The 57,671-nt window shown below is 72.9% G+C and carries 50 protein-coding genes; 23 read left to right on the top strand and 27 right to left on the bottom strand.

What is annotated here, in order from left to right:
• Positions 1–31: 31 nt before the first annotated feature.
• Both secG and KZQ38_RS27495 read left to right on the top strand, forming a co-directional pair.
• Positions 32–265, top strand: coding sequence for a preprotein translocase subunit SecG (gene secG, locus KZQ38_RS27500; RefSeq protein ID WP_219445882.1), 234 nt, complete (start codon positions 32–34; stop codon positions 263–265).
• A 37-nt stretch (positions 266–302) separates the two neighbouring features.
• Positions 303–647: an RNA polymerase-binding protein RbpA gene (locus KZQ38_RS27495; RefSeq protein WP_219445881.1), complete on the top strand. Its 345-nt coding sequence runs from the start codon at positions 303–305 to the stop codon at positions 645–647.
• 103 nt (positions 648–750) lie between these two features.
• On the opposite strand, the gene KZQ38_RS36525 is transcribed toward KZQ38_RS27495, so the two are convergent.
• Positions 751–1,662 (bottom strand): hypothetical protein, encoded by a 912-nt coding sequence (locus KZQ38_RS36525; RefSeq protein WP_257902385.1) that lies wholly within the window; start codon positions 1,660–1,662, stop codon positions 751–753.
• 45 nt (positions 1,663–1,707) lie between these two features.
• Here KZQ38_RS36525 and KZQ38_RS27485 point away from each other — a divergent pair, with 45 nt between their 5' ends.
• The gene (locus KZQ38_RS27485; protein WP_219445879.1) at positions 1,708–2,511 is read left to right on the top strand and encodes a hypothetical protein; all 804 of its coding nucleotides are present in this window, start codon (positions 1,708–1,710) and stop codon (positions 2,509–2,511) included.
• 1 nt (position 2,512) lies between these two features.
• Here the strand turns inward: KZQ38_RS27485 and KZQ38_RS27480 are convergent, their stop codons facing one another.
• The 7 genes from KZQ38_RS27480 to tkt all read right to left on the bottom strand — a co-directional run bounded on the left by KZQ38_RS27480 (position 2,513) and on the right by tkt (position 12,256).
• A complete protein-coding gene (locus KZQ38_RS27480) occupies positions 2,513–3,790 on the bottom strand; it encodes a sensor histidine kinase (protein WP_219445877.1) in 1,278 nt (425 codons plus the stop codon).
• Positions 3,791–4,004: 214 nt separating this feature from the next.
• Positions 4,005–4,754, bottom strand: coding sequence for a 6-phosphogluconolactonase (gene pgl, locus KZQ38_RS27475; protein WP_219445875.1), 750 nt, complete (start codon positions 4,752–4,754; stop codon positions 4,005–4,007).
• A complete protein-coding gene (gene opcA, locus KZQ38_RS27470; RefSeq protein ID WP_219445873.1) occupies positions 4,751–5,872 on the bottom strand; it encodes a glucose-6-phosphate dehydrogenase assembly protein OpcA in 1,122 nt (373 codons plus the stop codon). The genes pgl and opcA overlap by 4 nt, the downstream gene beginning before the upstream one ends.
• Entirely contained in the window at positions 5,869–7,410 is a 1,542-nt protein-coding gene (gene zwf, locus KZQ38_RS27465; protein WP_219445872.1) for a glucose-6-phosphate dehydrogenase, read from the bottom strand. The genes opcA and zwf overlap by 4 nt, the downstream gene beginning before the upstream one ends.
• Entirely contained in the window at positions 7,407–9,023 is a 1,617-nt protein-coding gene (locus KZQ38_RS27460; protein ID WP_219445871.1) for a phosphoglucose isomerase-related protein, read from the bottom strand. Before KZQ38_RS27460 ends, zwf begins: the two co-directional genes overlap by 4 nt.
• 4 nt (positions 9,024–9,027) lie before the next feature.
• On the bottom strand, positions 9,028–10,140 hold the full coding sequence (gene tal, locus KZQ38_RS27455) for a transaldolase (protein WP_219445870.1): 1,113 nt from the start codon (positions 10,138–10,140) through the stop codon (positions 9,028–9,030).
• A 22-nt stretch (positions 10,141–10,162) separates the two neighbouring features.
• Positions 10,163–12,256, bottom strand: a complete 2,094-nt coding sequence (tkt, locus tag KZQ38_RS27450; protein ID WP_219445869.1) for a transketolase — start codon at positions 12,254–12,256, stop codon at positions 10,163–10,165.
• 283 nt (positions 12,257–12,539) lie between these two features.
• Between tkt and KZQ38_RS27445 the strand changes: the two genes are divergently transcribed.
• Complete coding sequence (locus tag KZQ38_RS27445; protein ID WP_219445868.1) at positions 12,540–13,463, top strand: heme o synthase; 924 nt, start codon at positions 12,540–12,542, stop codon at positions 13,461–13,463.
• 25 nt (positions 13,464–13,488) lie between these two features.
• On the opposite strand, the gene KZQ38_RS27440 is transcribed toward KZQ38_RS27445, so the two are convergent.
• From KZQ38_RS27440 to KZQ38_RS27425, 4 genes are all read right to left on the bottom strand, one after another.
• Complete coding sequence (locus tag KZQ38_RS27440) at positions 13,489–14,076, bottom strand: sigma-70 family RNA polymerase sigma factor (RefSeq protein ID WP_372452291.1); 588 nt, start codon at positions 14,074–14,076, stop codon at positions 13,489–13,491.
• 141 nt (positions 14,077–14,217) lie between these two features.
• A complete protein-coding gene (locus KZQ38_RS27435; protein WP_219445864.1) occupies positions 14,218–14,871 on the bottom strand; it encodes an HD family phosphohydrolase in 654 nt (217 codons plus the stop codon).
• Positions 14,872–14,920: 49 nt separating this feature from the next.
• On the bottom strand, positions 14,921–15,568 hold the full coding sequence (locus KZQ38_RS27430; protein ID WP_219445863.1) for a hypothetical protein: 648 nt from the start codon (positions 15,566–15,568) through the stop codon (positions 14,921–14,923).
• Between the two features lie 6 nt (positions 15,569–15,574).
• On the bottom strand, positions 15,575–16,582 hold the full coding sequence (locus tag KZQ38_RS27425) for a hypothetical protein (RefSeq protein WP_219445862.1): 1,008 nt from the start codon (positions 16,580–16,582) through the stop codon (positions 15,575–15,577).
• A gap of 223 nt (positions 16,583–16,805) precedes the next feature.
• Here KZQ38_RS27425 and KZQ38_RS27420 point away from each other — a divergent pair, with 223 nt between their 5' ends.
• On the top strand, positions 16,806–17,381 hold the full coding sequence (locus KZQ38_RS27420; RefSeq protein WP_219445861.1) for an FKBP-type peptidyl-prolyl cis-trans isomerase: 576 nt from the start codon (positions 16,806–16,808) through the stop codon (positions 17,379–17,381).
• A gap of 39 nt (positions 17,382–17,420) precedes the next feature.
• Here the strand turns inward: KZQ38_RS27420 and KZQ38_RS27415 are convergent, their stop codons facing one another.
• Both KZQ38_RS27415 and KZQ38_RS27410 read right to left on the bottom strand, forming a co-directional pair.
• Positions 17,421–18,392: a quinone oxidoreductase family protein gene (locus KZQ38_RS27415; protein ID WP_219445859.1), complete on the bottom strand. Its 972-nt coding sequence runs from the start codon at positions 18,390–18,392 to the stop codon at positions 17,421–17,423.
• Between the two features lie 64 nt (positions 18,393–18,456).
• A complete protein-coding gene (locus KZQ38_RS27410) occupies positions 18,457–20,079 on the bottom strand; it encodes a DUF885 domain-containing protein (RefSeq protein WP_219445857.1) in 1,623 nt (540 codons plus the stop codon).
• 36 nt (positions 20,080–20,115) lie between these two features.
• Here KZQ38_RS27410 and KZQ38_RS27405 point away from each other — a divergent pair, with 36 nt between their 5' ends.
• Together KZQ38_RS27405 and KZQ38_RS27400 are read left to right on the top strand one after the other, a co-directional pair.
• Entirely contained in the window at positions 20,116–20,403 is a 288-nt protein-coding gene (locus tag KZQ38_RS27405; RefSeq protein ID WP_219445855.1) for a hypothetical protein, read from the top strand.
• Between the two features lie 1,008 nt (positions 20,404–21,411).
• Complete coding sequence (locus KZQ38_RS27400; protein ID WP_219445853.1) at positions 21,412–22,266, top strand: ATP-grasp domain-containing protein; 855 nt, start codon at positions 21,412–21,414, stop codon at positions 22,264–22,266.
• Positions 22,267–22,276: 10 nt separating this feature from the next.
• Here KZQ38_RS27400 and KZQ38_RS27395 read toward each other — a convergent pair whose 3' ends face one another.
• Positions 22,277–23,854: a monocarboxylic acid transporter gene (locus tag KZQ38_RS27395; RefSeq protein WP_219445851.1), complete on the bottom strand. Its 1,578-nt coding sequence runs from the start codon at positions 23,852–23,854 to the stop codon at positions 22,277–22,279.
• A complete protein-coding gene (locus KZQ38_RS27390) occupies positions 23,851–24,249 on the bottom strand; it encodes a DUF485 domain-containing protein (protein ID WP_219445850.1) in 399 nt (132 codons plus the stop codon). Before KZQ38_RS27390 ends, KZQ38_RS27395 begins: the two co-directional genes overlap by 4 nt.
• 334 nt (positions 24,250–24,583) lie before the next feature.
• Between KZQ38_RS27390 and KZQ38_RS27385 the strand changes: the two genes are divergently transcribed.
• From KZQ38_RS27385 to KZQ38_RS27370, 4 genes are read left to right on the top strand one after another with little or no spacing between them, the layout of a single operon-like run.
• Positions 24,584–27,166, top strand: coding sequence for a sensor histidine kinase (locus KZQ38_RS27385; RefSeq protein WP_219445849.1), 2,583 nt, complete (start codon positions 24,584–24,586; stop codon positions 27,164–27,166).
• Entirely contained in the window at positions 27,163–27,606 is a 444-nt protein-coding gene (locus KZQ38_RS27380) for a roadblock/LC7 domain-containing protein (protein WP_219445848.1), read from the top strand. Before KZQ38_RS27385 ends, KZQ38_RS27380 begins: the two co-directional genes overlap by 4 nt.
• Positions 27,607–27,613: 7 nt before the next feature.
• Positions 27,614–28,114, top strand: coding sequence for a DUF742 domain-containing protein (locus KZQ38_RS27375; RefSeq protein WP_257902383.1), 501 nt, complete (start codon positions 27,614–27,616; stop codon positions 28,112–28,114).
• A 47-nt stretch (positions 28,115–28,161) separates the two neighbouring features.
• Positions 28,162–28,626 (top strand): GbsR/MarR family transcriptional regulator, encoded by a 465-nt coding sequence (locus KZQ38_RS27370; RefSeq protein ID WP_219445847.1) that lies wholly within the window; start codon positions 28,162–28,164, stop codon positions 28,624–28,626.
• Here the strand turns inward: KZQ38_RS27370 and KZQ38_RS27365 are convergent.
• The 3 genes from KZQ38_RS27365 to KZQ38_RS27355 all read right to left on the bottom strand — a co-directional run bounded on the left by KZQ38_RS27365 (position 28,563) and on the right by KZQ38_RS27355 (position 31,274).
• A complete protein-coding gene (locus tag KZQ38_RS27365; RefSeq protein ID WP_219445846.1) occupies positions 28,563–29,504 on the bottom strand; it encodes a COX15/CtaA family protein in 942 nt (313 codons plus the stop codon). The two genes, KZQ38_RS27370 and KZQ38_RS27365, sit on opposite strands and share 64 nt — an antisense overlap.
• Before the next feature lie 64 nt (positions 29,505–29,568).
• Positions 29,569–30,288 (bottom strand): ABC transporter permease, encoded by a 720-nt coding sequence (locus KZQ38_RS27360; protein ID WP_219446227.1) that lies wholly within the window; start codon positions 30,286–30,288, stop codon positions 29,569–29,571.
• Between the two features lie 53 nt (positions 30,289–30,341).
• On the bottom strand, positions 30,342–31,274 hold the full coding sequence (locus tag KZQ38_RS27355; protein WP_308258620.1) for an ABC transporter ATP-binding protein: 933 nt from the start codon (positions 31,272–31,274) through the stop codon (positions 30,342–30,344).
• A gap of 135 nt (positions 31,275–31,409) precedes the next feature.
• On the opposite strand from KZQ38_RS27355, the gene KZQ38_RS27350 reads away from it, so the two are divergent.
• Together KZQ38_RS27350 and KZQ38_RS27345 are read left to right on the top strand one after the other, a co-directional pair.
• A complete protein-coding gene (locus KZQ38_RS27350) occupies positions 31,410–32,030 on the top strand; it encodes a DUF998 domain-containing protein (RefSeq protein WP_219445845.1) in 621 nt (206 codons plus the stop codon).
• Complete coding sequence (locus KZQ38_RS27345; RefSeq protein WP_219445844.1) at positions 32,027–34,060, top strand: glycosyltransferase; 2,034 nt, start codon at positions 32,027–32,029, stop codon at positions 34,058–34,060. The genes KZQ38_RS27350 and KZQ38_RS27345 overlap by 4 nt, the downstream gene beginning before the upstream one ends.
• A 493-nt stretch (positions 34,061–34,553) precedes the next feature.
• Here KZQ38_RS27345 and KZQ38_RS27340 read toward each other — a convergent pair whose 3' ends face one another.
• From KZQ38_RS27340 to mptB, 4 genes are all read right to left on the bottom strand, one after another.
• A complete protein-coding gene (locus KZQ38_RS27340) occupies positions 34,554–38,204 on the bottom strand; it encodes a patatin-like protein (protein WP_219445843.1) in 3,651 nt (1,216 codons plus the stop codon).
• An 87-nt stretch (positions 38,205–38,291) separates the two neighbouring features.
• A complete protein-coding gene (locus tag KZQ38_RS27335) occupies positions 38,292–39,080 on the bottom strand; it encodes a serine peptidase (protein WP_219445841.1) in 789 nt (262 codons plus the stop codon).
• Entirely contained in the window at positions 39,080–42,874 is a 3,795-nt protein-coding gene (locus KZQ38_RS37270; protein ID WP_219445839.1) for an NACHT and WD repeat domain-containing protein, read from the bottom strand. The genes KZQ38_RS27335 and KZQ38_RS37270 overlap by 1 nt, the downstream gene beginning before the upstream one ends.
• Positions 42,875–42,915: 41 nt before the next feature.
• Positions 42,916–44,499 carry a polyprenol phosphomannose-dependent alpha 1,6 mannosyltransferase MptB gene (mptB, locus tag KZQ38_RS27325; protein ID WP_308258619.1) on the bottom strand — a complete coding sequence of 528 codons (1,584 nt, stop codon included), beginning with the start codon at positions 44,497–44,499 and terminating at the stop codon, positions 42,916–42,918.
• 95 nt (positions 44,500–44,594) lie between these two features.
• Here mptB and KZQ38_RS27320 point away from each other — a divergent pair, with 95 nt between their 5' ends.
• The 10 genes from KZQ38_RS27320 to KZQ38_RS27275 all read left to right on the top strand — a co-directional run bounded on the left by KZQ38_RS27320 (position 44,595) and on the right by KZQ38_RS27275 (position 52,549).
• Positions 44,595–45,323: a helix-turn-helix transcriptional regulator gene (locus tag KZQ38_RS27320; protein WP_308258618.1), complete on the top strand. Its 729-nt coding sequence runs from the start codon at positions 44,595–44,597 to the stop codon at positions 45,321–45,323.
• On the top strand, positions 45,320–46,765 hold the full coding sequence (sufB, locus tag KZQ38_RS27315) for a Fe-S cluster assembly protein SufB (RefSeq protein ID WP_219445837.1): 1,446 nt from the start codon (positions 45,320–45,322) through the stop codon (positions 46,763–46,765). Before KZQ38_RS27320 ends, sufB begins: the two co-directional genes overlap by 4 nt.
• 1 nt (position 46,766) lies before the next feature.
• A complete protein-coding gene (gene sufD / locus KZQ38_RS27310; RefSeq protein WP_219445836.1) occupies positions 46,767–47,942 on the top strand; it encodes a Fe-S cluster assembly protein SufD in 1,176 nt (391 codons plus the stop codon).
• Positions 47,939–48,271, top strand: coding sequence for a non-heme iron oxygenase ferredoxin subunit (locus KZQ38_RS27305; protein ID WP_219445835.1), 333 nt, complete (start codon positions 47,939–47,941; stop codon positions 48,269–48,271). The genes sufD and KZQ38_RS27305 overlap by 4 nt, the downstream gene beginning before the upstream one ends.
• 50 nt (positions 48,272–48,321) lie before the next feature.
• Positions 48,322–49,095 carry a Fe-S cluster assembly ATPase SufC gene (sufC, locus tag KZQ38_RS27300; protein WP_219445834.1) on the top strand — a complete coding sequence of 258 codons (774 nt, stop codon included), beginning with the start codon at positions 48,322–48,324 and terminating at the stop codon, positions 49,093–49,095.
• A 45-nt stretch (positions 49,096–49,140) separates the two neighbouring features.
• Complete coding sequence (locus KZQ38_RS27295; protein WP_219445833.1) at positions 49,141–50,418, top strand: cysteine desulfurase; 1,278 nt, start codon at positions 49,141–49,143, stop codon at positions 50,416–50,418.
• Complete coding sequence (sufU, locus tag KZQ38_RS27290) at positions 50,418–50,861, top strand: Fe-S cluster assembly sulfur transfer protein SufU (RefSeq protein ID WP_219445831.1); 444 nt, start codon at positions 50,418–50,420, stop codon at positions 50,859–50,861. Before KZQ38_RS27295 ends, sufU begins: the two co-directional genes overlap by 1 nt.
• Positions 50,858–51,259: a metal-sulfur cluster assembly factor gene (locus KZQ38_RS27285; RefSeq protein WP_219445829.1), complete on the top strand. Its 402-nt coding sequence runs from the start codon at positions 50,858–50,860 to the stop codon at positions 51,257–51,259. Before sufU ends, KZQ38_RS27285 begins: the two co-directional genes overlap by 4 nt.
• A gap of 373 nt (positions 51,260–51,632) precedes the next feature.
• Entirely contained in the window at positions 51,633–52,376 is a 744-nt protein-coding gene (locus KZQ38_RS27280) for a DUF5753 domain-containing protein (RefSeq protein ID WP_219445827.1), read from the top strand.
• Positions 52,373–52,549 (top strand): DUF397 domain-containing protein, encoded by a 177-nt coding sequence (locus KZQ38_RS27275; RefSeq protein ID WP_219445825.1) that lies wholly within the window; start codon positions 52,373–52,375, stop codon positions 52,547–52,549. Before KZQ38_RS27280 ends, KZQ38_RS27275 begins: the two co-directional genes overlap by 4 nt.
• A gap of 7 nt (positions 52,550–52,556) precedes the next feature.
• On the opposite strand, the gene KZQ38_RS27270 is transcribed toward KZQ38_RS27275, so the two are convergent.
• The 4 genes from KZQ38_RS27270 to KZQ38_RS27255 all read right to left on the bottom strand — a co-directional run bounded on the left by KZQ38_RS27270 (position 52,557) and on the right by KZQ38_RS27255 (position 57,578).
• Complete coding sequence (locus KZQ38_RS27270; RefSeq protein WP_219445823.1) at positions 52,557–53,678, bottom strand: carboxylate-amine ligase; 1,122 nt, start codon at positions 53,676–53,678, stop codon at positions 52,557–52,559.
• Between the two features lie 90 nt (positions 53,679–53,768).
• The gene (locus tag KZQ38_RS27265; protein ID WP_219445821.1) at positions 53,769–55,472 is read right to left on the bottom strand and encodes a GGDEF domain-containing protein; all 1,704 of its coding nucleotides are present in this window, start codon (positions 55,470–55,472) and stop codon (positions 53,769–53,771) included.
• 40 nt (positions 55,473–55,512) lie between these two features.
• Positions 55,513–56,598, bottom strand: coding sequence for a lycopene cyclase family protein (locus tag KZQ38_RS27260; protein ID WP_219445820.1), 1,086 nt, complete (start codon positions 56,596–56,598; stop codon positions 55,513–55,515).
• Positions 56,598–57,578, bottom strand: a complete 981-nt coding sequence (locus tag KZQ38_RS27255; protein ID WP_308258617.1) for an MASE1 domain-containing protein — start codon at positions 57,576–57,578, stop codon at positions 56,598–56,600. Before KZQ38_RS27255 ends, KZQ38_RS27260 begins: the two co-directional genes overlap by 1 nt.
• Between the last annotated feature and the right edge of the window lie 93 nt (positions 57,579–57,671).

Raw genomic sequence — 57,671 nt, 5'->3', positions numbered from 1 at the left:
GTGGCGTCACCTGCCTGACAGCGAGGATGAAATGATCCTGTTCCTTCAGATCCTGTTGATCGTCGCCAGCCTGTTGCTGATCCTGCTGGTGCTGCTGCACCGCGGGCGTGGCGGCGGTCTGTCCTCGTTGTTCGGCGGCGGCATGCAGTCGAGCCTGTCCGGTTCGAGCGTGGTGGAGAAGAACCTGGACCGCCTGACGTTGTTCGTCGGCGCGATCTGGGTCATCGCCATCGTCGGCATCGGGCTGATGCTCAAGGTCAACTGACTACAGGGATAACCACGTGGTGGGGGTGTGAGGGTCGATGGCTGGTGGTAACGCGATTCGCGGTACCCGCGTCGGCGCAGGCCCGATGGGCGAGTCGGAGCGCGGCGAGTCCGCGCCCCGACGTCGGGTCTCTTACTGGTGCGCCAACGGGCACGAGTCGCGTCCGTCGTTCGCGGTCGAAGCGGAGATCCCGGAGAACTGGGACTGTCCGCGGTGCGGTTTGCCGGCGGGTCGGGACGAGCAGGCCCCGCCTGCTCCTCCACGCAACGAGCCGTACAAGACGCACTTGGCGTACGTGAAGGAGCGCCGCTCCGACGCGGACGGAGAGGCGATCCTCCAAGAGGCGCTGACCAAGCTGCGCAAGCAGCGCGAAGAGCCCTAGCCGCAGGAACGCGCGTCGGCCCCCGTGGGAAACCGCGGGGGCCGACGCGCGTCCCGCTCCGTGCGGGTGCCCGAACCGCGGGCCGGCGCGACACCGAACGGTTTCAGGCGGGTCGGCGGAAGCTGCCGAACTGCCGGCGCAGCACGACCACCCCGAGCAGCAGGACCAGCGCCAGGACCACCGCGGTCGACGTGGCGCCCGTGGTCGAGCTGGTCAGCGCCACGGCGACGCTGCCCACCAGGATGACGCCGCAGTCGGCACGCACGACCTGCCGCCCCGGCTCGACGTCCGTGAACTCGACCCGCGTGCTGAACGTCCCGGACGGGTCGGCCCGGGTGCGGCCCACGTCGTGGCCGAGCGAGCTGAGCCGCACCTCCGCGCCGGGGTCGCATCCGGTGCCCGCGGCGGTGAGCGGGTCGCCGGGCTGGACGTGGTCGCGGTCGAGGACCAGCGCGCCGTCACCGCCCTCGAACGGGGCGGTGGTGGTGGTCGGCGGGCCGGAGCTGTCGGTCGTGGTGGTCGTGGTCGTCGTCGTGGTGGTGGCCGTGGTGGTGGTCGTGGCGGGTGCGGACGTGGTCGTGTCGGCCGCCGGGGCGGTCGTCGTCACGGCGGGCGGGTCGGCGGTGGTGACCGGCGGGGGAGCGGTGGTCGTGCCGCCCGCCGTCGTCACCGTGAACGTGCCGTACGCGATGCTGCCCCGGCACGCGGTCCGCAGCGCGACGGTGTGCGGGCCCGGCGCGGCCCCACCCGGCACCCACGCGGTCACCGCGCCGCGGTGGCTCTGCGGCGGCGTGGAGAGGATCATGCTCGCGCTGTCCCACAGCACCTGCATCCGCCGCGAGCAGCCGGGGTCCCACAGGAAACCGCTCCACTCGACGGTGAACGCGCCACCCGCCGGACCCGAAGCGGGGCTCAGCGTGATCGACGGCGCCTGCCGGGCGGCGCTCGCCGGCACCGCGGCGACAGCACCGCAGGCGAGCGCGACCAGTAGAGCTAGTGTTCCTGCCGACCGCATCCTGAACTCCCGGACTAGACCGTCCCCGAACCACGAGGTGCCCCTGTGAGACGCATTATGGGCGGCGTCGGACCGCTGCTCCTCTGCGGGATCCTGGGTGGGGTCCTCAGCGGGATCCTCTGGGCCCCGCCGGTCTCCGCCGCGCCCGCCGGGGTCACCGTCGCCGCCACCGTGGACGGCCGCCGCGTCTCCGACGAGCGGCTGGTGCTCGACCCGGCCGGGTCGGTGAAGATCACCGCGACCGTCCACAACGGATCGGACGAGGTCCGCCACGTGAAGGCGATCCGCCTGTCCGGCACGGCACTGGGGCTCACCCTCTTCTCCTTCGACACCGCGGTCCCGTTCGACGTGCCGGCGCGGGAGAGCGCCACCCGCTCCTTCGCGCTGGACCTCGGCGGGCTGGGCGGCCAGGCGACGGGCCTGCTGCCGACCGCGATCGAGGTCGTGGACGCGGACCGGCGGGTGATCGCCTCCGTCGCCACGACCGGCGACGTCCGCGGCTCGCTGTGGTCGGTGTACGGGGTGTTCGGCGGCGCGGTGGCCGTGCTGGCGGTGGTGGCGTGGGCCGGTGCGCTGTGGGCGTCGGCACGGCGCAGGCTGCCCGCGCGGCGGTGGCGGCGGGCGGCGCACTTCCTGCCCGCCGGTGTCGGCACCGGGCTGGCGGCGGTGGTCGTGCTGTCGGTGCTGCGCGTGGTCGCGCCGACGCCCGCGGCGGGTGCGGGGTTCGTCCTCGGCGCGGCGGGTGTGGCGTTCCTGCTGGGCTGGCTGACGCCGCCGCCGGTCGTGGCGCCGCCCGTCGACCCGGAGGCGACGCAACGCATCCCGCGCCCCGTGCCCGGCCGGACGTGACTCAGCCGTCCAGCGGCCGGGCCAGCGGGAACGTGACGGCCACCCGGAAGCCGCCGCCGTCGCACGGCCCCGCCTCGAACCTGCCGTCCAGCAACGCCGCCCGCTCCTGGAGGCCGACCAGCCCGTGCCCGCCGCTGGGCAGCGCGGCCCACTCGTGCGGCTGCTGGGGCTCCTCGTTGCGGATCTCCACGCGCAGCTCGTCGGTGTCGGCCCGCACCAGCACGTCCGTCGCCGCGCAGCCCGCGTGCTTGCGGACGTTGGTCAACGCCTCCTGAACGGTCCGGTAGACCGCGCCGGAGATCGGCGCGGGCAGGTCGCCCACCGGCCCGTGCACGGCCAGCGAGACCGGGATGCCCGCGCCCGCCACCAGCTGCGGCAGGTCCTCCACGCGTGGTTGCGGCGAGTCGTCGCCGGACGTCGTGCGCAGCACGCTCACCAGTTGGCGCAGCTCGTCCAGCGTGCGCGTGCTGAGGGTGCGGATGGTGCCCGCGACCCGCTGGGCGTCCGGGTCGGCGACCGCGACCCGCAGCGCGCCCGCCTGCATCGCGATCAGGCTCACCTGGTGCGACACCACGTCGTGCATCTCGCGGGCGAGCCGGGCCCGCTCGTCGGCCCGGACGGCGTGCGCGTGCAGCAGCCGCTCCCGCTCGCGGCTCTCGGCCAGTTCCGCGATGCGTGCCGACAGCTCCTCGCGGGCGTGGGCGAGCAGCCCGATGGCGATCGGCATACCCGCCACGATGCAGCCGTAGATGGCGTCGTGGACGTGGGTGGTCCACGACAGGGCGAAGAACTCCTGCGGCGGCCACAGGAAGAACCGGCTCAGCCACACCAGCCCGGCCGCGACGCAGGTGCGGGTGGACAGCAGCCGTTGCCGCGCCAGGGTGCCGAGGGCGATCATCGCGGCGATCTGCGCCATGCCCGCGAGGAAACCCGGCACGGTCAGCAGCACCACCAGGAACGGGAACCGCCGCCGGAACGCCAGCGCCACCACCGCCACGACGGACAGGGCGTAGTTGTAGGACTGGGCGTCGGGTGCGAACCAGAACCACACGTCGAACGCGCCGACCGCCACGGCGGCGGCGTCGACCGCGAGCTGCCGGTGCCTGCCGAGGCGGGCCGCGAGCCGCCGGTCGCGGGCAGCGCCGGGCACCCGCCCGGTGGGGACGCCGCCGGCCCCGCCGCCCGGCAGCCGTTCGACCGCGTTGCCGGCCAGGGTTCGCCCTCCCGTGTCAGCCACCCGCTGCCTGTCACCGTACTGCGCTGACATCGCGCTCGGCATGACCGTCCCTCCACCCGGGGCTCGCCCCTTTTCACCCAACGAGACGACACGGTTACCCGAATGGGACGCCTTGATGGGGACAAAGTTGCGAGCGCGAACGCTTGCGCGGGTGCTCGTCGCCCGAAAGAGTGACCACTATCACGTGGATCGGGTGCTGCCCCGACACGACGAAGCGGCGCCGACCCGGGTGGGTCGACGCCGCCTCGTCGTGCGATCAGGCGCGGGGGACGTCCGCCGCCGCGGCCTGGTCCAGCAACCACAGCGTGCGCTGGTCGCCGACCGCGCCCGCCGCGGGCAGCCGCACCTCGTCCGCCCCCGTCAGGGCCGCGGCCACGGCCTCGGCCTTCGCCGCGCCGGTCGTCACCAGCCACACCTCGCGTGCCCGGCGGATCGCCGGGAGCGTGAGGCTGACCCGGGTCGGCGGCGGCTTCGGGCAGTCGCGGACCGCCACGACCGACCGCTCCCGCTCGTGGACCGCGGGCGAGTCGGGGAAGATCGACGCGGTGTGGCCCTCCTCGCCCACGCCGAGCAGCAGCACGTCGAACGCCGGCACGGAGCCGCCGCCCGCCGCCGCCAGCACCTCGGCGTACGCGTCGGCCGCCGCGTCCGGGTCGTCGCCGAACCGCCCGTCCGACGCCGCCACGGCGTGCACGCGTGCCGGGTCGACCGGCACGTGGTCCAGCAACGCCGTCCGCGCCTGGGTCTCGTTGCGGTCCGCGTGCCCGGACGGCAGGAACCGCTCGTCACCCCAGTACAGGTCAACCCGCGACCAGTCCACGGCGTCCCGTGCCGGCGACACGCGCACCTGCTCCAGCACCGCCGTGCCGGTCCGGCCGCCGGTCAGCACCAGCGCCGCCGTACCACGTGCCGCCTGCGCGTCGACCAGCCGCGTGATCAGCCGGGCCGCCGCGGCGGCGGCCAGCAGGTCGCCGTCGCGGTGCACCACGACCTCGGGGCGGGTCACGACTTGGCCTTGGCGGGCTTGGCCTGCTTCGCCTTGGCCGCGGCCTTCGCGGGCACCGCCTTGGCCGGTGCCTTGGCCGGTGCCTTGGCCTCGGCCGGCTTGGCCTCGGCCGGCTTGGCGTCCGCCGGCTTGGCGTCCGCGGTCGCGGTGGCCTTGCGGGCGGGCTTGCGCGCCGCCGACGTGGCCTTCACCGGCGTCCGGCCACGCACGACCTTGCCCAGCGAGCGCAGCGCCGACTCGTACACCTCGTCCGGGTCGAGCCGCCGCAGCTCCTCGGCGAGGCAGTCGCGGATCTCCCGGCGCTGCAACGCCACCCGCCGCTCCGGCTGGCCCGGCTGGGCGAGCGTGCCGACCTTGCCGTCCGGCCGCACCAGCTCCACGGCGCCCGACCGGCGCTCCATCCGCACGTCCACGATGCCCGAGCCGCGCGTCGCCTTCGCCCGCTTCACCGGCGCCTTCAACGCGCCCGCCAGCCACGCGGCCAGCAGGTCCGTGGACGGCGAGTCGGCCTCGCCGCTCACCTCCGCCGCGGTGACCCGCTCGAACGGCGGCAGGTCCAACGCGGACGCGAGCATCGCGCGCCACAGCGTGAGCCGCGTCCACGCCAGGTCCGTGTCACCCGGCGTGTACCCGGACCGGCGCTGCTCCAGGGCCTTGATCGGGTTCTTCTCGGCCGCCGCGTCGGTGATCCGCCGCTGCGCGAGCTGCCCGATCGGGTCCTTCGCGGGCACCGCGGGCGCTTCGTGCGGCCACCACGCCACCACCGGGGTGTCCGGCAGCAGCAGCGGCACGACGCACGACGCGCCCTCGTTGGCCAGCTCCCCGTACAGCCGCAGCACGATCACCTCGGACGCGCCCGCGTCGCCGCCGACGCGGATCTGCGCGTCCAGCCGCGGCGCGGCCTTCCGCGCGCCCCGCGCCACCACGATCACCCGGCACGGGTGCTCGCGGCTCGCGTCGTTCGCCGCGTCCACGGCGTCCTCGGTCTTCGCGCCGTCGTCGGTGACGATCACCAGGGTCAGCACCCGGCCGAGGGTGACCGCGCCACCCTCCTCGCGCAGCTGCACGAGCTTGCTGTTGACCTGCGACGTGGTCGTCGAGGGCAGGTCGATGATCACGGACGCCTCCAGTGCCTACCGGTGCGGGCCAGCATCTCGTCCGCCGACGCCGGCCCCCAGGTGCCTGCCTTGTACTTCTCCGGCGCGCCGGTGGCGGCCCAGTGCTCCAGCACCGGGTCGAGGATGTCCCAGGACAGCTCGACCTCGTCGTTCTTCGGGAACAGCGACGGCTCGCCGAGCAGCACGTCCAGCAGCAGCCGCTCGTACGCCTCGGGGGACGACTCGGTGAACGCGTGGCCGTAGCCGAAGTCCATCGTGACGTCGCGGACCTCCATCGTGTTGCCCGGCACCTTCGAGCCGAACCGCATGGTCACGCCCTCGTCCGGCTGCACGCGCACCACCAGGGCGTTCTGCCCCAGCTCCTCGGTGGCGGTGTCGTCGAACGGCAGGTGCGGCGCGCGCTTGAACACCACGGCCACCTCGGTGACCCGGCGACCCAGCCGCTTGCCGGTGCGCAGGTAGAACGGGACGCCCGCCCACCGCCGCGTGTTGATCTCGCAGGTGATCGCCGCGTAGGTCTCCGTGGTGGAGTCCTTCGCGAAACCGCCCTCCTCCAGCAGGCCGGGCACGCGCTGCCCGCCCTGCCAGCCGCCGGTGTACTGGCCGCGGGCGGTGGTCTCGTCGAACGGGCCGACCGGCCGCGTCGCCGACAGCACCTTCACCTTCTCCGCCCGCAGGTCGGCGGGCCGGAACGACACCGGCTCCTCCATCGCGGTCAGCGCCAGCAGCTGGAGCAGGTGGTTCTGGATCACGTCGCGGGCCGCGCCGATGCCGTCGTAGTAGCCGGCGCGGCCACCCAGGCCGATGTCCTCGGCCATGGTGATCTGCACGTGGTCCACGTAGTTCGCGTTCCAGATCGGCTCGTAGAGCTGGTTCGCGAACCGCAACGCCATGATGTTCTGCACGGTCTCCTTGCCGAGGTAGTGGTCGATGCGGAACACCGACTCCTCGGGGAAGACCTCGTTGACGATCTTGTTCAGGTGCTTGGCGCTGGCCAGGTCGTGCCCGAACGGCTTCTCGATGACGACCCGCCGCCACTGGCCCGCGCTGTCGGTCGGCGGCGTCGCCAGGCCGGCCCGCTTGAGCTGGTTCACCACGGTGGTGAACGCGCTCGGCGGCACGGACAGGTAGAACGCGTGGTTGCCGCCGGTGCCGCGCTCGCGGTCCAGGTCGGCCACGGTCGCGGCGAGCGTGTCGAAGGCGGCGTCGTCGTCGAACGTGCCCTGCACGAACCGGATGCCCTCGGCGAGCTGGTCCCAGACCTCCTGCCGGAACGGGGTCCGCGCGTTCTCCTTCACCGCCTGGTGCACGACCTGCATGAAGTCCTGGTCCGCCCAGTCGCGGCGGGCGAAGCCGACGAGCGCGAAACCCGGCGGCAGCAGGCCCCGGTTGGCCAGGTCGTAGATCGCCGGCATGAGCTTCTTGCGCGACAGGTCGCCGGTCACGCCGAAGATCACCAGGCCGCACGGCCCGGCGATCCGGGGCAGCCGCTTGTCCCGCGGATCCCGCAGCGGGTTCCGCTTGGTCGGTGCCGTCACGAACCGTCCTCCTGGATGGCCTCGACGAGCTGCGCGAGCCCGGCGACGCGGTCGGTCAGGTGCAGCCGCAGCACCGGCCGGCCGCGCTCGGCCAGCACCTGGCCGTCGCCCAGCGCCTGCGCCAGTTGCAGCGTGGTCAGGTCGTACGGGCGGCCCGGCACCTCCAGCACGGCCTCCGTCGCCCCGGTGAGCTGGAGGAACACGCCGTTCTGGTGACCGCCCTTGTGGTACTGGCCGGTCGAGTGCAGGAACCGCGGTCCCCAGCCGAACGTGGTCTGGAGGTGCGCGCGCTTGGCCAGCTCCGGCCGGACCAGCGCGAACGACGCGTCGTCGAGCCGGTCCAGGTACGCCTGCACCGACAGGTAGCCGTGGTCGGGCGCGGCGGCGACGAGCGCCTTGAGCGCCTCGGCGACGGTCTTCACGTCACCCGGCAGCCAGTCCCCGCTCGCGTGCACCTCGATCGGGCCGTCGGTGAACGCGGGCGCGGCGGCGGACGTGGTGGGCGCGTCCAGCAGCGACCGGGCGGCCTTCTTCGCCGCCTCCACGTCCGGCTGGTCGAACGGGTTGATGTCGAGCACCCGGCCGACCAGCGCGGTCGCGTACTCCCACACCAGGAACTGCGCGCCCAGCGGGCCCTCGACGGCCAGCGTGGACGCGCCGGTCGCCGGTCCGATCGCGACGGTCGTGGCGTCCGAGCGGGCGTCCACGAAACCGGGCGCGCCGGGGCCCTCCACGACCACCGGCAGCAGGCCGGTGCCGTCCTTGCCGGTGGACTCGGCGATCAGCTGCTCCGCCCAGTCGCCGAAACCGCGGATGCCGGAGCCGGTGTCGGCGAACACGACCTTCTCCGCGCCGTGCGCGTGCGCGACGGCGAACGTGGCGGCCAGCACCACCGCCGGGTTGTCCGGCGAGTCCGCCGCCACCAGGGGCGCGACGGCCGCCGCCTCGTCCAGCAGGCCCGCGACGTCCGCGCCCGCCAACCCGGACGGCACGAGGCCGAACGCGGTCAGCGCCGAGTACCGGCCGCCCACGTTCGGGTCGGCCAGGAACACCTTGCGGTAACCCGCCTCCTCCGCCGCCGCGGCCAGCGGCGAGCCGGGGTCGGTGACCACGACGATGCGGGACGCCGCGTCCACGCCCGCCGCGGTGAACGCGGCCTCGAAGATGCGGCGGTGGCTGTCGGTCTCCACGGTGCCGCCCGACTTGGACGACACCACCAGCACGGTGCGCTCCAGGTCGCCCGCCAGCGCGTCGGCCACCTGGCCGGGGTCGGTGGTGTCCAGCACCACCAGCGGCACGCCCGCCGTGCCGGTGATCACCTCGGGCGCCAGCGAGGAGCCGCCCATGCCGGCCAGCACCACCCGGTCGACGCCCTCGGCCAGCAGTTCGGCGCGCAGCGCCGCGATCTCGTCCACCAGCGGGCGGGACGTCTCGTGCAGCGTGGTCCAGGCGAGCCGGATGGACGCCTCGGACTCCGCGTCCGGGCCCCACAGCGTGGCGTCGCCTGCGGTGAGCTTGCTCGCCACCCGGTCGCGGACCAGGTCGCCCACCACGGTGGCGACCTGGTCCTCGTTCGGCGAGCGGACGATCTCCACGGAGACCACCTCGGTCATGTGTTCAGTCCTTAGCCTGGTTCAGTTGGCCGGTCACCGTGTCGAGCAGTTCCGCCCAGGACTTCTCGAACTTGTCCACGCCCTCGGTCTCCAGCACGGCGAACACGTCGTCGAGGTCGATGCCGACCTCGGCCAGCCCGTCGAAGACCTCCTGCGCCTGCGCGGCGCGCCCGGTCACGGTGTCACCGGTGATCCTGCCGTGGTCCGCGACGGCCTGCAGCGTCTTCTCCGGCATCGTGTTGACTGTGTCGGCTACGACCAGCTCGTCCACGTAGCGCGTGTCCGAGTAGGCGGGGTCCTTGACACCGGTGGACGCCCACAGCGGGCGCTGCGCACGCGCGCCGGCGGCGGCCAGCGCCTCCCAGCGCTCGCCCCGGAACGTCTCCTGGAACGCCGCGTACGCCAGCCGCGCGTTGGCGATCGCGGCCTGGCCGCGCAGCTCGGCCGCGCGCGGCGTGTCCAGCGCGGCCAGCCGCTTGTCGATCTCGGTGTCCACGCGGGACACGAAGAACGACGCCACGGAGTGGATGCCGCGCAGGTCGTGGCCGTTGGCCTTGGCCCGCTCCAGGCCGACCACGAACGCCTCCATCACGTCGCGGTAGCGCTCGGTGGAGAAGATCAGCGTCACGTTCACGCTGACGCCCTCGGCGAGCACGCGGGTGATCGCGGGCAGGCCCGCCACCGTCGCCGGGATCTTCACCAGCAGGTTCGGCCGGTCCACGGTCTTCGCCAGGTCCAGCGCCTCGGTGACGGTCGCCTCCGTGTCGTGCGCGAGGCGCGGGTCCACCTCGATCGACACGCGGCCGTCCACGCCGTCCGTGGCCTCGTACACCGAGCGGAACAGGTCGCACGCGTTGCGCACGTCGGTCGTGGTGATCTCGCGGACCGCGGCGTCGGTGTCCGCGCCGCGCGCCACGAGCGCGCGCACCTGCTCGTCGTACGCCTCGCCCTTGGCCAGGGCGCTCGCGAAGATCGTCGGGTTGGTGGTCACGCCCACCACGTGCCGGTCGGCGATCAGGCCGGCCAGGTTGCCGGTGTTCAGCCGCTCGCGGGACAGGTCGTCCAGCCAGATCGACACACCGGCGTCGCTGAGCGCGGCCAGGTGGTTGGCAGTCATCTCGTCATCTCCCCTGTGGGTACTAGCGGGCCTCGGCCAGCGACCGGCGGGCCGCCGCGACGACGTCCTCGGTGGTGAAGCCGAACTCCCGGAACAACGTCTGGTAGTCGGCGGAGGCGCCGAAGTGCTCGATCGACACGATCTCGCCCTTGTCACCCGCGAACCGGTGCCACGGCTGGGCGATGCCCGCCTCCACCACCACGCGCGCCTTCACCGACGACGGCAGCACCGATTCCCGGTACGCCTCGTCCTGGGCGTCGAACCACTCGACGCTCGGCATCGAGACCACACGGGTGGCAACGCCCTCGGCCTCGAAGACCTTCCGCGCCTCCACCGCGACCTGGAGTTCCGAGCCGGTGGCGATGAGGAGCAGCTCCGGCTCGCCCTCGCCCTCCAGCACGTAGCCGCCACGCCGCACGCCCTCGGCCGCCTTCTCCTTGGTGCCCGCGAGCACCGGCAGGTTCTGCCTGCTCAGCGCCAGGGCCACCGGGCCGTCGGTCTGCGCGATGTTGGCCCGCCAGGCGGCGGCGGTCTCGTTCGCGTCGCCGGGGCGCACCACGGTCAGGCCGGGGATCGCGCGCAGCGCCGCCAGGTGCTCGATCGGCTGGTGCGTCGGGCCGTCCTCGCCCAGGCCGATCGAGTCGTGCGTCCACACGTAGGTGACCGGCGACTTCATGATCGCCGCGAGCCGCACGGCCGGGCGCATGTAGTCGGAGAACACCAGGAACGTGCCGCCGTACGGGCGGGTCGGGCCGTGCAGCGCGATGCCGTTGAGGATCGAGCCCATGGCGTGCTCGCGGACGCCGAAGTGCAGCGTCCGGCCGTACGGGTGCGCCTTCCACATGCCCGTGGAGATCGACTCCGGGCCGAACGACGCCTCGCCCTTCATGGTGGTCAGGTTCGACTCGGCGAGGTCCGCCGAGCCGCCCCACAGCTCGGGCAGCACCGACGCCAGCGCGGTCAGCGCCGCACCGGACGCCTTGCGGGTCGGCACGCCCTTCGGGTCCGGGTCCCACGACGGCAGCACGTCCGCCCAGCCCTCCGGCAGCTCACGCGCCACCAGCCGGTCGTACAGCGCCTTGTGCTCCGGGTTGGCCTCGGCCCACGCGTCGAACGACCGCTGCCACTCGGCCCGCGCCGCCTCGCCGCGCCGCACCACGTCGCGTGCGTGCGCCAGGACCTCGTCGGCCACCTGGAACGTCTGCTCCGGGTCGAAGCCGAGGATCTCCTTCACGGCCGCGACCTCGTCCGCGCCCAGCGCCGCGCCGTGCGCCGCGCCGGTGTTCTGCTTGTTGGGCGCCGGGTAGCCGATGATGGTGTGCAGCAGGATGAACGACGGCCGCGTCGTCTCCGCGCGCGCCTTCTCCAGGGCCTCGATGATGCCCGTGACGTTCTCGCCGCCCTCGACGACCTGCACGTGCCAGCCGTACGCCTCGTAGCGCTTGGCGGTGTCCTCGGACAGCGCGATCGTCGTGTCGTCCTCGATGGAGATCTTGTTGTCGTCGTAGATCACCGTGAGGTTGCCCAACTGCTGCGTGCCGGCCAGCGACGACGCCTCGGAGGTCACGCCCTCCTCGATGTCGCCGTCGGAGGCGATCACGTAGATCTGGTGGTCGAACGGGCTCTCGCCGGGCGCGGCGTCCGGGTCGAACAGGCCGCGCTCGCGGCGCGCGCCCATCGCCATGCCGACCGCCGAGGCCAGGCCCTGCCCGAGCGGGCCGGTGGTGATCTCCACGCCGCGGGTGTGGCCGTGCTCCGGGTGGCCGGGCGTCTTCGAGCCCCACGTGCGCAGGGCCTTCAGGTCGTCCAGCTCCAGGCCGTAGCCGGACAGGTACAGCTGGATGTAGAGGGTCAGGCTAGAGTGGCCGGCGCTGAGCACGAACCGGTCGCGGCCCGGCCAGTCGGCGTCCGCCGGGTCGTGCCGCAGGACGCGCTGGAAGAGCGTGTAGGCGAGCGGCGCCAGGCTCATCGCGGTGCCGGGGTGGCCGTTGCCGACCTTCTGCACGGCATCGGCGGCCAGGACGCGGGCGGTGTCGACGGCGCGCTTGTCCAGCTCCGTCCAGTCGTCGGGCAGATGGGCCTCGGTCAGCCGGGTGATGTCATCGGTGACGGACACGGACTTCCAGCTCCAGTCTCACGTAGGCGGCGGTGTTCGACAGGACGTCTCAATCGATCCCGTCAGGCCCGATCCGCGGTTTTCCCTCGTCCGCCGGCCAGCCTAGTCGGCGGCTCCGAGCCTCGTGCCGTGAACATCCTGTGGGTGTACGCACAGCGTGTTCACGGCGGCCTCACACGTGCGCGGGGCGGGCGTTCCGTCCCCTTCAGGCGTACCCGCACGGCTTGTCGTTCCAACCCGCGGTTACGATCTGCTCATCCCCGACCTGGTCAGAAGGAGCGCGATGAGTGCCGTCAGCGAGCTTCCGGCGCGGTCGCCCCGACAGGTCGTCGGCGCGTACGTGGCCCTCACCAAGCCCCGCGTCATCGAGCTGCTGCTGATCACCACGATCCCGGCGATGCTGCTCGCGGCCCGGGGCCTGCCGCCGCTGTGGCTGATCGCGTGCACCCTCGCGGGCGGCACCCTGGCCGCCGGCTCGGCGAACGCGTTGAACTGCTACGTCGACGCCGACATCGACTCGGTGATGAAGCGGACCACGGCCCGGCCGCTGGCCCAGAACGCCATCCCGCCGCGCAACGCGCTGATCTTCGGCATCGTGCTCGGCGTCGTGTCGTTCGGGTTCCTGTGGCTGACCACGAACCTGATCTCCGCCGTGTTCGCGGTGGCGACCATCCTCTTCTACATCTTCGTCTACACGCTGGTGCTCAAGCGGCGCACGTCGCAGAACATCATCTGGGGCGGCATGGCCGGCTGCATGCCGGTGATCATCGGCTGGTCGGCGGTGACCGGGCGGGTCGAGTGGCCCGCGCTGGCCATGTTCGGCGTGATCTTCTTCTGGACCCCGCCGCACACCTGGGCGCTGGCGATGAAGTTCAAGGAGGACTACGCGCGGGCGGGCGTGCCGATGCTGCCGGTGGTGGCGACGGCGCAGCAGGTGACGCGGCAGATCGTGATCTACTCCTGGGTCACCGTCGTGTGCAGCCTCCTGCTCGCGCCCGTGACGTCGTGGATCTACGTGGCGGTGGCCGCCCTGTCGGGCGTGTGGTTCGCGGTGTTCGCCCACCGGCTGCACGGCGTGGTGCGCCGTGGCGGGTCGACGAACACGATGAAGTTCTTCCACCTGTCCAACCTGTACCTGATGCTGTTGTTCTGCGGCCTGGCGGTGGACGCGGTGGTCGGCCTGCCGGTGCTCGGCCTGCCGTTCTGACCGCGCCGGGCCGCCCGGGTGGCGCTCACAGCGCCACCAGCTGCTCCGCCAACTCCTTGCGCAGCTTCGTCAGGGCGCGGTGCTGGGCGACGCGCACCGCGCCCGGCGTCGACTCGACCGCCTCGGCGGTCTCCTCCGCCGACAGGCCCACCACGACCCGCAGCAGCAGGATCTCCCGCTGCTTGGGCGGCAGCACGGCCAGCAGCCGCGCCATCTCCTCGGACAGCTCGCCACGCAGCAGCACCAGCTCCGGGCCCGCCTCCGCGCCCGGACCGTCCGGCACCTCCGCCACCGGGTCCACCCGGTTGCGCGCGCCGTACCGGTGGGCGTCGGCGACCTTGTGCGCCGCGATGCCGTACACGAACGCGAGGAACGGCCGGCCCTGGTCGCGGTAGCGCGGCAGGGCCTGGAGCACCGCGAGGCACACCTCCTGCGCGACGTCGTCCGGCGCGGGCAGCGCGCCGCCGAGCCGGGCCCGGCAGTACCGCAGGACGGCGGGGCGCACGGCGCGCAGCAGCCGGTCCACCGCGGCCCGGTCGCCCGCCACGGCCCGCGTCACCACCTCGGGGGGCACCGACTCCCGTAACGGCACCGTCCTGTCGTCCGCGAACACCACGCACCTCCGCCCCCGCCGCGGCGCCCACCGCGGCTGTCGCACGGGGGACGCGCACTGTCCGTGGCCATTACGCGGGCAAACGGAGTAATTTCGGGTGGTTTTCGGAGTATTTTCGCGGTGTGCGCGTTTGAGCGGCCGTCAGGGCACCTCGGCGAGCAGCCGGTCGACCGTCGGGTCGTCCAACGACTCGACGATGCACCGCCACAGCTCCAGGTTCGCCGTCGCCCAGCGCGCGTAGGTGGCCGCCGCCTCCTCGTCGTAGAAGTAGTAGCCGTCGTCGTGCTTGGCCTGCTGCTCGCCGACGATCTTGTGCGCCAGCTCGCGCAGCGTGATGCCGTTCTCCGCCAGGTAGCGGGGCGCGAGCACCACCGGCGTCACCGGCAGCGCCTTGAACAGCGTGTCGGCGTCCGACAACGCCTGCGCCTCCCGTGAGATGTGCCGGTGGCGGGTGCGCATCTCCGCCTCCTCCACCACCGCGTCCACCCGCGCCGCCGCGGCCTCCGGCACGCCCGCGCCGGCCAGGATGGTCAGCCGCAGTTCGCGGCCGTCCACCGGCAGCGAGTTGCGGCGGACCATGTAGTTGACGTCGTGGACCAGTGCGGCGACCTCCACCAACGCCACGTCGGCGCCGTTGCGCCGGGCGAAGCCGACCGCCTTGTCCCGCACGAAGCTGACGTGGTGCCAGCCGTGGAACGGCAGCCGCGCGGCCAGCGCGCGGCACAGCCGCCACACCTCGCGCTCCACTCCGGAGACCGCCTGCGCCGTGATCGTCGGTGCCGAGACCGTGCTCATGGGACCCTCCCGTGCCGGGTGGGCCGATGGTAAGGCGGTCGGGTGGTCCTCAGAGGGAGTTCGCGAGGACCTCCAGCCTGGACTCCACCGGCACGTGCCGGTGGCTGGTCCGCGTGTCGGGGTCGAACGACAGGCTCCACGGCTGTACCGCGCGGCTCTTCACCAGGAAGGTCCGCGTGTCGTCCGCCGCTTTCGGGATGCGGTGGAATTCGTGCGCGAGCATCGTCCCGGAATCACCCTCGTGCGCCTCGGTGCTGCGCAGCAGCGTCGTGCCGGCGATCGACGTGCCGTCCGACGACAGCCGCGCGTCGAAGCGTTCGTGCAGGTAGGAGCCCTTCAGCAGGACCGTGCAGAAGTGGTAGCGGTGGTTGTGGATGGAATCGGCGTAACCCGGTCGCCAATCGCGCTGCGGTTTGTACTCGTGCAACCAGAACGTGAACGGCTCGGCCGGCACGTCCCGCAGGCACCACGCGAAGTGCGTCGTGGTCTCGCGTGATCCCGCGGCCACCCGCATTTCCTCGCGCGGCGACAGCCGCCGCAGGTGCGCGCGCAATCGCGCCCGCAGCCCGGGCCGGGCCGCCCACTCGTGGAAATGGCCCCGGACGTGCTCCCAATGGCCCACGACAGGGGGGTCGGCCACGGCCAGGAGCGCGGCCAGTTCCGCGAGCGCGGACGACCCGGAAGACTCGGACGACACGACTTATCAGCTCCCCAACTGAGCGGAGGCGGAGAATTCCTTGCGAAAGCGGTGGAACTTGTCCTCCAGGGTGCGGAAACCCTCTTCGGACAACGGCGCGCCGGTGATCTCCGCGAACATCCCGCGGAACTCGGCACGCGTGGTGGCCGGGTGGATGACGACGTGCGACCCGGCCCGGGAATTGCTCACGCGCAGGAACTCCGCGCGTTCCATCCCGTACAGGAAGGAGCCGTCGGAGAACCGCAGCGTGCGCGGGTAGAGGCGCACGGCGCCCGACCCGGCCGTGCTGTAGAGCGTCAGCCAGGCGCTGTCGTCGAACAGCTCCAGCCGGTCCAGCGGCGGGTCCGGCACCATCGTCAGGTCGATTCGCGAGCACCGGCCGCGGGCCAGGAACAAGCCGACCAGGCCGACCCGGACCTGTTCCCGCAGCCGGTCCGCGATCGCGTCGTAATCGCCGTCGGCGCCCTCGTGCCGCAGCAGGTAGCGGGCCCGGCCGCCGATCGCGTCCGCGTCACGCGGGTCCGCCAGCACCGCCCGCAGCTCGCACTCCGACCGGGACAGCAGCAGCCGGCCCGCCGCGTACCGGCCCGCGAAGCCGCGGAAGCCGTACAGCCGGGTGCGCTCCAGGTCCTGCATCATCACCTGGTTGAACGCCGGGTCCGGCCGGGCGGTCGGCTCGAACACGTGGCTGGGGAAGAACTCGCGGTCCAGCGCGCGGTACTCGGCGGTCAGGTCGTGCAGCGCCTTGCGGCTCTCCGCCACCACCGGCGCGACCAGCGCCCGGTGCGCCGCGCTGCTCGTCACCAACGTCTGCGTGAATCCCACGACGGCCGAGATCATGGTGCCGGTGCCCACCGACGTCAGGAAGTTGCGCACGGCTCCCGGCATCATCCCGCTGGATACCACCAGACAGGTGCCGGAAGTCACCACGAGTATCAGCAGAAGCAGCCCGGTCCTGGTCCAGAACAATTCCTGCAACAGGTTGCCGCGTTCGCCCCTGGGCTCCGCGGACACGGTGTTCACCTCCTTGGCGCGCACCCGAAAGGTTGAGCGCCGGGGGTATCCGATCAAGTGCGCGGAGTTACTGTACGCTCGGGTGTCTCACTTCGGAAGCGGTAATTAGTGGCACATTTGCGGATTAATTCCGGCCGGTTCGGCAGCGCACCGTGACCGCCGTTGCGCCTGCCGGTGGGCCTGGCCGTACGGCGTCCGAGCCCGCACCATAAGCTCGGCAACCATGCGTACTGTCGGCCGTACGGCCCTGGTCCTCGTCCCGCTGCTGTCCGCCGGCCTGGCGCTGTCCGCGTGCACCGCGAGCGACCGGCCCTCCACCATGACCAACACCCCCACGCCGACCACCCGGCAGCAGGCCGCCGAGCGGCTCCCCGAGCCGAGCGGCCCGCCCTGCGAGGTCGCCCAGTACCAGGTGACCGGCGCGCCGGGCGAGAAGCCGGCCATCACCGTGCCCACCGGCTGCAAGCCGCAGGACGGCCTGCTGGTCAAGGACATCACCGAGGGCACCGGCGCGGAGATCAAGGCCGGTTCCAACGCCGAGCTGCACTACGTGCTCGCGACGTTCCGCGACCGCAAGACCCGCGAGGCGTCCTGGGACAACGGCAAGCCGCTGGCGCTGGAGAACATCGGCCAGGCGTCGGTCATCCAGGGCTGGAACGAGGGCCTGATCGGCCTCAAGGAGGGCGGGCGCCGCCTGCTCGTCGTGCCGTCCGACAAGGGCTACCCGCAGGGCAGCGGCAGCATCCAGCCCGGCGAGACGCTGGTCTTCGTGGTGGACGCGGTCAAGGTCGAGGGCTGACCGCGCGGGGTCCCCGGCGCCGGGGACCCCACCGACCGGTCAGGGGATCAGCAGCAGCTTCCCGGTGGTGCGGCGGCCCTCCAGGTCCTCGTGCGCCCGGCGCGCCTCGGCCAGCGGGTACCGGCCGCCGACCCGCACCGCCAGGGCGCCGCTCTCCACCGCCGCGAACAGCTCGCGGGCCCGCTGCTCCAGCTCCGCGCGGGTCGCCGTGTACGCCACCAGCGACGGCCGCGTCAGGTACACCGAACCCGCCTTGTTCAGCCGCAGCGGGTCCACCGGCGCGACCGCGCCGCTCGACGCGCCGAACAGCACCAGGAAACCACGCGGGCGCAGGCTGTCCAGGCTGCCGTCGAACGTCGCCGCGCCCACGCCGTCGTACGCGGCGGCCACGCCCTCGCCGCCGGTCAGCTCCCGCACCACCGGCGCGAAGTCCACCCGGTCGTAGCGGATCACCTCGTCCGCGCCCGCCTCCCGCGCCAACGCCTCCTTCGCGTCGGTCGACACGGTGCCGATCACCCGCGCGCCCCGCGCCTTGGCCAACTGCACCAGCAGCAGGCCGACACCGCCCGCGGCGGCGTGCACCAGGACCGTGTCGCCCTCGCGCACCGGGTAGGTCGACGAGACCAGGTAGTGCGCCGTGAGGCCCTGGAGCATCAACGCGCCCGCCGTGTCGTCGTCCACGCCGTCCGGCACCCGGACCGCGACCTCCGCGCGCACCACGACCTGCTCCGCGTAACTGCCCTGCGCCGCCGCCCACGCGACCCGGTCGCCGACCGCGAACCCGGACACGTCCGGGCCCACCGCCGCCACGCGGCCCGTGCCCTCCAACCCGATGCCGAACGGCAGCGGCAGCGGGTAGCGGCCCTCGCGGTGGTAGGTGTCGATGTAGTTCACACCCGCCGCGGCCACGTCCACCACCAGTTCGCCCGCACCCGGCGTCCGGGGCTCGACGTCGTCGAACCTCAGCACCTCGGGGCCGCCGGTCGCGTGCACCACCACTGCCTTGGGCATACCGTCCTCCGCGCTCACTCGGTTTCGCTCCAGGCCAACTCTGCCGCACCGCCCGGTGTTCCCGTCACCGTCCCAGTGCGACCCTCCGCGCCAGACCCAGCGGCAGCGCGCCCGAACCCGCGATGCGGTCGTGGAACTCGCGTGGCGTGCCGGTGAACTCCGCCCGGATGCGCTCGATCTCCAGCGCACCGGTCAAGTAGGACGGTGCCTGCGTCGGCCACGCGCAGTACCGCGACACCTCGCCCCGGGCCGTGCCCGGCGTGAGCGACGCCTTGGTGGTCATGAAGTCCTCCGCCTCCGCCACGTCCATGTCGCCGCAGTGCAGCGCGGTGTCCACGACGATCCGCGCCGCGCGGAACAGGCGCGCCTCCACGTGCGCCAGCTCCTGCGCGCGGGCCCTCTTGGCGTCACCCGCGTGCTCCGCGCTGAAGTAGCCGTTCTCCCGCAACAACTTCTCCGCGTACAGCGCCCAGCCCTCGGAGAAGTACGGCGTGCGGAACACCTTGCGCACCGGGCGGTTCTGGGCGGCCAGCCACGACAGGTGCCAGTGGTGGCCCGGGTACGCCTCGTGCACCGCGATCGTCGCGAGCTGCGCGCGCGAGTTCGTCCGGAGCTGCTGCGCGACCTGCTCCGGCGTGAAGTCGTCCGGCGGCCACGGGACGAAGAAGTGGCCCAGGCGGGAGGACGTCAGCGGCGGCGGCGACATGTAGGAGGCGACGCTGAGGATCGGGCGCTGGAACGCGGGCGACGGCAGCACCCGGCACTCCTCGCCGTCGGGGAGCGTCACCAGGCCGTGCTCCACCAGGAACGCCCGCGCCCGGCGCGTCTCCGCCTCGTACTCGTCGCGCATCGCCGCCGGCGTCGGCGGGTGGTCGTCCTGGAGCGACAGCATCGCCGCGTGCCAGTCGGCGGTGCCCGCGAGCGACCGGATCTCGTCCTCCAGCTCCGCGTAGGCGGCCCGGCCGCGCTCGTGCAGCTCGGCCGCGCCGTAACCGAGGACCTGCCGCTCCCGCAGCAGGCGCGAGTACAGCTCCTCGCCCATCCGCCAGTCACCACGCGCGGTGTCGGCGAGCTTGTCGAGGAACGCGGCGAACCGGTCGAACGCCACCGCCGCCGGTTCCGCCGCGTCGGCCACCCGTGCCCGCAGTGCCGGGTCGGCGACCTCGGCCGGCAGCGTGCGGGTCAGGAAGTCCCGCCCGGTGCGCGCCTGCGCCGCCGCCCGGCGCACGATCCGAGGTGACGCCAACGCGGGGTCCAGGTTGGCCTCGCCCGCGGCGAGCAGGGCCGGCACCTCCGCGAGCCGCCGCACCGCCAGCTCCACCAGCTCGGCCTCGGGGCGCAGCCGGTGCAGGAAGCTGGTGAACAGCGGGTAGAGCACCGCGCCCGAGTATTCGGACGGGTCGCGTCGCCACGAGGGCCACGACGACTCCGCCAGGTCGCCACGCAGGACGGAGACGATGAGGTCCCGGTCGACGGATTCCTCCAGGTCGTCGGTGCGCGTGCGTTCGAACCTCCGCAGCCACTCGGCGGCTTCCCGGTCGTAGGACTCGAAGGCCGTGGCGGAGAAGTCGCCCAGCGTGTGGTCGTGACGCAGCGAGCCGAGCATCGCGGCGGTACCCGGACGGCGGTCGAAGTGCCAGGTGAGGAAGTCTTCGACCAGGTGAGGGAGTGTCGTGGTTTCGGTCACGGGACGGAAGTTACCCGCAGGTCTTAGGCTGGCGGGGTGCCTGAGGAGAAGAAGATCGCCGCCGCGGTGAAGACGGCGAACGAGTTCGTGGCGTCCCACGGCAAGCCCGCGCGGGCCGTGGTGGAGAACGTCGGGCGGGCCGGTGCGCGCATCGTGCTGGTGGGTGCCGACGGCGCCATGGGTGACGTGATGGTGCCGGACGTGGAGACGGCGGAAGCCGTGGTGGCTGCCGTGGCCGACATGGACGAACACACGTGGGACCGAGACACCACGGAGGCCCTGAAGATCGGCCCCGCCCACCGGCACCGCATGGCCGGCCGTTGAGCAGCCTGTGACCTGCGGGTTCGTTGGGGCGTGATCACTCCTTCGGGCGAAGTGGGCGGGATTCGGGCACTTTTTATTTACCATTCGCGTTGCCAGAACAAGGTGGCGGCGCCTGGCGGGAACAACGTGCACGCGGCTCCGACCACAGCCACGCCCACCCGCCCCGACCCCGCCCCGCTCCCGCCCGCCGCCTGCCCCCGCCGCCTGCCCGCTCTCGCCCCACGCACGCGAACCTCGCGAGACTCCGCCTCGCCTGACCGCTGCGGCAGCGACCGCGGCCCGACCCAGGCCAGGACGTCGTCCTGACCGCCGGCTGCTCCAGCCACGCCGCCGGTTGCACCAACCGCCGAGTGCTCACGGCCTGCCCTGACCGCCCGCGCTGACCTGCCCGCGCTGCACCGTCCGCTCTCGGCCCCGCCCGCATCCGACGCCAGATCGTGCCGACCCGCAGCGCGTCCCCCGCAATGTGCTGGCCGACCACATGTCCGGCGGGGCTGATGAGGACGGCTTGCTGGTCCGCACCCGGGCTCGCCGGCCGGCGGGTGATGCCGAGCCGGTGCCCGAGTGGCCTCCAGCCCTGGCCTGTCGCGGCTGATGCTGCCGCCTGCCAGCTCCCGACGACTCCGCTGCCTCGCGTTTCGCCGCCCGCGATCGGCCCTGTCCACCTCGCGATTGGCCCCGCCCAGCCCTCGTGACCTGCCCAGCCCTCGTGATTGGCCCTGCCCAGCGCCGAGCGGGTGCCGGGGGAGCGGAGTGGGCCGCGCGGTGGCGCGGCGGGGTTTCGTCGGTGCCGCCGTCCGGTGGGAGATCCAGCTGCCTGGTCCATCCGCTCGAACCCGCCGTCCCGGCGGGTCGGGTGTCGCGGAGCCGTTAGCGGGGAAGCAGCCGGGAACTGTTGTGGCGCAACGGAAAGCGGGCGAATGGGGGCACCGAGCGGGGTGGCGGGGCGCGGGGAGGGGCTGGGGGAGGGGCTGGGGGAGGGGGTGCGCGCAGGCGGGTGTTTACGCTGTGGACGTGAAGGTTTTTCTTGCCACCTGTGCCTCGCTGCCCGCCGGAGACGGCGATGACCGTGCCCTCGCCGACGCCCTCAACGACGTCGGGATCGACGCCCGCTGGGCGGTCTGGGGGTCGGACGAGGCCGCGGACCTGGTGGTGTTGCGGTCCACCTGGGACTACACCGACCGGCTGGGCGAGTTCCTCGACTGGTGCTCCTCGGTACCCGCCCTGGCCAACCCGGCCGACGTCGTGCGCTGGAACACGGACAAGTCCTACCTGGTCGAACTCGCCCAAGTCGGCGTGCCGGTGGTGCCCACCACCCTCGCCACACCGGGCTTCACCGACTGGCCCGACGGCGACTTCGTGGTCAAGCCGACCGTCGGCGCGGGCTCGCGGGGCGCCCTGCGGGTCGCGGCGGGCGACGTCGACGTCGCGGCACACCACCTCGAATCCCTCGGCGGCCCGGCGTTGGTGCAGCCCTACCAGTCCACAGTGGACAGGGTGGGGGAAACGGCGCTGGTCTTCCTCGGCGGGCAATACTCGCACGCCTTCACCAAAGCCGCCATGCTCACGCCGGACGCCGCGTACGACGAGTCCGGCCTCTACATCGTGGAACGGCTCGCCGGCGCGTCACCGACCGGCCCCCAACGCCGGACCGCGGAGGACGTGCTGGACGCCGCGGCCGGGCTGCTCGGCCTGCGCCGCACCGACTTCCTCTACGCCCGCGTGGACCTGCTCGCCGCCGCGGACGGCTCACCGCTGCTGCTGGAACTGGAACTGGTGGAACCGGCCCTCGGCTTCCGCCAGACCGACGCCGCCGCGCCCATGCGCTTCGCGTCCGCCGTGCGCAACGCCCTGCGCGCCTAGCCGTCGAACGTCACCGGAGGCCGGAGCCGATACCCGTCAGCGCCCGGACCTCCATCTCGGCCTGCTTCGCGGGGTCGGCCTCCTCCTTGCTCAGCACCGTGCCCAACCACCCGCACAGGAACGACAACGGGATCGACACCAACCCCGGGTTGCCCAACGGGAACCAGGCGAAGTCCACGTCCGGGAACACCGACGTCTTCGTCCCGGACACGGCGGGCGAGAAGGCGATCAGCACCACGCACGACCCGAGCCCGCCGTAGATCGCCCACAGCGTCCCGTTGGTGTTGAACCGCTTCCAGAACAACGAGTAGATGATCGTGGACAGGTTCGCCGACGCCGCCAGGGCGAACGCCAGCGCCACCAGGAACGCCACGTTCTGCCCGTTGGCCGCGATACCGCCCCCGATCGCGAGCACCCCGACGCCGACCGCCGTCAGCCGCGCCACGCGCACCTCGGCCCGGGGATCGGCCTGACCGCGCTTGATCACGTTGGCGTACACGTCGTGCGCGAACGACGCCGACGCCGTCAACGTCAACCCGGCCACCACGGCGAGGATCGTCGCGAACGCCACCGCGCACACGACACCCAGCAGCACCACGCCACCGATCCGGAACGCCAGCAGCGGCGCGGCGGAGTTCTCGCCGCCGGGCGCGGACCTGATGGCGTCGGAACCGACCAGGGCCAGCGACCCGAACCCGATCACCAGCGTGCACAGGTAGAACGTGGCCATCATCCACGTCGCCCACACCACCGAGCGCCGCGCCTCACGCGCGTTCGGCACCGTGTAGAACCGCATCAGCACGTGCGGCAGCGAAGCGGTGCCCAGCACGAGCGCCAACGCCAGCGAGATGAAGTCCAACCGCGTGATCGCGGTCTCGCCGTACCGGACGCCGGGCTCCAGCAGTTCCGGCCCGAGCGGCGTGTTGCGGGTCGCCGTCTCCAGGATCTCGGACAGGCTGAAGCCGAACTTCCCGAGCAGGAACACCGACATCAGCGTCACGCACAGGATCAGCAGCACGGCCTTGATGATCTGCACCCACGTGGTGCCCTTCATGCCGCCGACGAGCACGTACATCACCATCACCACACCGACGACGGCGATGACGAGCGCCTGCCCGCCCTTGGTGTGCACGTCCAGCAGCAGCGCCATCAACGCGCCCGCGCCCGCCATCTGCGCGATCATGTAGAACAACGAGATCACCAGCGTGACGTTCGCCGCGGCGGCCCGCACCGGCCGCTGCCGCATCCGGTACGCGAGCACGTCGCCGAGCGTGAACCGGCCGGTGTTGCGCATCCGCTCGGCGATGATCAGCAGACCCACCAGCCAGGACACCACCCAGCCGATCGAGTACAGGAACCCGTCGTAGCCATTGACGGCGATGCTGCCGGAGATCCCGAGGAACGACGCCGCCGACAGGAAGTCGCCGGACAACGCGATCCCGTTCTGCGGCCCGGAGAAACCGCTGCCCGCCGCGTAGTAGTCCGACGCGGTCGTGTTGCGCGAACCCGCCCGGTACACCACGAACAGCGTGATCACCACGAAGACCGCGAACACGCCCAGGTTGATCGCGGTGTTGCCACCGGTCACCGCTGGTCCTCCGCGGTGAGCGCCCGGACCGCCGCCACCTGCGGGTCGAGCCGGCGGCGCGCGTAGCGGGCGTAGGCCAACGTCAACGCGACCGTGGTGGCGAACTGGAGCAGTCCGAACACCAGGCCCACGTTGACCGCGCCGAACACCTTGGCGCCCATGAACTCCGGCGCGTACGCCGAGAGCACCACGTAACCCAGGTACCAGCCGAGGAACCCGACCAGCGCGGGCAGCACGAACGCCCTGGTGCGGCGGCGCAGCTCCTGGAACTCGGGGGTCTCGCGGATCGCGGCGAAGTCCGGTTTGCCCGCCGCGTCCACCAGCAGCGGCGGTGGTGGCTCGTCGAACGTCGCGAAGCCGCGTGTCCGCCCCGGGGACGGGATCGCCTTCGTCATCCAGCCCTCCACGGGGTCTGCACCGCAGGGGTCGCGCGGCTCGGTCGAGCGATCAGCCTAATCGCGGCCGGCTCCCAGTCAACGGTCCGCGCGGGCCGCTGACCGGCGCGGGAACCGTTCCGGCAGCTCAACTCCCGTCCCGGTGGCAGGTCTCGATTGCGTCGCGCACGGGTGGTCACGTTCCGTGCCTGGTCCGAACGGTTGAGCACATGCGCGGAGATCGTTGTCCCGGCCCCGATCACGACCTACTATCGCCCATCAGCGTCCGCCGCTCGCCCGTGCATCCGCGCAGGTGTCGAGCGTGGTGGACCAACTACTCGACCGGGAATGTGTGGTGACTGGCGACAACAGCGCACGCCGGCTCCGGTGGGGCGCCGTCGCGGACTGGCGGAACTGGCGCCTGCCGGTCAAGCTCGCCGCCGTGCTGGCCGTGCCGGTGCTGGTCGCCGTGGGCGCGGGCATGGTGCAGATCCGCGGCTACGTGCGTGCCGCCGACGGTTATTCGGCGATGCAACGCATGGTCACCCTCCGTACCGGTCTGGACCCGTTGCTCGCCGGTGTGCAGGCGGAGCGCGCGCTGTCCGCCCGTCGTGCCGAGAACGCGCCCGCCGACCAACGCCGGTTCAAGGAGCTGGTGCGGATCACCGACACCGCCGCGGCCGGTGTGCGCAACCTGATGGAACGCGCCGGTCCCTCGCTCGGCGAGGTCGCCACGGCCCGGTTCCACGACGCGGTGGCGCAGCTCGACAGCCTGCCGGGGCTGCGGGAGCGGGTGCTCACCGGCGGCATCGACCTCGCGGGCGGCATCGGCGGCTACAGCGCCGTGCTGCGTGCCCTGCTGGACTTCGACCAGGCGATGGTCGGCGACTTCGGCGACGCGGCCCTGTCCGGCACCGCGACCGCCCTGCACAACCTGGCCATGGCGGGCGAGCAGATGTCGTGGCAGCACGCCACGGTGCTCGCCGGTGCCGGTCGGGGCGGGTTGTCGGACGCGGAGCGCACCGCGCTGGAGGAGTCCTGGACGCGTCAGCAGGACAAGCTCGCCGACTTCTCCGCCGTCGCCACGCCGCGGCAGCAGGACGCCTACCGCACCGCGTTGTCCGGCGCGGACGTGGACGCCCGGCACGCGATGCTCCAACGGGTCCGCAACGACCCGGACGCGGTGGGCGGCGTGGCCGCCGACACGTGGGACGGGCACGCGACCGCCACCGCGAAGCGGCTCGACGGCGTGCTGCGGGGCCTGGAGGACCAGCTCAAGGAGACCTCGTCGCGGCTCCAGGACGAGACCAGCGACCGCGCGGGCCTCGCGTCGGTGATCCTGGCGGCGTCGATGTTCGCCGCGGTCGCGGTCGGGTTCGTCGTCGGCAGCTACCTGCTGCGGTCGCTGCGCGCCCTGCGGGTGGCGGCGCTGGACGTGGCGGGCAACCGCCTGCCGACGCTGGTGGCGCGGCTGCGCACGGACACCGCGCCGGACACCGACATCGCGCCGGTGCCCGTGCACACCAGGGAGGAGTTCGGCGAGCTGGCGCGCGCGTTCGACGCGGTGCACCGGCAGGCCGTCACGTCCGCCGCCGAGGAGGCGGAGCTGCGCACCGCGATGCGCAACGCGTTCATCAACCTGTCGCGCCGCAGCCAGGGCCTGGTGGAGCGGCAGCTGCGGTTGATGGAGGAGCTGGAGCGGCGGCAGGACGACCCCGAGCAGCTGGAGGGCCTGTTCAAGCTGGACAACCTCGCCACCCGGATGCGCCGCAACAACGAGAACCTGATGGTGTTGTCCGGCAGCGACGTGGCCCGCCGCTTCACCCGCCCGGTCCCGCTGGGCGACGTGCTGCGTGCCGCCGCGTCCGAGGTCGAGCAGTACCAGCGGATCGTCATCCAGCCCACGCCGGCCGTCGAGGTGGTGGGTTACGCGGCGGGCGACCTGGTGCGGCTGGTCGCCGAGCTGATGGACAACGCCACCGCGTTCTCCCCGCCGAGCACGCAGGTCGTGGTCGGCGGGCGGGCCCGGCCCGGCGGCGGTGTCCTGCTGGACGTGGTGGACGTGGGCGTCGGCATGTCCGAGGAGGACCTGGCCGAGGCCAACGCCAAGATCGCCCGCGCCGCCGCCGACGACTCCGCCGAGCTGCCGGTGTCGCGTCGGCTCGGCCTGTTCGTGGTGGGCAGGCTCGCCGGGCGGCACGGCGTGCAGGTCGCGTTGCGGGAACAGGTCGAGGGGCTGCGTGCCGTGGTCGCCGTGCCCGTCGAGCTGGTGCGGCCGGTGAAGGCGCCCGCCACGCCGCCGACGCCGGTGTCCTCGGCCGCGGCGGCGAGCGCCGACAGCTGGGCCGCGTTCCGGGGCCGCACCACCGAACCCGCCCCGACGGGACCCACCGCCTTCGGCACCACCACGCCGACCCCGCCCCGCCCGACCCCGCCGCCCGCCGCCCGGCCCGCTGCCACGACGCCCACCCCACCCGCGGCGACTCCGCCCGCCGCGCCGACCCCTGTGCCGACCCCTGTGCCGACCGCCCCGTCCCGCACCCCGGGTGCCTTCTTCACCAAACCCGCGCCCCGGTCGCCCGCGCCGGCCTCCGCACCCGGCGCGCCCCGACCGACCTCGGCGTGGTTCGGGTCCGCACCGGTTCCGGCCGGCTCGGAACCACCGCGCGCGCACGACGTTGGAGGTAACGGGCACGTGTCCGTCCCCGACCAAGGGGGTGCGGTGCGGGAGGAGGCGGCGGTGGGGAACGACTCGGGTCTGCCGAAGCGGCGGCCCCGGTCGAACCTGGCCGCCGACCGGCCGTCCGCCGAGCGGGCGGGACACGTCCGGAGGGACCCGAACGCGACACGCGGGTTCTTGGCGAGCTACCAGACCGGCGTCCGGCAAGGTGTGCGGGAGTCCGGGGAGAACCGAACGGGGCGGGAGAGCGGAACATGAGCGGGCAGAGATCACGGCAGGTGGACCAGTTCGGGTGGCTGGTGAGCAACTTCGCCGAACGCGTGCCGGGCGTCGCGCACGCCGTGGTCATCTCCGTGGACGGCCTGCTGCTCACCGCGTCCGACGGCCTGCCGGACGACCGCGCCGACCAGCTCGCGGCGATCGCGGCGGGTGTGGCGAGCCTCACCGAATCCGCGTCGCGTTGTTTCGACGGCGGCGGCGTGCTGCGCTCGGTGATCGAGATGCAGTACGGGATCATGCTGCTGATGTCGATCCGGGACGGTTCGTGCCTCGCGGTGCTCGCCGCACCGGACTCCGACGTCGGCCAGGTTGCCTACGAGATGACCGTGGTGGTGGACCAGGTGGGGCAGCTGCTGACCCCGGAACTCCGCGCGGAGCTGCACGGCGCGCAGCGGATGATGGCCCGCCCCTCGGCGTGAGGTGGTCATGACCCAGGACGACGAGGAGCAGACGTTCGCGGACCTGCTCAACGGGTTCAGCCTGGGCGGCAGGCGGCACGCGCCCGAGCGCCCGGCCGAACCCGACCCGGTGGACCGGCCGACCGCACCGCACCCGGTGTACTCCGAGTTCGCCGACGACGAGGAGTTCCCCGGCGACGAGGGCGCGTCGATCGTGCGCCCCTACTCGTGGACGGGCGGGCGCACCAGGTCGGAGCGGCAGCTGGAGATCGAGACCCTGGTGTCGGCGGTCGACGACGAGCCGCCGCCCGCGTTGCGCGCGGAGCACCAGGCGGTGGTGGACCTGGTGGGCAGCCCGCGGTCGGTGGCCGAGGTCGCGGCGCTGCTGCGGCTGCCGCTGGGCGTGGCGAAGGTGCTGCTCGGCGACATGGCCGAGCGTGGCCTGATCGAGGTGCACGAGACGGCGCCGGTGGACGGTCCCGATCTGGGGCTGATGGAGCGCGTGTTGGCGGGCCTCCGGCGGCTCTGACTGCCTACTATGGCTTCAGTGTCGACCAAATCAGGGGGTTGGTCAGCGTGGGTGTCGGACGTGAGACGCGGTTGTCGGCGTGGATCGAGCGGTTCGCGGCGCACTTCGCCGAGGAGGGCATCCCGCTGATCGGCGGGCGCATCCTCGGTCACCTGCTGGTGTGCCAGCCGACCGAGCGGACCGCGGCGGAGCTGTCCCAGGAGCTGGAGGCGTCCAGCGGCTCGATCTCCACGAACCTGAAGTTCCTGGTGAACGCGGGTCTGGTGACGAAGCGGACGCGGCGCGGCCGGCAGGCCGCCCAGTACCGGATCAACGAGAAGAAGTGGGCCGACCTGGTGCAGCGCAAGCTGGACGCGCTGGTCGGCGTGCGCGAGCTGACCGAGGCCGGGATGCGCCTGATGAGCGGTGACCCGCAACGCGCGGCGCGGCTGCGGACCGTGGACGACCTCTACGCGTGGCTGGCGACGGAGCTGCCCGCGGTCTGGGAGCGCAGGCCCACCTCGTCCAGGTGAGCCCGGACGCGGGTGGCCGTCCACAGGTGGGCGGTGGCGATCACCACAGCGCCCGCGCCCAGCACGTGCACCGACACCAGCACCTCCGGCACGCCGGTCCAGTATTGGACCATGCCGATCACGCCCTGCGCGAGGACGGTGGCGACCAGCACCGCGTAGGGGCGGCGGGCGTGGCGGCCGAGCAGGAAGCCGAGCCCGACCAGCATCCCGAGGAACAGGAACAGCAGGTCGGCGTGCACCTGGGCGAGGGTGGGCACCGGCAGGTCGAGGCGCGGGGCGGACGCGTCGCCGGCGTGCGGCCCGGCGGCCGTGACGAACGTGCCGGCGAGCACCAGCAACCCGAGGACCCCCGCCTGCACCACCTGGAGCCGCTGGGCGTTGGCGGACACCAGCGGCACGGCGGGTCCGTCACCCTCGCGCAACGCGGCGAGCAGCACCACGGCGGCCCAGGTCAGGCCCATGGAGACCATGAGGTGGATGCCGACGGTCCACCACAGCAGACCGGTGAGCACGGTGATGCCGCCGATACCGGCCTGCACGACCACGCCGCCGAACTGCACCAGCGCCAGCTTCACCACGCGCGGCCGGCGCGGCCGGTCCACCCAGGCGGCCAGCAGGCACAGGCCCGCGATGATGCCGACGACGCCGGTGAGCGTGCGGTTGCCGAACTCGACCCACTGGTGCAGGGGTCCGATCTCGGGGTGGGCGACGGGGACCAGGGAGCCGGACACGCACTCGGGCCAGGTGGGGCAGCCGAGCCCGGACCCGGTCACCCGGACCACGGAGCCGGTCACCGCGATCCCGGCTTGCGCGGCCACCACGGCGATGGCGAAGGCGCGCTGGAACTTGAGCAGGAACGCGGTCAACCAGGCTGGCACGGTCACCGATGGTAGGCACCGGCCGCGGGCAACCGCCGTCCGGGTCGTCGTAGCGGTCCGGGCGCTAGTCGAGCCGCGTGGTCCGGGTGGCGAGGGCGGCGGCGGCCACGCCCCAGCCGAGCAGGACCAGCACGTGCCGGAGCGCGGGCGCGGAGCCGTCCACGACGGCGGCGTGCAGGCCCTCCGCGAGCGCGGCCGACGGCAGCAGGCCCACGACGGACGACAGCCACCCGGGCAGGTCGGCCACGCCCAGCGCGACGCCGCCGACCAGCAGCAGCACCACCCAGACGATATTCGCCAGGGCGAGGACGACCTCCGCCCGCAGCGCGCCGCCCAGCAGCACGCCGAGGGCGCCGAACGCCAGCGTGCCGAGCACCAGCAGCAGCACCGCCCACAACGCGCCCGCCGGTGTCGGGAGGTCCCAGCCGAGCAGCAGCGCGGCGCCGGCCAGCAGCACCACCTGGACCGCCACCACGGCGAACGCGGCGGCGACCCGGCCCGCCACCAGCAGCCACCGGGGCAGCGCGGTGGCGGCCAGGCGCTTGAGCACCCCGTACCGCCGGTCGAAGCCGAGGGCGATGGCCTGGCCGGTGAACGCCGAGGAGATCACGGCCAGCGCCAGCACCCGCGCGACGGCCGAGCCGACCCGGGGTTCGGGCACCGGCAGCACCGACATCTTGGCGAGCGCCACCAGCAGGGCGAGCGGGATGAGGACGGTGAGCAGGACCTGCTCACCGTTGCGCAGGGTCAGGACGGCTTCGGTGCGGGCCTGCGCCCACAGCATCCGGAGCAGCCCGCCGCGTCCGGGCGCGGGCGTGAAGGTGCCGGGTGGGAAGGTCACGACCGCAGCTCCCGTCCGGTCAGGTCGAGGAACACGTCCTCCAGGCTGCGCTTGGCCACGGTCAGCTCCTCGGCCAGCACGCCCTGCTGGGCGCACCACGACGTCACGGTCGACACCACCTGCGGGTCGATGCGGCCCTCCACGAGGTAGCCGCCGCGGGTCGCCTCGCGCACCCGCATCCCCTCCGGCAGGGCGTCGGTGAGCAGCGCCAGGTCCAGGCCGGGTCGGGCGCGGAAGCGCAGTTGCTGCTCGTCGGCGTGCGGCGCGGTCAGGTCCGCGGGCGAGCCGGCGGCGACCACGCGGCCACCGTCCACGATCACCACCCGGTCGGCCAGCGCCTCCGCCTCGTCCATCAGGTGCGTGGTGAGCAGCACGCTCACGCCGTCCGCGCGCAGCGCGGCCACCAGGTCCCACACCAGCCGCCGGGCCTGCGGGTCCATGCCGGCGGTCGGCTCGTCCAGGAACACCAGCTCGGGGCGCCCGACCAGGGCGCACGCCAGGGACAGCCGCTGCTGCTGGCCGCCGGACAGCCGCTTGTAGGGGGTGCGGCCGACACCGGTCAGGCCGAGGACGTCCAGCAGCCACGCCGGGTCGTGCGGGTGGGCGGCACACGCGGCGACCAGCCGCAGCATCTCGTCCGCGCGCACGCCGGGGTAGCCGCCGCCGCCCTGGGGCATCACGCCGATGCGGGGACGCAGCAGGGGCGAGCGCGGGTCCAGGCCCAGGACCCGGACCTCGCCGCCGTCGGCGCGGCGGAAACCCTCGCACACCTCGACGGTGGTGGTCTTGCCGGCGCCGTTGGGGCCGAGCAGCGCGAGGACGGCGCCGCGTTCGAGGGTGAGGTCGAGTCCGTTCACCGCGACGACGGAGCCGTATCGCTTGACCAGCCCCGACACTTCCACGGCAGGGTGCTGGGGGTGCGGGCTCACGACGGCAGAGCCTAGGGCGTGCCCGCACCACCTCCGTGGTGGGGTCAACCCCACCATGGTCATCGGGGTTCCCCCAGGGTTGTCTCGGGGGCACTCCGGATAGTTCCGCCACCCGTTCGCGGCGAGTATTCCGGTGTGCCGGAGATTCAGGAGAAAAAACCCGCGGCGGTGCTGCCGCTGGCCGTCGCGGGCCTGGTCCTGTCGCTGTTCCCGATCGTTTACCTGCACGTGGTCTCGGTGGGGCAGCTCAGCCCCATCACGCACACGATCAGCGATTACATCTTCGTCGCGAACGGCTCCGGTCTGCTCGCGGTGACCGCGTTGTCGCTCGCCGCGGCGTCCGTCGCGCTGCTGGCCGTGCTGGTCCGCCGGGGGTTGCTGCCCAGGCGGGGGCCGGTGTCGCTGCTGATGGGGTTGTGGGCGGGTGGGCTCGCGGTGGCCGCGGTGTTCCCGACCGACCCGACCGGCGCGCCCACGTCGTTCTCCGGCGCCGTGCACCGGTACGCGGGCGCGGTGATGTTCGCGAGCCTCCCGCTGGCGGGTTGGCTCATTTCCCGGCGGTTCATTTCCAGCACTCCCGTGCGTCGTTTCTCGGTCGCCGCGGGTATTACCTCGGTGGCTTTCATGGCCAGTCACGTGACCCTCACCTACGAGGGCACGGCGCTGCTCGGGCTTTTCGAGCGCGTCCTGTTCGCCCTGTTGTACGGGTTGCTGTTCGCGCTGGCCGCGGCGGTCGGGCGGGAGGTGCGGTCATGACCTGGTTCGCGGTGCTCCTCGCGGTCGCGGGCGCGGTGTTCTTCGCGTTCGCCGCCCGGCTCCAGCACGACGCGGTGCGTGCCGGTGGCGGCGCGCCGAAGGTCGGGCGGCTGCTGCGCCGTCCGCGCTGGCTGGCCGGGTTGGCGTTGCTCGTGGTGGGCGCGGGTGTGCACGCGGTGGCGCTGGGCATGGCGCCGCTGAGCGTGGTGCAGCCGGTGGGCGTGCTGGCGATCGGCGTCACCGCCGTGCTCGACGGCCGCCGCCGCGACCTGCCCGCCGTGGCGTTGACCACGTTCGGCGTGGGCGCGTTCGTGCTGCTCGCCGCCGGCAGCGCCACGGCGACGCCGGTCGCGCCCGAGGCGGAGCTGACCGCCGGGCTGCTGGTGCTCGGCCTGGTCGCCGCGCCCGGCCTGGTCGGCGTGCTGGCCACGCGGCCCGCGGTGCGTGCCCTCGGCTTCGGCGCGGCGGGCGGTGTCGCCTACGGCTACGTGTCGGTGCTCATGCGCTCGGTTTCCCAAGACCTCCAGCAGGGTCGGGTCGACTGGTCGACCGCCCTGTCGGCGGCGGGCATCGCCGCCGCCCTGCTCGTCGGCGGCTGGTTCATCCAGCACGCCTACGCCAGTGGGCCGCCGCACCTGGCGGTGGCCTGCCTCACCGTGGTGGACCCGCTCGTCGCCGTCGGCATCGGCGCGGGGTTGCTCGGCGAGGCCACCCGTACCAGCGGGCCGGTGGCCCTGGCCGAACTCGCCTGCGCCGCGGTCGCGGTGGCGGGCGTGGTCGCCCTGGCCCGCGTGCAGAACCCTTTCGCACCCTTCAGATCGGAGAGCACTGTGAACGACGGACGCGCCACGCGGATCGTGATCGCCGCGGAGACGTTCCCCCCGGACGTGAACGGCGCGGCCCGGTTCGCCCACCGCCTCGCCGCGGGTCTCGCGGGTCGTGACCACGACGTGCACGTCATCGCCGTGGACCCGGAGGGCAAGGCCCGCACCGAGCGCTTCGACGGCATCACCGTCCACCGGCTGCGGTCGCACCGGACGCCGTTCCACCGCACGTTCCGGATCGGCCTGCCGTGGCAGGTGAGCAAGGACGTGCGGGCGCTGCTCACCGAGCTGAAGCCGGACCTGGTCCACGTCCAGGCGCACTTCGTGGTCGGCCGGTACGTGCTGCGGCAGGCGGCGGCGCTCGGCATCCCGACCGTCGCGACGAACCACTTCATGCCGGAGAACCTGTTCGGCCACGCCCGCTGCCCGCGGTGGTTGCAGGGCGTGGCGTCCCGGTGGGCGTGGCGCGACCTGACCCGCGTGTTCGGCGCGGCCGACGTGGTGACGGCGCCGACGCCCCGTGCCGTGCAGCTGTTGCACGACAACGGTTTCCCGGAGCGCGCGCTCCCGGTGTCGTGCGGTATCGACATCGACCGCTACCGCCTGCGGCCGGCCGTGCGCACCAACGAGGGGCCGACGGTGTTGTTCGTGGGCCGGCTGGACGAGGAGAAGCGCGTGGACGAGCTGCTGCGCGCGGTGGCCCTCGTGCCGCGGCTGCACGCCGACATCGTGGGCGACGGCTCGTGCCGCGCGGAGTGGGAGCTGCTGGCCGAGCACCTGGGCATCGCCGACCGGGTCCGGTTCCGGGGTTTCGTGAGCGAGGAGGAGCTGCTGGACGCGTACACGGGTGCCGACGTGTTCTGCATGCCGGGTATCGCGGAGTTGCAGAGCCTCGCGACCATGGAGGCGATGGCGGCGGGCAAGCCGGTGGTGGTGGCGGACGCCATGGCCCTGCCGCACCTGTGCGAGCCGGGTCGCAACGGCTGGCTGTTCACGCCCGGCGACGTGGCGGGTTTGGCCGACCGGCTGCACTCGGTGACCGCGGACCCGGCCGTCACGGCCCGCATGGGTGTGGCCAGCCTGGAGCTGATCTCGGCCCACGCCATCGACGCGACGCTGGACAAGTTCGAGGCGATCTACGCCCGCGCGAGGCGGGTGCCCGCGGTCCTGCGCCCGGCGGCCCTGGCCGGAGCCCCGGCCGCGTGACCAAGCCGGCCGGACCGCCGACCGCTCAGCCCGACCACGCGGTTTCGGCGGTCCGATCCGGACGGCCCGGCCCCGGCGGCTCGCTGCCGCCCGCCCGGCTCCGACGACCCGCTGCCGCCGGCCCGATCCGGACCGCCCGGCCCCGGCGGCTCGCTGCCGCCCGAGCGGTTCCGACGACCTGCTGCTGCCCGAGCGGTTCCGGCGACCCGCTGCTGCCGACCCGGTTCGGCGACCCGCTGCCGCCGGCCGGTCCCGGCGGCGCGGTGCCCGCCTGGTCGGGGGCGGCCACCCGGTCGCGGCGGCCTGGCCATCGCCCGCCCGGGTGCCGGAAAGCTTCGCGGGTGTATCTATCAGGGAGCCTGCCTGATAGATACGCGCCCGGATCTTTCAGGCAGGCTCCCTGAAAGTTTCGGGCTGGACCCCGAGCCGCTTGCCGTCGAGGTGCCCTCGGCCCGCCCGATCGCGGGTCGTCGGGTCCTCGGCCCGCCGGCGGTCAGTCGCGGTCCGCCCCGGTCGCCTGGCGGCGGGCGATCCGCTGCGCCACCCGCAGCCCGCGCGGGCCGAGGGCCGGCTTTCCCCGGTCGTCCACGGTGGTCAGGAAGCGGAACAGCATGGCGTGGCCCTCCAGGCGGCGCAGCAGGCCGCCCGGCACGTCGCCCTCGAAGTCCACGAACGCCGACTGCTCCACCAGGCTCCGCTCGATCCGCCGACGCGCCCGCAACGGCACCCACCAGGTGGTCACCAGCAGCAGCACCAGGCCGAAGGACAACGCCGTCGCGAGCACCGCCTCCCACCCGATGAACCGCACCTGGAACAGCTGGAGCAACGCCGCCAGCGACAGCAGCAACGCGCCGTAGACGGCGGCCCACCCGGCGGTGGCCGCGGCGGGTGGTTCGGCGTGCTCGGTCGACCACGCGCCGTCGACCCGCCGCCACCGCTGCAACGACCGGCCCAGCCGCAACGACACCAGCCCACCGACCAGGATCGCCACGGCGGTGCCGATCACCACCAGCGTCGCGTCCACGTCGTACAGCCGGTACCGCATCACGGCCCACACCACGCCCAGCACCAGCGCCACCGCCAGGAACCGCACCAGCAGCCGCGGTCGCAGCCGGACGCGCTTGAGCACGGCCAGCGGCGTCCCGACGGGCGCGGGCAGGCTGCCGATCACCAGCAGCCCCACCACCACGAGCAGCACGCCGACCACCGCGACCATCCCGGTCACGGCCTGCTCGCCGGTCTCACCCGCGGTGAGCGCGCTGCGCGTCCGGTCGACCGCCACCGCCGCCAGCGGTATCACCGGCGACAGCAGCACCAGCCCGTGCAGCAGGGTCCCGGTGCGCAGCGCCGCGTACCCGAACGCCGCCAGCAGGGTCGCGGTGCCGAACGCGGCGGCGGGCCCGACCGCCCACGGCGGCAGCAGGTCGAACAACGCCAGCACCAGCAGCGCGCCGCCGAGCGCGAACCCGAGCAGCCCGAGGAACTGCGCCAACCGGCTCCCGCGGGTCAGCCCGGTGATCGTCCAGTACGGCAGCAGCGCCGCGCCGCGCAAGGCGCGGGTCAGCGGCTTCGCCGGGCCCAGGCCGGAGTGCTCGCTGTCCGCCACGGTGATCGCGACCGCCGCCGCGGTGGCCGCGGTGCGGATCACCTGGTCGCTGGACGCCTCCTGGGACAGCGGTTCACGCCCGATCCCGGCCCGGTCGAACGCGGCCAGCGCCTCCATGCCGACCTCGACGCGCTGCGCGTCGGTGCGCACCGGCAGCCGCGCCAGCAGCTCCGCCTGCTCCTCCAGGAACAACTCGCCACGCGACCGCCGGTCCGCGCCCTCGTTGCGGTCGGCGAGGATCGCGGCCCGCAACGCGGGCAGCTCCTCGCAGATGATCCGCACGTGCAGGCCCCAGGCGGCGAGTTCGGCGAGCGCGTCGCAGGTCGGCGCGTGGTCGTCGGTCGGGTCGCGGTACAGCGCGGTCAGCTCCTCCACCGCGCGCTGGGCGCACGGCGCGAGCGACGCGGGCAGCCCGTCGCCGAACAACGCCGCCACCAACCGGTCCACGCGCTGCCGGGCGCGTTCGGCGGGTTCGGCGGTGTCCGACCCGGTGAGCAGGTCGACGCGCAGCAGCCGCTTCGGGTCGAACACGACCTTGCACAGCATGGTCGCGCCGTCCATCCGGCCCCAGATCCAGTCGTTGACCCGCCACGACCGCTTCAGGAAGCCGGAGAACCGGCTCAACGCCGCACCACCCGCCTTGTCGTCGGGCGTGACGCTGTAGTCGGCGAACGCGTTGCGCGTCTGGAGGCTGATCTGCACCAGGTCCACGGCCTGGTCGACGCCGCCGCGCGAGTCGTCGGCGAGGCACGTGGTGGCGACCTCCAGGGCCAGCGCCCGCGCCAGCAGCAGGTCACCGCCGTCCAGCCCGGCGGCGGCCTCCTCGGCGGTCCGCGGCTCGAACAGCAGCGCGCGCCACGAGCCCAGCCCGGCCATCCGCACCCGGTCGTCGCCGAGCCGGTCGAGGGCGTCACGCGCGTCGCCGAGGACACCGGCGATCCGGTCCACCTGCGCGCGCACCCGGTCGCCGACGCCCTCGTCGCCGGTGGGCAGCATCCCGGCGGCGAACGCCTCGACCCGCTGCTCCCAGTAGTCCCGGTTGAGCGCGCGGGGCTCGCCGGTGGTCCACCGCGCGTCCAGCTCGACGCGCGCGGCGCGCAGCCGCGCCCGCACCTCGTGCAGGTCGGTGCGCGCGCGGGCCAGCCGCGACCCGTCGGGAGCCACCCACACCAGCCGCTTGAGCAGGTCCGTCGCGGCGGACGCGAGCCGGTCGGCCATCCCGATGCCCCACGGCCACCCGCGTGCGGGCAGCGCGGTGGGCTCCGGCTCGCCCGGCACGTAGGGCAGCACGCCCCGCTTGGCGAGGTAGGACCGCTGCGCGGCCTCGGCGGCGGCGCGGACCCGCTCGAAGGTCCAGCCGGCGGCGTTCGCGCCGGGCGCCTCGAACTGCCGGGCCGTCACGTCCCGCGCCGCCTGCCGGACGCGGATGTCCACGTAGTGCTCGTGCAGGGTGGCGGCCAGCGCGTACAGCTTCGCCGTCACCGACCCGCCGGTGGCCAGCCGGTCCAGCAGTGCCCTGCGCCCGCCGCGCCGCGACGCGGCGAGCCGGTTGTGCTCCTCGATCCGCTCCACGTAGGTCCGGCCGCTCTGGCTGGTCAACGCCGAGAGCAGTTTCGCGCCGGTGCCGAGGGTGCTGGGCAGCCCGCCCTCCGCGGGCGCCTCCGGGTCCGCCGCCGATTCACGGGCGTGGGGGAACACCAGCAGCATCACCCGCCGCACGGGACCTTCGGCGGGCATCCGGTCGATGGCCTCCAACGCCTCCTTGGTGGGCGTGTTGACCAGCACGCCGCCGTCCACGGCGTACCGGGACCGGTCGTCGCCATCGCTCGCCCACGACGCCACGTCGGCCATGTCCGGCCGTTCACCGCCGGACGCGCCGACCGGCACGTAGGACGGTTCGAACGCGAACGGGAACGACGCCGACGACCGGGCCGCCAACGCCATCCGGTCCACCAGGCCGGGCAGCCGGTCGGCGGCGAAGTCGTCGCGCCCGGCCGGGTCGCGGCGGAACGAGAAGCTGCCCTGGTGGCTGGACTGCACCAGCGGCTGCCCGAGGTCGTCGTAGGTCACCTCGGGCACGCCCGCCAGCAGCGTCGTGGTGATCCGCAGGTCCACCGGCCGCGCCTCCGGCCGGGTGGGGGAGAAGTCGGTGGTGAGCCGGTCCAGCGCCTCGCGCAGCCGCGGCAGGAAGAACTCGTCGCCCTTGAGCAGCGACACCGGCGAACCCCGGAACGGGGTGCGCAGCAACTGCTCCATCCGCCCCTGCTCGGCCCACAGGTCCCGCAGCCGCTCCAGCTTCGCGTTGGCGTTGACCTGGGACAACGCCAGCGCGGCGCCGTTGATGCCACCCGCCGACGTCCCCGTGATCACGTCCGCGCGAGCGGTGCTGCCGACCAGGTCGAGCAGGTCGGCGTACGACCCGTCGCCCCTGGTCAGCCGGTCCAGTTCGAGCACGACGCCGCCCATCCACACGGCGAGGCTGACCCCGCCGTTGAGGACCACGGCGAACCGGATCTCCTCCTGCGGCACGTCGGCCATCGACCGCTCCCTCCCCCGGACGCGCGGGGATTTTCCCAGGTACCGGTTGGTCGCTCACCGGAACCAACGGGTTACGCCCCGAACGGGTTACTCGAGGAGCGCGGCCACCTCCGGCGTTCGGAGGTAGGAGGACACGCCGTGGGCACGCCACTCGCCCATGACGACCGCCACGTCCCGTTCGACACCGGTGAACAGGTCACGCAGCCCGGTTCGCGGCACGGCGACCGGGTCGCCCACGTCGGCCACGTTCACCCACCGCGCGACACGGGGCGGTCGGGCGGCGTCGGCGGGCAGCAGCCGCGGCGCGACCACGCCCGGCATCCCCAGCGGGCTGCCCACCGTCACCAGCAGGTCCACGTCGTGTTCCGGGTGCGCCCACAACGCCTCGTACGCCACCACGCTGCCCAACGAGTGCGCGACGACCACCTTCGGCCGGTGCGTGGCGACGGCGTCCGCCACGGCGCGCCGCGCCGCCACGCGTCGCGGCGACCCCGGCTTGGCCAGGTACGTGTGCACCTCCCGGCAGAACACCACCGCGAACGCCCGCGCCGCCGCCCCGTACCGGCGGGTGAGCCAGTCCGCGGCCTGCCGTGCGCGCACCGTGCGCGTCCCCTGCGACACCGCCACGCCGTCCCGCAGCGCCTCGACCCACGCCACCAGCAGGTCCTGCGCCTCGTCGGGCAACGCCGCCGGGTCGTCCCCGGGCCCCTGCGGGGTGCCGCGGTGCAGGTGGTGCGCGTAGTAGGCGACGGCGAAGTCACGGCCGAGCGCGGCACTCCACCGCCCGGCGAGCGCGGCCGCCGCGCCGTCCACCGTCCCGGCCTGTCGGAAGTGCTTGTAGTTGCCGACGCCGTGCACGCCGAGCAGAGGGGGCATCAGGCACTCTCCCGGTCGAACCACCACAACTCGCCACCCGCGCCGACGAGCAGCGTCTCCCCGCCCACGTACTCGATCCGCCACACCGGCGAACTGCCGATGTCGATGGTGTGCACGAGGCACCGGTCCGTCAGGTCCCACACCCGCACACACCCGTCCGTGCCGCCGGTGAACGCCGTGGGCCGCCCGTCGACGTGCGTGCAGTGCACCTCCCCGCCACCGGGGTGCGCGCCGAGGTCCACCTTCAGCGGCTCGCCGAGGTCGCGGGAGTCGAGGACCACCCGGTCGTTCGCGCACCCGACCTCCACGAACCGGCCGTCCACCACCAGGTGCGTGGCCGGCTGCCGGACCAGCCGCGCCCGCGCCCACTCCGAGTTCCCCAGCTCGTGCCGGGCGTTCCCGTCGTCGGCCACCAGCAGGTGCCGGTCGGCGGTGCCGATCACCAGCCCCTCCTGCGTGCCGAGCGCCACCCGCGCGAAACCGGTGGGCACGGCGGAGGTGTGCAGTTCCGCCTCCAGGCGCCCGGTCCGCTCGTCCAGCCCCGCCACGACCCCGTTGGCGAACCCGGCCAGCAGCGTGTCCTCTTCGAGGATGAACGCCGTGACGGCGGCCGGCTCGACGTCGTCGGCGCCTTTCCGGGAACCCACCACGAGGGTGGTGTCCGGGTGCCGCCCGACCAGTTCGCGCATCGTGTGGTCGTAAAACGAGACACCGCCTTCCTGGTCCAGTGCGACGACGCGGTCGCCGGTCTCGTCCAGGGCGATCGCGGTGATCTCCGCGGCGGAGACGTGGATCGAGTCGTGCCCATCGTCGCGGACGATGTGCACGACGCCGTTGCGGCAGCCCGCGACGACCGTGCCGGACGAGGTGACGGCCAGCGCGGTGGGTGGCGAGTCGAACCGCTTGACGCGCTGCCACGCGACCTCGCCCGTCAAGGATGACGAGCGCACCAAGCCGTCCGCGTCGGCCACCACGACCCGGGTGCCGCGTGGGTCGCACGCCAGTGCCGTCAATCCACGCGCGGAGCCGAGCAGGGACCACTTCTGCTTAGCGGGGTCGAACCGGACCAGTTGACCGCCCTTGTTCAGCGCCATGGCCACCGGCACGTGGTCGATGGTGTAGCCGAGCGCCCACGACCCACCGGGATGGCCCATGTCCGCCAGTCGGGCCAATCGCGGCTGCCGGTGGTCATAGAGGCACAGCACGCCGTCGTAGGTCACGCACAGGAACGTGGAGCTGCCGATCGGCAACGCCGCCTCGACGGCCGGGACGTCCTCCAAGAGCGTCGGCCGCCCGTCGGCGAGGCCGCGCACCTGGTCCCGGTCGGCCACCACGCACAGCCCGCCGTCCAGGGCCAGCGCGACGATCTCACCGACGGCGGTGTGCCACACCGCCTCGGCCTCTGGTTGGCCGTGCTCAGGCCATGACCACAGCGTCGCGCCGTCGGCGCCCACGGCCGCCGCGGTGGAGCCGTCAGCGGAGATCGTGACCGACAGGTTGAGCCCCGGTTCGGTGGCCGTGCCCGCTACACGCACCCGTGCCGGTTCCCGCGTCCCGATAGCCCAGCGCGGCTGCCACGGCAGCGGCGGCTGCCCGACCGCGTTCGCCGCGCGTCGCGCCAGCGCGACCTCGCCCGCCCGCGCGGCGGCCATCGCCAGCTCCGCCGGGGTCGTGACGCCGGCGAACCGGGGGTCGCGCGGCCAGTCCGGGTGCAGCACCAGACCGGGGTCGTCCACCACCTCCGCCCGCCCCGCCGCGGCGGCGTACGCGGCGACGTGCCGGAACAGGTACGGCTCGGCCGCCGTCCAGTCCCGGGCGCCCTCGGGACCCAGCGACGACAGCAGCCCGTCGAGCACGACGCCCGCCTCCCACGCCGAACCGCTCGCCAGCGTGTCGGCCAAACCCTGGTGGAACAGCCGGTAGAGGTTGCTGCGGTCGGTGTCCATCGACTGGCGCAGGTAGAACCGGGCCGCGGCCAGCGCGGCACGCACCTGGCCCGCGGTGGGTGGCGGCAGGTCCGGCGCGAACCGGGGCGCGACCCGCGCCAGCACCGACACCGGCATCCCCGCGCCACGCGCGGCGGCCAGGGCCCGCAGCACGGGCCGCAGCCACGGCTGGTCGTGCGCGAGTGCCAGGTCCAGCTCCAGCACGCCACGCAGGTCGGCCGGCACCGCGCGGCCCAGTTCCGCCGCCACCTCCGGGTCGGTCACGACGTCGTCGGCGTACGCGGCCACGAAGTGCCGCGTGTACAGGCCCGCCACCAGGAACGGCCCCCAGTGCCGACCACCCTCGCCGGGCGCGGCCAGCGCGTGCGCGACGGCCTGCGCGAACGCGCCCGTCACACCGCCGCCGGCCCGGTACTCGGGGACCGTGCGCAGCAACCGGATCACGTAGTCGAGGAGGTCGTCCTCCAGCACGCTCTCCTCGACGTCGTCCAGGTCGTGCAGCCGACCCCGCTCGAACAGCGGCGCGAACTCGTCGTAACGCCGCACGCCCACCAGCAGCCGCACGGGCCGTCCCGGCGCGGTCAGGGGTAACAGGAGCTGCTCCATCAGCGCGGTCGGGTCGTCGGCCTCGTCCAGCGCGTCCACCACCAGCACCGGCCGCCGGTCGCGGGCACGCAGCGCGGCGACCAGGGCGGCGGGCGGCGCGTTCTCCGGCAGGCCGAGCTGGCGGGCGACGGAGGCGGTCACCGCGGCCACCCCGCGCTGCCGGGCGTGCACGGCCGCCAGGTCCGGCACCGGCAGCGGGAACTGGGCGACGCGGCCCCACACCGGCCGGGTGGCCTCGCGCAGCGCCGGGCTCGCCGCGCACACCAGCACGCCCAGCAACGCCGACTTGCCGGAGCCGGGGCTGCCGGTGACCACGCGCAGGTCGTGGTCGCCGTCGCCGTTGAGCCACGGCGAGATCAGCCGCAGCTCCCGGTCGCGGCCCGTGAAGCAGCCGACCAGGCCACCGGTCTCGGTCAGCCGGCCGAGACCGGTGGCGCGCTCCAGGAAGTGCCGGGCGTCCAGGCCCTCGTCCAGGTCGTCCAGGAACGGCAGCAGGCCCGCGTCGACCCCGGCCCGCAGCCGCCTGCCCGGCGTGGGGTCGTAGGCCGGGTTGGGGAAGAACGGCGGGTCGCCGTCGGCGCTGATGTCCACCAGGCTCGCGGTGACCTGCTGCGGGTAGGCGTCGTCGGCGTCGGCGAGCCGGTTGACCTCCTGCCGGATCGCCCGCGCCACCGCGCTCAGCGGCACGTGCGGCACACCCGGGTCGATGTCCAGCTCACCGGCCCGCAACGCCTCCAGCACGGTGATCACGGCCCGGGTGAACCGGCCGTCGTAGGCGGCCTCGTCGGGCCCGCAGGCGGCGATCACCCAGCCACGCGCGGGCGCCCCGGCGCGGGGCTGCCACGGCAGGCGCGCGGACAACCCGGCCGAGCACAGGTCCAGCAGGAACAACGCCTGTGGGCGCGTGCCCGCCTCCTGCATGGTCAGCCAGTGGGCGACGCTCGTGTCCCGGTGCGGCGCGCCGTCGCTGCCCAACGCGAACACGGTCGCGTCCCCGTCGGCGCGTTCACCGTGCGCGACCAGGTGCACCACGGCCAGGTCGTCCGGTCCACCCGCGTCCAGCGCGTGGTGCACGTGACCGCCCAGCTCCGCGCCGGGCAGGCGTTCCTCGGCGACGGTCGACACCTGGTAGCCCAGCGCGCCGAGGGCCTGCCCGAGCCGCCGGGCGAGCCCGGGCGCGAAGTCCAGCCGCTCCCGCCGGTCGTACCCGCCGACGCCGATGGACAACCCCCGCCTCGCCACGCCGGGTGATCGTCGTCACCCGGCCCCGCGTTACGCGGCCGTCAGGCCGCGTCGGGCAACGGGTCGCGGCGGATCAGCGGCATGACCTGCCTGCGTGCCACGAACACGCACACGGCGAACGCGATCACCGCGCCCACCACGGCCTGCGGCACGATGTAGGCACGCCCGTCGAACGCCGACCCGGTCGGCGGCAGCACGACCGCGATGAACGCGCTGGCCGTCGTCGCGAGCAGCCGGAACCGCTTCGCCAGCACGGCCGTCGCCAGCGGCAGGGCGGCCCACAGCACGTACCACGGCTGGAGGACCGGACCCAGCACCAGCACCGCGCCCAGGCCCGCGCCCAGGCCGTTGACCGCCTTGATCCGCCCCTTGAACGCCTTCCACATCAGCACCGCCACGATCACCACCGACACGGCCTGCGTGACCAGCCGCATCAACGCGATCATGGAGTCGGTGTGGTTGCCCAGCCCGAGCAGCAGCCCGAGCCCGCCGCCCATGAAGCCCATCGCGGTCGGCGGCGACATCCAGCTCTTCACCGTCCCGGCCACGTTCAACGTCGACACCCAGCCGAACCCGAGGCCCGTGCCCAGGCAGGTGGCGACCATCACCACACCCGCCACGGCGGACAGCAGCAGGGCCGCCTTGACCAGGTCGGGGAACGAGCCGCCCAGCCGGCGGGCGATCATCACGCCGAGGAAGCCCAGCGCCAGCGCCGCCGGGATCTTCACCGCCGCCCCGAACGTGATCATGGTCGCGCCCAGCGCGATCCACAGCAGCTCCTCGCGGGTCACCGGCGTGCCCGGCCGGACCGGCATCCGCCGCAACGCCAGCTCCAGGCCGACCAGCATCAGGCCGATCGCCAGGCCCTCGTTGTGCACGCCCACGACCAGGTGGAACAACACCAGCGGGTTCGCCGCGCCGAGCCACAGCGCGCTCACCGGCGGCACGCCGAACCGCCGCGCCAGGCGGGGCAGCGCCCACACGATCATGGCCAGGCCGACCAGCACCAGCAGCCGGTGCAGGAACACGCCGGGCAGCACGCTCTCGCCGGTCACCATCGAGATGACCCGGCCGAACGCGAGGAACAGCGGCCCGTACGGGGCGGGCGTCTCGCGCCAGATGTTGGGCACGTTCGTGGTCAGCGGGTGGTCAACGCCCAGCGCGCTCTGCGGGCCGAGTTCGTACGGGTCCTGGCCGTTGGCCGCGATCTGCGACTGCGCCAGGTAACTGTAGACGTCGCGGCTGAACATGGGCAGCACGAACACCAGCGGCGTGATCCACATCAGCAGCGTGCGGTCGAGCTGGCTGCGCGACACCAGCCGCGGCCTGCCCGGCCGCGCGAACCGGCCCAGCCACAGCCACGCCGACACCACCAGGAACACGCCCGTCCAGACCACCGCCATGGCCGCGCTGGGCATCCGCGGGAACAGGCCGAGCACCGGCGTGCCGGGCAGCGGGCTGAACACCGGCGCGGCGCCCGCGCCGAGCGAGCCGACGAACATCAGCAGCGCGCCCACCGTGCCCCACCTGCGGATGATGTCGAGCTGCCGCCGTTCCCGGGCGTCGAGGAGTGCTGCCTCGCCCGTCCCGTCCCGGTCCGCCATCACCAATCCGCCCGCCGTCACGCCCGAAGGGTAGCGACCGACCACGGCGCGTGACTCGGGTCACCCCGATCGGGCCGATCTTTGCGAGCGCGGGCGAAATAGGCAACACTGGTGTTGTGAAAAACGTCGGGACCGATTCCGCGACCGTGCCCGCCGGGCACGACGGTCGGACCCGGCACGCCGTCGCCCGGCTGCTGCTGGAGCAGGGCCCGGTCACCGCCGCGTCCGTCGCCGAGCAGCTGGGGCTGAGCCCCACCGCGGTGCGCAGGCACATCGACGCGCTGGTGGCCGACGGCGAGGCGGTCAGCAGGGAGGCCCCGCGCCGGGGTCAGCGCGGTCGGGGTCGCCCGGCCAAGCTGTTCCTGCTCACCGAGCAGGGGCGCGCCCGCTTCGGGCACGCCTACGACGACCTCGCCGTGGCCGCGCTCCGGTTCCTCGCCGAACGCGGTGGGCAGGAGGCCGTGCGCGCCTTCGCCGAACGCCGGGTGTCCGCGCTCGTGGAGCAGCACCGGGCCGCCATCGCGGCGCAGCCCGACGCCGCCGAGCGGGCCAAGGCCCTGGCGACCGCGTTGACCCGGGAGGGCTACGCTGCCTCGGCGCGCCACGTGGGGGCAGGCGAGCAGCTGTGCCAGCACCTGTGCCCCGTGGCGCACGTCGCGGCCGAGTTCCCGCTGCTCTGCGAGACCGAGACGGCGGCGTTCGCCGAGCTGCTCGGCACCCACGTGCAGCGCTTGGCGACGATCGCCCGCGGCGACGCCGTGTGCACGACGCACATCCCGAACACAGCCCCGATCACAGTCGGCGAGGCCGACGACCGGACCTCAGATGGAGGGGAGCCCGCATGACTGCCGCTGCCGAGCAGCGCACCACCACAGCCCCGCTCACCCAGGAAGAGACCCTGGCGAGCATCGGCAACTACGAGTTCGGCTGGTCCGACTCGGACGTGGCAGGCGCGAGCGCTCGTCGGGGCCTGAACGAGGACGTCGTTCGGGACATCTCGGCCAAGAAGAACGAGCCGGAGTGGATGCTCGACTTCCGGCTCAAGGCGTTGCGCCTGTTCGACCGCAAGCCGATGCCGACCTGGGGCTCCGACCTCTCGTCGATCGACTTCGACAACATCAAGTATTTCGTCCGGTCCACCGAGAAGCAGGCCGCGAGCTGGGAGGACCTGCCGGAGGACATCAAGAACACCTACGACCGGCTGGGCATCCCGGAGGCGGAGAAGCAGCGCCTCGTCGCCGGTGTGGCGGCCCAGTACGAGTCCGAGGTCGTCTACCACAAGATCCGGGACGACCTGGAGGAGCAGGGCGTCATCTTCCTGGACACGGACACGGGCCTGCGCGAGCACCCCGAGCTGTTCAAGGAATACTTCGGCTCGGTGATCCCGTCGGGCGACAACAAGTTCTCCGCGCTGAACTCGGCCGTGTGGTCCGGCGGTTCCTTCATCTACGTGCCGAAGGGCGTGCACGTGGAGATCCCGCTCCAGGCGTACTTCCGGATCAATACCGAGAACATGGGCCAGTTCGAGCGGACCCTGATCATCGTCGACGAGGGCGCGTACGTGCACTACGTCGAGGGCTGCACCGCCCCGATCTACTCCTCCGACTCGCTGCACTCGGCGGTCGTGGAGATCATCGTGAAGAAGGGCGGCCGCTGCCGCTACACGACCATCCAGAACTGGTCGAACAACGTCTACAACCTGGTCACCAAGCGCGCCAAGGCCGAAGAGGGCGCGACCATGGAGTGGGTCGACGGCAACATCGGCTCCAAGGTGACCATGAAGTACCCGGCCGTGTTCCTGATGGGCGAGCACGCCAAGGGCGAGGTCCTCTCGATCGCGTTCGCGGGCGAGGGCCAGCACCAGGACGCCGGCGCGAAGATGGTCCACATGGCGCCGCACACGTCGTCCACGATCGTCTCGAAGTCGGTGGCGCGTGGCGGCGGCCGGACCTCCTACCGGGGCCTGGTGCAGGTCAACAAGCGCGCCCACCACTCGAAGTCCACGGTGAAGTGCGACGCGCTGCTGGTCGACACCATCAGCCGCTCCGACACGTACCCGTACGTGGACGTCCGCGAGGACGACGTGTCGATGGGCCACGAGGCGACCGTCTCGAAGGTCTCCGAGGACCAGCTGTTCTACCTGATGTCCCGCGGTCTCAACGAGGACGAGGCCATGGCGATGATCGTGCGCGGGTTCGTGGAGCCCATCGCGCGCGAACTCCCCATGGAGTACGCCCTGGAGCTGAACCGCCTGATCGAGTTGCAGATGGAAGGGGCCGTCGGCTGACATGGCCGTCACCACTCAAGACCAGCAGCACGGCCTGACGGCCCACTCGCACGGCGCGGGCGTCCCGGTCTCCTCGCGCGCGGACCACTTCGCGTCGTTCGACGTGGCCGCGTTCGAGGTGCCCGGCGGCCGCGAGGAGATCTGGCGCTTCACGCCGATGAAGCGCCTGGCCAACCTGCACAACGGCGCGCTGGCCACCGCGGTCGCGGCGGTCGACGTGTCCGCGCCCGAGGGCGTGCGCGTGGAGACCGTCGCGAAGGGCGACGACCGGCTCGGTGTCGCGGGCACCCCCGGCGACCGGATCGCGGCGCAGGCGTGGACGTCGTTCACCGACGCCACCGTCGTGACGCTGCCGAAGGACACCAAGGTCGGGCCGACCACGGTCACGATCACCGGTCCCGGCGTCGGCGAGGTCGCCTACGGCCACCTCCAGGTCCGCGCCGAGCAGTTCGCCGAGGGCGTCGTGGTGCTCGACCACCGCGGCTCCGGCGCGTACGCCGACAACGTGGAGTTCGTCGTCGGCGACGGCGCGCACCTCACCGTCGTGGCCATCCAGGACTGGGCCGACGACGCGGTGCACGTCTCGTCGCACCACACGAAGCTGGGTCAGGACGCGACGCTGCGGCACACCGTGATCAGCCTCGGCGGCGACCTGGTCCGCATCACCCCCGTGGTGACCTACGCGGGCCGCGGCGGCGACGCCGAGCTGCTGGGCCTGTACTTCGCCGACGCGGGCCAGCACCTGGAGCACCGGCCGTTCATCGACCACGCGCAGCCCAACTGCCGCAGCAACGTGGTCTACAAGGGCGCGCTCCAGGGCGACGACGCGCACACCGTGTGGATCGGCGACGTGCTGATCCGCGCGGCGGCCGAGGGCACCGAGACCTTCGAGCTGAACCGCAACCTGGTCCTCACCGACGGCGCGCGTGCCGACTCGGTGCCGAACCTGGAGATCGAGACCGGCGAGATCGAGGGCGCGGGTCACGCCAGCGCCACCGGCCGGTTCGACGACGAGCAGCTGTTCTACCTCCAGGCCCGCGGCATCCCCGAGGAGCAGGCGCGCCGGCTGGTGGTGCGCGGCTTCTTCCACGAGATCCTGCTGAAGATCTCCGTCCCCGAGGTGCGCGAGCGCCTGGAGGCCGCGATCGAGGCGGAACTCGAAGCGGTGGGCGCGTGATCCGGGTGTGCGCGCTGTCCGACCTCGACGACCGCAAACCGGTCGCGTTCGAGGTCGGCGACGCGTACACCCCCGTCGTCCTGGTCCGCGACGGCGAGGCCGTCCACGCGCTGCGCGACCTGTGCACGCACGCGGAGGTCTCGCTGTCCGAGGGCGACATCACGCGCAAGGGGATCGAGTGCTGGCTGCACGGGTCGTGCTTCGACCTGCGCACCGGCCGCCCGTCCTCCCCGCCCGCCACCGAACCGGTCGACGTCTTCGCCGTCGACCTCCGCGACGGCGACGTCTACGTGGACGTCACCGCGCCGACGAACGCCACCACGAACTGACTTTTGACCGCGCCCGCGACGGCGGGCGCACACAGGAGAACTGAGCACCAATGGCCACTCTGGAGATCAAGGACCTGCACGTCTCGGTCACCGCCGACGAGACGTCCAAGGAGATCCTCAAGGGCGTCGACCTGACCATCAAGTCGGGCGAGACGCACGCGATCATGGGTCCGAACGGCTCGGGCAAGTCCACCCTGTCCTACGCCATCGCGGGTCACCCCAAGTACCAGATCACCTCCGGCTCCGTCACCCTCGACGGCGAGGACGTGCTGGAGATGAGCGTGGACGAGCGCGCCCGCGCGGGCCTGTTCCTCGCCATGCAGTACCCGGTGGAGGTGCCGGGCGTGTCCATGTCGAACTTCCTGCGCACCGCCGCCACCGCCGTCCGCGGCGAGGCCCCGAACCTGCGGCACTGGGTGAAGGAGGTCAAGGGCGCGATGGCCGACCTGGACATCGACCCGGCCTTCGCCGAGCGCTCGGTGAACGAGGGCTTCTCCGGCGGTGAGAAGAAGCGCCACGAGATCCTCCAGCTCGGCCTGCTCAAGCCGAAGATCGCGATCCTGGACGAGACCGACTCCGGCCTGGACGTCGACGCGCTGCGCGTCGTGTCCGAGGGCGTGAACCGGTACAAGGAGTCCGGCGAGGCGGGCGTCATGCTGATCACGCACTACACCCGCATCCTCAAGTACATCGAGCCGGACTTCGTGCACGTGTTCGCCAACGGCCGCATCGTCGAGTCCGGTGGCCGCGAGCTGGCCGACCAGCTCGAGGAGCAGGGTTACGTGAAGTACACCGGGAACCAGGAAGCGGCGACCGTCGCCTGACGTTGTCGTTGTCGTGATTTCGTGTAGAGAGGAGGCGTCGGAGCTGTGACCACCACCGCCGCTCCACTGGACGTCGCCGCCGTGCGCGCGGACTTCCCGATCCTGGGCCGCACCGTGCGCGAGGGCAAGCGACTGGTCTACCTGGACTCCGGCGCCACCTCGCAACGTCCGAGGCAGGTCCTCGACGCCGAGCGCGCGTTCCTGGAGACCGCCAACGCCGCCGTGCACCGCGGCGCGCACCAACTCGCCGAAGAGGCGACCGACGAGTACGAGGGCGCGCGCGCGAAGATCGCGTCCTTCGTGGGCGTCGGCTTCGACGAGGTCGTGTTCACCAAGAACGCGACCGAGGGCGTGAACCTCGTCGCGTACGCGATGGGCAACGCGTCGGTCGCGGGCCCGGAGGCCGCGCGGTTCCGGATCGGTCCCGGCGACGAGATCGTGGTGACCGAGATGGAGCACCACGCGAACCTCGTGCCGTGGCAGCAGCTCGCGCAGCGCACGGGCGCCACCCTGCGCTGGTTCGGCGTGACCGACGAGGGCAGGCTCGACCTGTCCGACGTGGACGGTCTGATCACGCCGCGCACCAAGGTCGTGGCGTTCACGCACCAGTCCAACGTGCTGGGCACCGTCAACCCGGTCCGGGTGCTCGCGGACCGCGCCCGCGCGGTCGGCGCGCTCACCGTGCTGGACGCGTGCCAGTCCGTGCCGCACAGCCCGGTCGACTTCCGCGCGCTGGGCGTCGACTTCGCCGTGTTCTCCGGCCACAAGATGCTCGGCCCGTCCGGTGTCGGCGTCCTCTACGGGCGGCGTGAGCTGCTGGAGGCGCTGCCGCCGTTCCTCACCGGCGGCTCGATGATCGAGATGGTCCGGATGGCGAGTTCGACGTTCGCCCCGCCGCCCCAGCGCTTCGAGGCGGGCGTCCCGATGACGTCGCAGGCCGTCGCGCTCGGCGCGGCCGTGGACTACCTGAGCGCCGTCGGCATGGACCGCGTCGCCGCGCACGAGCACCTGCTCACCGAGGCGGCGTTGAGGGGTCTGGCGGAGATCCCGGGCGTGCGGGTCGTCGGACCGCTGGACGTGGTCGACCGGGGCGGCGCGGTGTCGTTCGTCATCGACGGCATCCACGCGCACGACGCCGGCCAGGTGCTGGACAGCCTGGGCATCGCCGTCCGCGTCGGGCACCACTGCGCGTGGCCGCTGCACCGCCGCATGGACGCCGCCGCGACCGTGCGGGCGAGCTTCTACCTCTACAACACGCTGGACGAGGTGGCGACCCTGTTGGACGGCGTGCGCGAAGCCCAGCGGTTCTTCGGGGTGGCCTGATGCAGTTGCAGCAGATGTACCAGGAAATCATCCTCGACCACTACAAGAACCCGCACGGGCGCGGCCTGCGCGACCCGTTCGACGCCGAGTCGCACCAGATCAACCCGACCTGCGGCGACGAGGTGACGCTCCGGGTCAGGCTGGACGGCGGCACCGTGGCGGACGTGTCGTACGACGGCCAGGGCTGCTCCATCAGCCAGGCGTCCACGTCGGTGCTGACCGACCTGGTGGTGGGCAGGCCGCTGACCGAGGCGTTCGAGAAGATGGACGCGTTCGTGGAGCTGATGCAGGGTCGCGGGCGGATCGAGCCGGACGAGGACGTGCTGGAGGACGGCATCGCCTTCGCCGGCGTCGCGAAGTACCCGGCCCGCGTGAAGTGCGCCCTGCTCGGTTGGATGGCTTTCAAGGACGCGGTCGCCCGCAGCGAAGGAGCACAGGCATGACCACACCGGAGCAGACCGAGGACGTGGTCCGCGGCGTGGCGGGGATGCCGGAACCCCCCGCACCGAAGGCGGACGTGGCGGCGCTGGACGACGTCGAGGAGGCCATGCGCGACGTGGTCGACCCCGAACTGGGCATCAACGTCGTGGACCTCGGCCTGGTGTACGACATCCGCGTCGACGACGACAACGTGGCGTTGATCGACATGACCCTGACGTCCGCGGCGTGCCCGCTGACCGACCAGATCGAGGAGCAGACGCGCAGCGCGCTGGTCGGCGGTCCGGGCGGCGGCATCGTCGACGACTTCCGGATCAACTGGGTCTGGATGCCGCCGTGGGGCCCGGAGAAGATCACCGACGACGGGCGCGAGCAGTTGCGCGCCCTGGGCTTCACCGTCTGAGCCACACCCCCCGACGGCCCCTCCGCTCCGGAGGGGCCGTCGCGCGTTCGCGGGCCGCGGTCAACCGCGCGGCCGTCCCTCGTTGACCACCCGCAGCGCCTCCTGCCCTTCGTGCACCAGCTTCGCCAACGCCTGCGGCGTGAACAGCATCTCGACCCCGCCGTCTTCGCCCACTGCCCCGGCGTGACCTCCAGCACCGCGTTCGACACAGTGCTCCCAACTCCCTGCGATGTCCGGCGTACAGGACGAGCGCATGTCCCTCGCACCGAACAGTCCGCGTGTCAAACGGGTTGCGCTGAGAATTCGAACCGGAGGGGCACATGGCAGATGAGGCGGTCGACCCGGTGATCGCCCGGTTCCACACGGCGAACTGGTGCGCAGGCTCCCCACCGAGAGCTTCTACGCGACCGAGCTGACCAAGATCGAGAACGGCGTGATGCCGCCGTCGTCGCGGGACGTGGAGGCGATGATCGGCCTGTGCCTGCCCGCCCTCGAGCAGACCGACGAGTTGCGGGTCCTGGTCCGCCACGCGCGCCGCCACGCCGTGCCCGGCCCGCGCGCCAGGCAGTACCTCTCGCTGGAACGCCTCGCCGTGGAGATCCGCATGGTCTACAACGAGATCCCCGGCCTGCTCCAGACCCGTGAGTACGCCCACGCCGCCCTGTCCACGTCACCACTCGTCGCCGCGTCCGCGGTGGGGCCGCTCGCGGCGGAGCGCGCCGAGCGCAGCCGCACCGTCATCCGCCCGGACGGCGCCCGGCTGTGGATCGCGTTGGGCGAGGAGGTACTCGAACGCGCGAGCGGGGGACCGGCCGTGCTGCGCGACCAGTTGCGGTACCTGCGCAAGATCTCGGCCATGCCCAACGTGCGCTTCCGCCTGGTGCCCAAGTCCGCCGGAACGGTGTCCGCGCTCAGCGTCCCCTTCACCCACCTCCACATGGCGGACGGGAAGTCGATCGCGTTCGTCGCGACCACGCTGCGCGGTGACTACGTCAAGGCGTCCGAGTTGTTCACCGCGGTCTTTCAAGACGCTTGGGAACGTGCTACTCCTGAGGAGGATTCGGCGGCGATGCTCGACGCCGGGATCGCCGCCCTGTCCAACAGCGAGGAGGGGTGAGCACGGTGAGGTGGCGCAAGAGCAGTTACACCAACGGTGGCAACGACCCGCAGTGCGTTGAGCTGGCGTGCCTCGCGGATGGTCGGGTGGTCCGGGACAGCAAGCAGCCAGGCCCGTCGCTGGTCTTCCCGGCGCGTTCGTTCGCCGCTTTCCTGTCCCAGGCCAAGAAATAGGACGGGCTCACACGGTCTGCGCCACCAGCATCTCCACGACGTCGGCCAACTCCCCGCGCCGCGCGTAGGCCCGCCGCTGCCGCGCCGCGCCGCCGCCGTCGGCGAGCAGCCGGGCCACCCCGTCCACCACCAGGTCCTCGTCCCCGTCGGCACGCAGCGCGGGCCGCGTCCACTCCACCAGCCCCCGCACCAGGTCCACGGCCGGCACCAGCCGCCCGGTGCGCGGCTCCACCCCCGCGCCCTCCACGCCGTCCCGCGCGGCACGCCACAACGCCGTCCGCAGCAGCAGGTCCGGCACCGGGTAGGCAGGTTCACCCGACATCGCGACCACCGCGATCGCCCGCACCAGGGCGGCGATCAGCACCGCTTCCTCCACGGTGCCCGCCACGTCGCACACGCGCACCTCGACGGTCGGGTGGCTGGCGGACAACCGGACGTCCCAGTAGATCATCCCGGCGTCCATCACCGCCCCGGACGTGTGCAGTGTCCGCGTGCCCGCGCGGTACTCGTCGGCGGAACCGAACCACGGCGGCGCGCCCGCGGACGGCCACGGGCTCCACGACAGGTACCGCCAGCTCGCGTACCCGGTGTCGCGCCCCTCGGAGAACGGGGAGTTCGCGCTGATCGCGAGCAGCACCGGCAGCCACTGCCGCAGGTGGTTCGAGATCAGCACCCCGGTCTCCTCGTCGGGGATGCCGACGTGCACGTGGCAACCGCAGATCGTCAACCCGTCGATGAGCGAGCCGTACCGGTGGGCGATCTCGCGGTAGCGCTGACGGTCCGTCAACGGCGGCGGGCGATGTCCGCCCAGGACGGGTGTTCCCGTTGCCACGATCCGGGCGTTGTGCTCACCGGCGAGCGCACTGAGCGTGTGACGGCCCAGCACGATCTGCTGCCGCACCTCGTCCATCGTCCGGCACACGGGGGTGGCGCTCTCCACCTGGAAGCGGGTCATCTCGGCCTGGAGGTCCAGCACCCCGTCCGCCCGGTCCAGGACCGCCGCGGCGAGCGGCACCAACTTCCTGGTACCGGCGTCCACCAACAGGAACTCCTCTTCCACCCCCACCGTCAACGCGGTGTGAAACCCGGTTCGGGGACGCGGTGCGGCGCTGACGTCGACTTCGCTCACCAGGGACCTCCCAGCGGTGGGTAGTCACCCTGATGCTATGAGTGATCAGCAGGGGTGCACAGGCATCGTTGCGGTGAACTTCCCGTCCGGCTAGCTGACGGCCAAATGAGCGCCGCCACGCAGCACGTCCACGTGGTCGCTGCCCGGCCGGCCCAACACCCAGCTGTTGCCGCGCAACGACTTCGCGTGCTCCTTCAGCGGTGCGAGCAGCCGGGACACCTCGCGGTAGGAAGTCGCCGAGCCCGCCGCGCACACCAGCGTCGCCAGCGACAGCGTCACCGCGTGCCCCTCGGCGTCGAGCGGCTTGTCCAGCACGCCCGCCGCGAACGGCACCACCTCGTTCAGGCCCGCGACCACCAGGAAGTCGTCACCGCCGACGTGACCGACCTGGATACCGGGGAACGCCGCCGCGCCCTCCGACAGCGTCCGGCCCAACGCGCGGATGAGGTCGTCACCCGCCGCGAACCCCACGGTGTCGTTCACCCGTTTGAATGCATCCACGTCCAGCCAGCCCACCGCGAAGATCTCGCCGTTGAGGATGCGGCGGTCCACCTCGCGGGCGATCGAGTCGCTGCCCGGCAGCCGCGTCAGCGGGTTCAACGCGGCGGCCTGCTCCACCTTCATCTCCGCGATGCCGCGCACCACGTCCGCCACCCGCACCACGCCCAGGCAGCGGTCCTCGTCGTCCACGACCACCAGGTCGTCGTTGGTGCGCTCCCGGTTGATGTGCGCGACCACGTCCAGCATCTCCAGCGCCGTCGAGTCCGCGCCGATCACCCGGGGCTTGTCCGCGAGCCGGGCCGCCTCCCGCTTGGCGTGCAGCGCGTGCCCGAACGGACCGGTCACCGCGAGCAGGAACCGGTTGCGGTCCACCGTCCAGCACGGGCGGTTGTCCTCGTCCACCAGCACCACGCCGTTCACCGTCGGCTGCGCCGCCAGCACGTCCCGCACCTCCTCCGACGTCGCCGACTCGGGCAGCGTCGTCGCCGGGTGCAGGAAGTCGGTGACCTTCGGGCCCGCCTTGCGGCGCAGCGGCGCGGTGATCGTCTTGTTGGTGGCCTCCGGGTCGTTGACCTCGCTGAGCACGGCCGAGATGGTCGCGTCCACCCGCGGCCGGCGCTGCGCCGCCGCCAGGAGGTTGCCCTGCGCGAGCCGCACGCCCACCCGGCGCAGCGCGGCCAGCTGCGCCTCCGTCTCCACGCCCTCGGCGACCACCTGCGAGTTGGTCGCCTCGCACAGGTGCAGCAACGCCTGGACCAGCGCGACCCGCGCCGGGTCCGCGGGCAGCTCGACCACCACCTCGCGGTCCAGCTTCACCACGTCCGGCTGCACCTCGGCCAGCAGTGACAGCGGCGCGTCACCCTCGCCCACCCCGTCCAGCCCGATCCTGAACCCGTCCTGGCGCAGCCGGTCCAGGCCCCGGACCACGCGGTGGCGCGGCGCGCGCGAGTACGGCGTGCCGACCTCCACCACCAGGTCCGCCGGCTGCCTGCCGGTGTCGCGCAACGCGCCGTAGAGGGGCGCGAGCTGCTCGGGCTTGTCCGCGATGGTCATCGCGAGGAGGTTGACGTGCAGCGGCAGCCGGACGTCGTGGTCGGCGGCGTGGCGGATCGCGCGGCAGGCGAGGGCCACGTCGGTGTTCGCCAGGTACCCCGCGCGGAAAGCCGTGCGGAGCAGGTCCTGCACGCTGCCGTCGTGGGGCCGGGCCAGTGCCTCGACCGCGACGACACCCCCGGTGTGGAGGTTGAACAGCGGCTGGAAGGCGAAGCGAACGTCATCCAGCAAGGCGGGCACACGACGATACTGCCCGGTCGATCTTCGAAAGCCCAGCCCGTTAACCTGATGTTCGGGTACGTTTGACCGCCGGCCCCGGGAATGCCAACCGGGCACGCAGCGCCGGCGGGGCCGCGCCGAACAGCGCCGCCATCGCCCGCACCGCTCCGACCAGGTCGGATCGACCGCCCAGGTAGTTCCGTTGCTGATTCTCCGGCAATTGGAAGAATAGGTCGAAAAAGTTCGGCACCTGTTCGGGGTGAAGCCCGAGCAGCACTCGCAGCCCGTGTCGCCGCAACGCGTGCACGGCCCGTGCGGCGGGCGGCCACACCACCCGTTCCACCGGCGTTCCGGCCGCGATGCCGCGCGCCACCTCCGGCGCGAGCCGCAACGCGTCCGCGACGCTGTACCCGGTCGCCGGGTGCACCATCCCCGCCGCCGCGCCGAACGCGCCCGCCACCGGGCGACCCGCCAGCGGTATCCGCACCCGCTCCTCGCCCTCCGGCACCGCGATGCCGTGCGCGGCGAGCCGGGCGTGCAGCCGCAGCCGCAACTCCGCCAACGGCGCGCCGGGTCGACGTGCCAACGACGTCTCCTCCAGCAGCACCCGGTCGCCCGGCAGCGGCACCGAGTACAGGAACGTCGGGTCCGGCGAGCCGGCGTCCGGCGGCTTGCGCCAGTCCATGACCAACGCCTCGTCGTCCCCCACGAACGGTGTTGCCGACGCCTTCGGCACCACCACGCCCACCGCGTGCTGCGCCGCACCGCCACCCGTCGAGCCCGCCGCGTTCACCACGACACCCGCGGCCAGCACACGCCCGTCCGCCAACCGCACGTGGTTGCGCCCGCGGTCGACCACCGAGCCGCGGACCACCACGACGTCCTCGGGCAGCCGTCGCAGCCGTTCGTTGTCCAACACCGCGTACGCGCGCCCGATCCGGTGTGCGCCGACCGCCACGGCCCGCGCCTTCGCCGCGACCACCGCCACCGGCGCACCCGCCGGCAACTCGTCCGCCCAAGCCGCGTAGGTCGCCCGCCACGGCCGCTCCGGGTGCGGGTCCACGAGCAACGTCGCCAACCCGACCGCCGAGCACGACGACGCCAACGCACGACCCGCCGGGCCGCCGCCCACCACCACGACATCCACTAACGCGCGTCCGGTCGCTTCGTCGGCAACCCATCGCCCAACAGCAACGGCTGGTACGCGGCCACCACCTCCGACAACTGCGCGCACGTCCGCTCGATCGCCTTGCGCGCCTCGTTGCGCTCGGCGATCACGGCGCTCAACACCAGCGTCGTCAGCGCCACCGTGCCGTTGAACGCCTGCAACGTCACCATCCTCGCCAACACGTCCATGTGCGCGAACGGACCGATACCGGCCGCCGCCCCTCGTGCCGCCATCATCGTCGCGACGAGCGCGCACGGCGCCGCACCCAGGTGCTGGAAGCGCAGCGCACCCCATATCGCGAACGGGAACACCAGGTACAGCAGCCGCATCGGGCTGGTCGCGGCGATGACCATCACCACCGACATGGACACCAGCAAGGCCGCCGCCTCCACCACACGTGCCGGTGGCGCCGGGAAGCGCAGTCGCCGCAACGCCAGCACCAGCGGCACGAACACCAGCACGCCCATCGCGTCGCCCGTCCACCACACCGACCACGTCACCCAGAACCCGGTGTCGTCGATCGCGTGCACCCACATCAACGCGCCCGTCCCTACGGTCGCGCTCACCGCCATGCCCGCGAACGCGCCGAGGAAGACCAGGGCGAGCGCGTCCCGCGTGCGGTCCAGCTCCAGCCGGAAGCCGGAGTGGCGCAGGAGCAGGAACGCCACCACGGGGCCGAGCGTGTTGCCGACGCTGATGAGGAACGCCGAGCTGCTGTCGCCGAGCGTCGCGTTCACGACGAACGCCGCCACCGCGATCCCCGGCCACATCCGCACCCCGCCGAGCATCAGGGCGAGCAGCGCGACGCCCGTGGGCGGCCACAGCGGGGTCACCTGGTCGTTGATCAACGCCTGGAGCAGTCCCAGGCGTGCACCCGCGTAGTAGTAAGCGGCGACCAACGCGAGGCGGAGGCCGTACGTGCCCCACGGGCGTAGGCGAGGGGAGAGCAGCACCCGCACAGCATCCTCCGTCTCCGGTCGCCGCACCACGTCTAGCTGCGAAGATGCCGAAGTCGACCCCCCGATTTCACTATCCGGGGACTCTCGTGTAAG

It is taken from the genome of Saccharothrix obliqua (assembly GCF_019375475.1).
In the GTDB taxonomy this organism is placed as follows: Bacteria; Actinomycetota; Actinomycetes; order Mycobacteriales; family Pseudonocardiaceae; genus Actinosynnema; species Actinosynnema obliqua.
The sequence above is the reverse complement of the archived record's forward strand: the minus strand, read 5'-3'. Positions and strand labels throughout refer to the sequence as shown.

Excerpts from the sequence above, each read along its gene's own strand:
- secG (WP_219445882.1), top strand. The coding sequence starts at position 32 with ATGATCCTGTTCCTTCAGATCCTGTTGATCGTCGCCAGCCTGTTGCTG.
- KZQ38_RS27495 (WP_219445881.1), top strand. The coding sequence starts at position 303 with ATGGCTGGTGGTAACGCGATTCGCGGTACCCGCGTCGGCGCAGGCCCG.
- KZQ38_RS36525 (WP_257902385.1), bottom strand. The coding sequence starts at position 1,662 with ATGCGGTCGGCAGGAACACTAGCTCTACTGGTCGCGCTCGCCTGCGGT.
- KZQ38_RS27480 (WP_219445877.1), bottom strand. The coding sequence starts at position 3,790 with ATGCCGAGCGCGATGTCAGCGCAGTACGGTGACAGGCAGCGGGTGGCT.
- KZQ38_RS27460 (WP_219445871.1), bottom strand. The coding sequence starts at position 9,023 with ATGACCGAGGTGGTCTCCGTGGAGATCGTCCGCTCGCCGAACGAGGAC.
- tal (WP_219445870.1), bottom strand. The coding sequence starts at position 10,140 with ATGACTGCCAACCACCTGGCCGCGCTCAGCGACGCCGGTGTGTCGATC.
- KZQ38_RS27445 (WP_219445868.1), top strand. The coding sequence starts at position 12,540 with ATGAGTGCCGTCAGCGAGCTTCCGGCGCGGTCGCCCCGACAGGTCGTC.
- KZQ38_RS27435 (WP_219445864.1), bottom strand. The coding sequence starts at position 14,871 with ATGAGCACGGTCTCGGCACCGACGATCACGGCGCAGGCGGTCTCCGGA.
- KZQ38_RS27420 (WP_219445861.1), top strand. The coding sequence starts at position 16,806 with ATGCGTACTGTCGGCCGTACGGCCCTGGTCCTCGTCCCGCTGCTGTCC.
- KZQ38_RS27415 (WP_219445859.1), bottom strand. The coding sequence starts at position 18,392 with ATGCCCAAGGCAGTGGTGGTGCACGCGACCGGCGGCCCCGAGGTGCTG.
- KZQ38_RS27390 (WP_219445850.1), bottom strand. The coding sequence starts at position 24,249 with ATGACGAAGGCGATCCCGTCCCCGGGGCGGACACGCGGCTTCGCGACG.
- KZQ38_RS27380 (WP_219445848.1), top strand. The coding sequence starts at position 27,163 with ATGAGCGGGCAGAGATCACGGCAGGTGGACCAGTTCGGGTGGCTGGTG.
- KZQ38_RS27375 (WP_257902383.1), top strand. The coding sequence starts at position 27,614 with ATGACCCAGGACGACGAGGAGCAGACGTTCGCGGACCTGCTCAACGGG.
- KZQ38_RS27360 (WP_219446227.1), bottom strand. The coding sequence starts at position 30,288 with ATGCTGTGGGCGCAGGCCCGCACCGAAGCCGTCCTGACCCTGCGCAAC.
- KZQ38_RS27345 (WP_219445844.1), top strand. The coding sequence starts at position 32,027 with ATGACCTGGTTCGCGGTGCTCCTCGCGGTCGCGGGCGCGGTGTTCTTC.
- KZQ38_RS27340 (WP_219445843.1), bottom strand. The coding sequence starts at position 38,204 with ATGGCCGACGTGCCGCAGGAGGAGATCCGGTTCGCCGTGGTCCTCAAC.
- KZQ38_RS27335 (WP_219445841.1), bottom strand. The coding sequence starts at position 39,080 with ATGCCCCCTCTGCTCGGCGTGCACGGCGTCGGCAACTACAAGCACTTC.
- sufB (WP_219445837.1), top strand. The coding sequence starts at position 45,320 with ATGACTGCCGCTGCCGAGCAGCGCACCACCACAGCCCCGCTCACCCAG.
- sufD (WP_219445836.1), top strand. The coding sequence starts at position 46,767 with ATGGCCGTCACCACTCAAGACCAGCAGCACGGCCTGACGGCCCACTCG.
- sufC (WP_219445834.1), top strand. The coding sequence starts at position 48,322 with ATGGCCACTCTGGAGATCAAGGACCTGCACGTCTCGGTCACCGCCGAC.
- sufU (WP_219445831.1), top strand. The coding sequence starts at position 50,418 with ATGCAGTTGCAGCAGATGTACCAGGAAATCATCCTCGACCACTACAAG.
- KZQ38_RS27285 (WP_219445829.1), top strand. The coding sequence starts at position 50,858 with ATGACCACACCGGAGCAGACCGAGGACGTGGTCCGCGGCGTGGCGGGG.